The organism is Pseudomonas sp. Soil_N_39 (assembly GCF_057655955.1).
Window position 1 is genome coordinate 1 of sequence record NZ_JBDGLI010000026.1, and the last position, 57671, is coordinate 57671.

Below are 57671 nucleotides of genomic sequence, written 5' to 3' on the forward strand. Positions count from 1 at the left end.
TTGAATCTCAAGGAGTTTTCCGTTTCGACTGCGCCGGAAGTGGGGCGAATTATAGACGTCCAGAATCTGCCGTCAACACCTATTTTCAGCTTTATTCGGTTTTCAACGTAATACGTGCGAAAGCCTTCTTGCCAGCCTGGCATACGTGAGTAGAACCCAGCTCATATATATAGGTGCGATCCACAACCTCACCATCTATACGCACACCACCCGAACCCAGAAGGTCTCGCGCCACTGCCGCATTCTTGACCAGACCTGCTTTATTAAGGACTGCCGCAATCGGCATATTCTCGGCAGCAGTCAATTCGATCTCTGGCAGATCATCCGGCAGCTCGCCATCCTTCATACGATTACCCGCCGCGCGATGAGCATTGGCCGCAGCTTCCTCGCCATGGAAACGCGCAACGATCTCTTCAGCCAGCTTGATCTTGATGTCCCGCGGATTGGCCCCGGCCTCTACATCAGCACGGAACGCATTGATCTCATCCATGGAGCGGAAGCTCAACAGTTCGAAGTAACGCCACATCAACACGTCAGGAATGGAGACCAGCTTGCTGTACATGACCCCCGGCGCTTCCTGGATGCCCACGTAGTTGCCCAAGGACTTGGACATCTTCTTCACACCATCCAGACCTTCCAGCAATGGCATGGTCAGGATGCACTGCGCCTCCTGACCATAACCACGCTGCAACTCACGCCCCATCAACAGGTTGAACTTCTGATCGGTGCCGCCCAGCTCAACGTCCGCGCGCAACGCGACCGAGTCATAACCCTGCACAAGCGGATAGAGGAACTCATGGATGGCGATTGGCTGGTTGGTTGTATAGCGCTTGTCGAAATCATCGCGTTCGAGCATGCGCGCCACGGTGTATTGAGACGTCAGGCGAATGAAATCCGCCGGCCCCATCTGATCCATCCAGGTGGAGTTGAACGCCACCTCGGTCTTGGCCGGATCAAGAATCTTGAAAACCTGAGTCTTGTAGGTCTCGGCGTTATCGAGAACCTGTTCACGGGTCAGCGGCGGGCGCGTAGCACTCTTGCCGCTCGGATCACCGATCATGCCGGTGAAGTCCCCTATAAGGAAGATGATCTGATGCCCCAGATTCTGGAACTGGCGCATCTTATTAATAAGCACGGTATGACCCAGGTGCAGATCGGGCGCCGTCGGATCGAAGCCGGCCTTGATACGCAGCGGCTGCCCGCGCTTGAGCTTTTCGATCAGCTCGGACTCAACCAACAATTCTTCCGCACCACGCTTGATCAGCGCTAGCTGCTCTTCAACCGACTTCATAACAGACCCGTAAGGCTCAGATTCAAAGGGCCCCAACCATACAAGATCGCACACCAAATACAAGGCATGCCCGGCGCACGGACGCCAATCCACAGAACAGAGCGTTCGTGGGCTTGCTTCGCAGGGGTTTTGGTTATATTTTATACAGTTATTTCATCTTCATCATGTCATTCATCTTTTCCAATTCATCTTTTCAAAAGTCAAAATTACTTATGACCCCAGAACCGTCTAAAGCGCCGCCGCTTTACCCAAAGACCCACCTGCTTGCCGCAAGTGGCATCGCAGCCCTCCTAAGCCTGGCGCTGCTGGTGTTTCCCTCCAGCGATGTTGAAGCCAAAAAAACGACTCTGAGCCTTGAACTGGAAAGTCCTGCTGAACAACTGACACAAGAACAAGACGCCGCCGAAGCCGTTCAAGCCACAAACGAACCGGCCGCCTCTCCTTTTGCACAGATTGAAAACAGCCCGCAAGACACTGCAAAGGCTACCGCCCAGGTAGAAGCGCCTGTCGCGGAAGAAAAGAAAGGACCGGACCATCGCGAAGTGATTGTTGCCAAGGGCGATACGCTTTCCACCCTCTTCGAAAAGGTTGGCCTGCCCTCGACATCGGTCCATGAAATCCTGGCCAGCGACAAGCAAGCCAAGCAATTCGCTCAACTGCAACGTGGCCAGAAACTCGAATTCGAACTCAATCCAGATGGACAGCTGACCAATCTGCACACCAAGCTGAGCGACCTGGAAAGCATCACCCTGACCAAAAATGACAAGGGTTATGTATTCAACCGCGTCACCGCCAAGCCTACCGTTCGCTCGGCCTACGTTCATGGCGTCATCAACAGTTCATTGTCCCAGTCGGCCGCTCGTGCCGGCCTTTCCCATAGCCTGACCATGGACATGGCCAGCGTCTTCGGCTACGACATCGACTTCGCCCAGGACATTCGCCAGGGCGACGAGTTCGACATCATCTATGAGCAAAAAGTGGTCAATGGAAAGAGCGTCGGTAACGGCCCGATTCTCTCCGCGCGCTTCACCAACCGCGGCAAGACGTACACCGCGGTGCGCTACACCAACAAGCAGGGCAACAGCAGCTACTACACCGCCGACGGCAACAGCATGCGCAAGGCCTTCATCCGTACACCGGTTGATTTCGCTCGTATCAGTTCGAAGTTCTCCGCCGGCCGAAAGCATCCGATTCTGAACAAGATTCGCGCGCATAAAGGCGTCGACTACGCCGCCCCTCGCGGTACACCAATCAAGGCTGCGGGCGACGGCAAGGTGTTGCTGGCAGGACGCCGCGGTGGCTATGGCAATACCGTGATCATCCAGCACGGCAATACCTACCGCACGCTATACGGCCACATGCAGGGCTTCGCCAAGGGCGTGAAGACTGGTGGCACCGTCAAGCAAGGCCAGGTGATCGGATACATCGGTACCACCGGCCTGTCCACCGGCCCGCACTTGCATTATGAGTTCCAGGTCAACGGCGTCCACGTCGATCCGCTTGGCCAGAAATTGCCGATGGCCGATCCGATCGCCAAGGGCGAGCGCGCGCGCTTCCTGGCTCAAAGCCAGCCCTTGATGGCCCGCATGGATCAAGAGAAAGCCACCATGCTGGCCTCGAGCAAGCGCTAAGCCATGGCGCTCTATATCGGTGTGATGTCCGGGACCAGCCTGGATGGCTTGGATATCGCACTGATTGAACTGGTCCCGGCGATCAAATTGATCGCCACGCACTACATCCCCATGCCCGCCGTTCTGCGCGCCGAATTGCTCGGATTGTGCAGCAGTGGGCCCGATGAGATCGCCCGCTCCGCCATTGCCCAGCAAAGCTGGGTAAAGCTGGCCGCAGAGGGTATCCATACCCTACTCAACGAACAAAGACTCAAGCCTGAAAACATCACGGCGATTGGCAGCCACGGCCAGACCATTCGCCATGAACCGGCCCGTGGGTTTACCGTGCAAATCGGCAATCCGGCCCTGTTGAGCGAATTGACCGGCATCGCCGTCGTCAGCGATTTCCGCAGCCGCGATGTCGCCGCTGGCGGACAAGGCGCTCCACTGGTACCGGCGTTTCACGAAGCACTGTTCGAAGAACGAGCCGGTCATCGTGCCGTGCTGAATGTCGGCGGCTTCAGCAATCTCAGTCTGATAGAACCCGCAAAACCTGTAGCCGGTTTCGACTGTGGCCCAGGCAACGTATTGCTCGATGCCTGGATCCATCAACAACGAGGCGAGCATTTCGATCGCGACGGCCAATGGGCCGCCAGCGGAAAAGTCGAACCAGTTCTGCTAAAGACGCTGCTCAGCGACCCCTTCTTCGTCACCAAAGGTCCGAAAAGTACCGGCCGCGAGGTATTCAACCTGCCTTGGCTGAGCCAGCACTTGTCGCAGTTGCCAGCCTTCGCCCCGGAGGACGTGCAGGCGACGTTGCTCGAACTGACCGCCCTGACCATCGTCGAATCACTGCAGCATGCCCAGTCGAATACCCAGGAGTTGCTGGTCTGCGGCGGCGGTGCACACAACCAGACGCTCATGAAACGCCTGGCTGAGTTGCTGCCGGATACCAAAGTCAGCAGTACGACGGTGTATGGCGTGGACCCGGATTGGGTCGAAGCCATGGCTTTCGCCTGGCTCGCCCATTGCTGCCTTGAAGGCATTCCAGGCAATCGTCCAAGTGTCACGGGCGCCCGTGGCCTGCGCATACTCGGCGCCATCTATCCAGCCTGAGATCAAAGTTGCGGACAAAAAAATGCCGCAGGCCATAAGGCTCTGCGGCATTTTTATTGAAGCACTCAGATCGAGAACGAAGAACCGCACCCACAGGTCGTGGTGGCGTTGGGGTTCTTGATCACAAAACGCGACCCTTCCAGACCTTCCTGATAATCCACCTCGGCACCTGCCAGGTACTGGAAGCTCATCGGATCGACCACCAGGCTGACCCCTTCGCGCTCGACGATGGTGTCATCGTCGGCCACTTCCTCATCGAAAGTGAAGCCGTACTGGAAACCGGAACAACCGCCGCCCGTCACAAATACGCGCAGCTTCAAACGATCATTGCCCTCTTCATCGACCAGGCTCTTCACCTTGTGCGCAGCACCGTGGGTGAATTGCAAAGCCGTGGGGGTGAAGGTTTCGACGCTCATGCTGAATATCTCCCGGCGCTTACGCCGCCATAATGCGTGATGGCGGGCATTATCCGCTTCTCCTAGAAAATCGGTCAACTATTTGCAGAGCAGCGGCAAACTGCTTTAAGGCAACATCCCCGCATGGGACAGCCCCAGGTGCTCATCCAGCCCGAACAGGATGTTCAGGTTCTGCACGGCCTGGCCGGACGCGCCCTTGACCAGGTTATCGATGACCGACAATACCACTACCAGATCACCGTCCTGCGGACGATGCACGGCGATCCGGCAAACGTTCGCACCGCGCACACTACGGGTTTCCGGATGGCTGCCAGCGGGCATTACGTCGACGAACGGTTCGTTGGCGTAACGCTTTTCAAACAATGCCTGCAGGTCCACCGAACGATCGACGACGGTTGCATACAGGGTGGAATGGATCCCGCGAATCATCGGGGTCAGGTGCGGCACGAAGGTCAGGCCAACGTCCTTGCCCGCAGCCCGGCGCAACCCCTGGCGAATTTCCGGCAGGTGGCGATGCCCTTTGACCGCGTACGCCTTCATGCTTTCCGACGTCTCGGAATACAGCGAGCCGACACTGGCGCCACGCCCGGCACCGCTGACGCCGGATTTGCAGTCGGCAATCAGGCGCGAAGCATCTGCAAGACCGGCTTCAAGCAGCGGCAAGAACCCCAACTGCGTCGCCGTCGGATAGCAACCCGGCACGGCGATCAGTCGTGCCTGCTTGATTTTCTCGCGATTGACTTCCGGCAAGCCGTAGACCGCCTCCTCGAGCAGTTCAGGCGCACCGTGGGGCTGGCCATACCATTTGGCCCACTCATCGGCGTCCTGCAGGCGGAAGTCCGCCGACAGGTCGATAACCTTGGTCCCGGCGGCCAGCAGTTCACCGGCCAGAGCGTGGGCGACACCATGGGGCGTGGCGAAGAACACCACATCGCAGGCGCCGAGGGTCTTGACGTCCGGAACGCTGAACGCCAAGCCGTCGTAGTGGCCTCGCAGGTTCGGATACATGTCGGCGACGGCCAGGCCGGCCTCGGATCGGGAGGTGATGACCACCACCTCAGCCTGCGGATGCTGTGCCAGCAGACGCAGCAGTTCGACACCGGTGTAACCCGTGCCGCCGACGATACCGACCTTGACCATAAACCTGCCCTCAACGAACCCACTGGAAAGCCGTCGATGATAGGGGCCGCAGGGCGCGGCGACAACCGTCAAGGTGACGTGTGGCCGCTCTAACCTCTACTATCGGAGCTACCGTGAACCTGGGAATAACTAAAATGCTCTATCTGTGGCTCAAAGCACTTCACATTGTCAGCATGGTCTGCTGGTTCGCCGGCCTGTTTTACCTGCCTCGCCTGTTTGTCTATCACGCCCAAAGCGAAGACAACGTCAGCAAAGAACGTTTCAGCGTCATGGAGCGCAAGCTGTACCGCGGCATCATGGGCCCGGCGATGATTGCCACCCTGGTATTCGGCATCTGGCTGCTCAGCCTCAACGCCGGCGCCTACTTCACCCAGGGAGGCTGGATGCACGCCAAGTTGACCCTGGTCGTGCTGCTGATCGGTTACCACCACATGTGCGGTGCCCAGGTGAAGCGCTTCGCCCGTGGCGAAAACACCCGCAGCCATGTCTTTTATCGCTGGTTCAATGAAGTGCCGGTTCTGATATTGCTGGCTATCGTAATTCTGGTCGTAGTCCGACCGTTCTAATCTCCAATCAGCATCCATTATCCGGGGTACTTCCAATGTCGTTGCCCGCTCTGCTTGAACAGCGCTTGCGCCTGCCCGTCGTGGCGGCGCCCATGTTCCTGATTTCCAATCCACAACTGGTGCTGGCCTGCTGCCGCAATGGCATTGTCGGCAGCTTTCCGGCGTTGAACCAGCGCGAAAGCAGCGGCTTCAAGGCCTGGCTGGAAGAAATCGAAGCAGGCCTGGCGACCCTGGAAAATCCGGCGCCCTACGCGGTAAACCTGATTGTTCATCACAGCAATCCGCGACTTCAGGCCGACCTGGCCATCTGCATCGAACACAAGGTGCCGATTGTCATCACCAGCCTGGGTGCGGTGAAAGAGCTGGTGGACGCGGTGCACGGTTACGGCGGCCTGGTGTTCCATGACGTGACGACCCGACGGCATGCCGAGAAAGCCGCCGAAGCCGGTGTCGATGGCCTGATCGCCGTAGCCGCCGGCGCAGGCGGACACGCCGGGACCTGGAGCCCGTTTTCCCTGATTGCCGAGATCCGGCAGTTTTTCGATAAGGCCGTGCTACTTGCGGGATGCCTGAACCACGGCCATCAGATTCTGGCCGCACAATTGCTCGGCGCGGATCTGGCCTACTTCGGGACGCGTTTTATCGGTACAAGCGAAAGCCACGCACCTGACGCTTATAAAGAGATGTTGCTCACATCCAGAGCCGCAGACATCGTGCATACTCCTGCGGTATCCGGGGTGCCGGCGAGTTTCATGCGCCAGAGCCTGGAGAACGCCGGTTTCGATCTCGCCGCCCTGCAGAACAAAGGCGAGGTGGATTTTGGCTCGAAACTCAAACCGCTGAACGACGAAGCCAAGGCCTGGAAAACCGTATGGTCCGCAGGCCAGGGTGTGGGTGAAATCGATGATTTGCCCAGCGTCGATCAGTTGGTGGCGCGCCTGGATGAAGAATACCGTCAGGCACAAGCCCGGGCGGCGCAGCTTGGCGGGCAATGGCCCCGCTGAACCAGCCCGAACAAACAACTACCTAACTTTCAGAGACAAGGATGCCGGGCATGAGCGAAACCCGTTTCAACATCGTATTCGACGGCGGCCTGATGCCGGGCGTCGATACCACCACCGCCAAACTCAACCTCGCCGAGCTGTTCAAGAGCGACGTCGCCGCCATTGAACGACTGTTCACCGGTCGCAAGGTGTCCCTTAAAAGCAACCTGTCCCAGAACGAGGCGCAGCAGTACCTGGAAGCCCTCAACAAGAGCGGAATCGATGCCAGGATCGAAGCCGAACCCGTCGTCCAACTGAGCCTTGGCGAAGTACAGGACGCGCCACGGCAACCGAGCGGACGCCATCCCGATTCGATCGTCGAGCCAGCCTCGCCCTACGCGCCTCCCCGCGCCGAAGTCGGTGAAGCGCTTGCCGAGTACAGCACGCTCAAACCCTTCAGCTTCGACGGACGTATCGGGCGTCTGCGCTACCTCGCCTGGACCATGGTATTGACCCTGGCCATACTGCCTTTGGTCGGCGTGGGCTTCTGGCTAGCCACGGCCTGGTTGCTGGCCTCCGACTCGATCGCGGGACTCATCGTCGGCGGCCTGCTCGCCGCCGTCGTCGTGCTTGCCTTTGCCTTCGTGAGTATCCAGTTCAACGTCCAGCGCCTGCATGATCTCGGCTGGTCGGGGTGGTTGTGGCTGATTAACCTGGTTCCCTTCGTGGGCAGCATCTTCCCGTTCATCCTCATCATCGCTCCAGGCAATACCGGCGCAAACCAGTATGGCCCGCCACCACCGCGCAATACCACGGCGGTCAAGTTGTTGGCCTCGCTCTGGCTGGTAATGATCGTCTTGATTTTCGTGGCCACGTTTGCAGGCATCTTCGGAGCCCTTCAGGAAGACTACGACAGCAGCAGCCTGAGCAGCTACGAAAGCAGCGAGTCCAGCAACGAAACCGCTGAAGAGCCCGCCGCTGAGGCAGCCGAGCCCGCTCCGCCTTCTGTAGACTATGAAGCAGAAGAGGAACAATAAGCGCGCTTCATGCCGGTGACAGCCCAGTCATTTGGCGGCGGGCTGTTGCGATGGAGAACTGCATGACCCGTTACGCACTGATCACTGGCGCTTCCAGCGGTATCGGCCTGGCCATGGCCGAAGCGCTGGCCCGGCGCGGCCGTAACCTGATACTGGTGGCTCGACAGCGTGATCGGCTGGAAAGTATTGCAATCGAACTGACTCAGCGGTTTGGCGTGGAGGTATTGTTCCGGGCTTGTGACCTGGGCGAACCGCTGAGGCTTTCCGGCTTCCTGCTGGAACTGGAGGAAGGCGAGCGGCAGATCGATCTGCTGGTCAATTGTGCTGGCATCGGCACCAGCGGGCCGTTCCTGGGCCAGGACTGGATGACCGAGCAGGACCTGATCGAAGTCAACATCCTCGCCCTGACACGGCTTTGTCACGCCATCGGTAATAGCATGGCGCTGCTCGGCGGCGGCCAGATCCTCAACGTTGCCTCGATCGCAGCATTCCAGCCTGGTCCCTGGATGAGTACTTACTACGCCAGCAAGGCCTATGTACTGCACTTCTCCGAAGCCTTGCGAGTTGAATTGAAGAAATGCGCGATCAAGGTCTCGGTGCTTTGCCCTGGTCCGACCCGGACCGGCTTTTTCTCCAAGGCACAAATGGACGAACAGAAACTCATCGACAGCAAGTTGCTGATGAGCCCGGAGGAAGTTGCCCTGTACGCCGTGCGCGCACTGGACAAGAACCGCGCCATCATCATTCCCGGACGCCGCAATCGCTGGCTGGCCGCACTGCCGCGATTGGGATCGCGATGGCTGGTCCGGACCATCGCCGGCGTGATCAACAAGGCTTATTGCCCGCGCTGATCCCTTCACGTTGAACAACCAGGCGCCTCAACCGGAGCCTTCATGATATTGGACCTCGACAAACCCAACGGAGAAAGCAGCTGTGGATACTCTGTTTACCAAGATCATCAACCGGGAAATCCCGGCAAAGATCATTTACGAGGATGACCAGGTACTGGCCTTCCACGACATCGCCCCGCAGGCACCCGTGCATTTTCTGGTCATCCCGAAAAAACCGATCCGCACGCTCAATGACCTCGCCGAAGAAGACAAGGGCCTGGCCGGGCACATTCTTTTCACTGCCCAGCGCCTGGCGCTGGAATTGGGCTGTGAAGAAGGTTTTCGCGTGGTGATGAATTGCAATGAACTGGGCGGGCAGACGGTCTATCACATTCATATGCATGTGCTGGGTCAGCGCCAGATGAACTGGCCACCGGGCTGATACCCCTGACCCAACGCAAATCTTCGGCGGCCGATTGGGTTAAACTGGCCGCTGTGATTTTTCCCGGAGGTAAGCATGACTACCCAACGTCACTACTCGCCGATTGACCGTCTGTTGCTGCAAGCCGATACCGCGATGCGCACCCTGCTGCCCTTCAGTGGCCAGCCGTACCGCCCATCACCGGCTATCGTGCAACCGGACGCGCAACTGAGTGACGAGCAAACCCGCCATGTCGCCGGATTGATGCGTATCAACCACACCGGCGAAGTCTGTGCCCAGGCGCTGTATCAGGGCCAGGCGCTGACAGCAAAGCTGCCCCAGGTGCGTGAGGCAATGGAGCACGCCGCCGAGGAAGAAATCGATCACCTGGTCTGGTGTGAACAACGCATTCGCCAGCTGGGCAGCCACACCAGCGTCCTGAACCCGCTGTTCTACGGAATGTCATTCGGGATCGGCGCCGTCGCCGGCCTGATCAGCGATAAAGTCAGCCTCGGCTTCGTTGCCGCGACCGAGCATCAAGTGTGCAAGCACTTGAATGAACACCTGGAGCAACTGCCGGCCGAGGATGAAAAGTCCCGGGCGATCCTCGAGCAGATGCGCGTAGATGAAGAACACCATGCCGAGAGTGCGCTTGATGCCGGCGGCTTCCGTTTTCCGGCCCCGGTGAAGTTCGGCATGAGCCTGCTGGCCAAGGTCATGACCAAGAGCACTTATAGGATTTGACGGTGGTTGGATAGCCATCCTCATTCCACGCAAATAGAAAAGGCGACTTCCAGTGGGAGTCGCCTTTTTTCTTTAGCTCAGGATTTCAATGCGGCGAATTGCGGGTTTCGCCATTGAGATCGACTCAACCCAATTCGATGATTTCATAATCGTGGGTGATTTCGACTCCGGCGGCACCGAGCATGATCGAAGCCGAGCAGTATTTCTCGGCGGACAGTTCGATGGCCCGCTTGACCTGGGCTTCCTTCAAGGCTCGCCCCTTCACCACAAAGTGCATGTGGATCTTGGTAAATACCTTTGGATCTTCGGTGGCACGCTCCGCTTCCAGGAAGACTTCGCAGCTTTCGACGGCCTGGCGGGATTTCTTGAGGATGCTGACCACGTCGAAATTGCTGCAACCGCCTACGCCCAGCAGGAGCATTTCCATCGGCCGAACACCCAGGTTCCGACCACCGGCTTCTGGCGGGCCGTCCATGACGACCACATGACCACTGCCTGACTCACCGAGGAACATGGCTTCGCCAGCCCATTGGATGCGTGCCTTCATCGCCAAGACTCCACTGTTAAAAAAGGGTCGCCAGCTTAGCACAGCACCTCGCCCTGACTGCTCTCCGTCTTAGGAAGCTCGTCCTGTCAGTCTGTAGGTAAATTCTCGAATCTATTAAGGACGCCTCTGTTAAGCTGGCGCCAACTCGCTGGCGTATGGCCAGCTTTTATCGATAGCCATTCGCCTCCATAAAAATCAAACCACTACACCGCGCAGTCTTTCGGGATACAACCATGGTTGCCATTACTCCCACGTTCAAGATCAAGAATCTCGACAAACTCTTGATGCATTGTCAGCGTCGCCGCTATCCAGCCAAACACAACATCATTTGCGCAGGAGAACGTTCCGACACGCTGTTTTTCATCATCAAGGGCTCGGTCACTATCCTGATAGAAGATGATGACGGTCGAGAAATGATCATCGCCTACCTCAACTCCGGAGATTTCTTCGGCGAGTTGGGGTTGTTCGAACAGGCGGGCAAGGAGCAGGAGCGCAGTGCCTGGGTGCGAACCAAGATTGAATGTGAAGTTGCGGAAATCAGCTACACCAAATTCCGAGAACTGTCCCTGCAAGACCCGGACATTCTTTACGTCCTCAGCGGACAAATCGCACAGCGCCTGCGCAATACCACCCGCAAGGTCGGTGATTTGGCATTTTTCGACGTTACCGGACGTGTCGCACGTTGCCTGCTGGAATTGTGCAAGCAGCCCGATGCCATGACCCACCCGGACGGCATGCAGATCAAGGTGACCCGCCAGGAGATTGGCCGGATTGTCGGTTGCTCGCGTGAAATGGTCGGTCGCGTACTCAAGGACCTGGAAGAGCGCAACCTGGTCAGCGTCAAAGGCAAGACCATGGTGGTGTTCGGAACGCGTTAAGCCCCCAGCAGCTGGGTCAGCCGTTCCCGGTACAGAGCCTCGAGTCGCGCCACCGCGTGAGGCGCCGGGAATTTTTCGTACAAGGCAATGTGGCTTTCGGCCCGCACTCGCTGCTCCAGGCCACAGGCTTCATTGAAGCGATTGACCGCCGCGACCATGGACTCGCGCTCGTTCTCCAGCAACAGCGCACCATGGACCAGACCCACCGGACGTTGGCCACCCTTGCTCTGGCGCCAGCGCTGAGCGGTGCCGACCATTTTCCGGCCGTCGAGGTTGACGTTGAAGCGCCCGTCGCAAAAGGCCCCTTCCACTTCTCCCAGCGAAGCTACCCCGCCCAATTCATCCAACAACTGGCAGATGGGGTCGCACAACCGGCGATACCCGGTTTCGATGCGGCCGTGGTCGCCTTCGCTGCGTGGTGGGGCGTAGACCAGGGCGATATTGACGGTGGCGGCCGACTGCGGCACCGGCTCACCGCCGGTTTCGCGCAGCAGGACTGGCCAGCCGTGGGCGGCCGATACTTCACAGGCGTGTTCGAACCCTGACAGGCGACTCAAGCGCCGCGGCATGACCAGCGCGCGATCATTGGGTTGCCAAAACAGCAGGCTGAACTCGGCGTCGCCCGCGCAGATGCTGGCCAACAGGTCCTGTTCGGCTTGCAGGCCAGCTTCGACGGTGAGGGAAATCACTGGCGACATGGATCAGTCCAGCGTCGAGCCGCTCACCGGCAGGCCTCGTTCAGGAAAGAACAGTCGCTGCAATTCCGCACCCGGGTTCTCGGCTCGCATGAATGCCTCGCCCACCAGGAACGAGTACACATCGCTGACTTCCATCAGCTCGACATCGGCCCGGTTGAGGATGCCGCTTTCAGTGATGACCAGGCGATCGCGCGGAATGCGCGGCAACAGGTCCAGGGTGGTTTCCAGGCTGACTTCGAACGTGTGCAGGTTGCGGTTGTTCACGCCGACCAGTTTGGTATCGAGGGTTTTCAAGGCTCGCTCCAACTCGTCGCCATCGTGGACTTCCACCAGGACATCCAGCCCGACACTCTTGGCCACGGCCGCCAACTCGGCCATTTTCACGTCATCCAGGGCGGAAACGATCAACAGCACGCAATCGGCGCCCAGCGCCCGAGCCTCGACGATCTGATACGGGTCGATCATGAAATCCTTGCGGATCACCGGCAACTTGCACGCCGCCCGCGCCTGCTTCAGGTAGTCGTCGGCGCCTTGGAAAAAGTCGACGTCAGTCAGCACCGAGAGGCAGGTCGCACCGCCTTTCTCGTAGCTGCGTGCGATGTCGGCTGGAACGAAGTGCTCACGGATCACGCCCTTACTGGGAGAGGCCTTCTTGATTTCGGCAATCACCGCCGGCTGTTTTTTCTTGGCCTGATCGATCAGAGCCTGGGCAAAACCGCGCGGCGCATCCGCTGAACGCGCCAGGTTTTCCAGCTCGGCCAGACTGACGCGAGCACTGCGCTCTGCCACTTCCTGGGCCTTGCGAGCCAGAATTTTTTCCAGAACCGTTGGCACGCTCATCCTTCGTTCTCCACTTTGAATACGGCGGTAAATGCACCCAACTCTTCGAGTTTTTCCCTGGCCAGGCCAGTGTGCAGTGCATCATGGGCCAGTTCCACGCCTTGCTTGAGGCTGCTGGCGTGGTCGGCGGCGTATAACGCAGCGCCGGCATTGAGCACGATCATCTCAGCGGCTTTCTGGCCGTTCTCGGTCTTGCGGCGACCCAAGGCATCGCGAATCAACTCCAGCGACTGGGCCGGGCCATCGACCGCCAGGCCGTGCAAGCTCTGGCTCTTCATGACGAGGTCTTCAGGTTCGACCCAATACTCGCTGATCTGATCATTTTTTAGTTCGGCCACGAATGTGGGCGCCGCCAGGCTGAATTCATCCAGGCCATCTTTAGAATGGACCACCAGCACGTGCTTGCTGCCCAGGCGTTGCAGAACTTCTGCCAACGGCCGGCACAACGCCAGGCTGAACACCCCAACCACCTGATGCTTCACACCGGCCGGATTCGTAAGCGGGCCGAGCATGTTGAATAGCGTACGCAGGCCCAGGTCACGGCGCGGCGCGGCAGCGTGTTTCATGGCGCTGTGATGGGTCTGGGCAAACATGAAACCAATGCCGACATTGTCGATACAGCGCGCGACTTGAATCGGCGTCAGGTTCAGGTAGATGCCGGCCGCCTCCAGCAGGTCGGCACTGCCGCTCTTGCCCGAGACTGCGCGGTTGCCGTGCTTGGCAACGGTGCAACCGGCCGCCGCGACCACAAACGACGAGGCAGTGGAAACGTTGAAGATATTGGCGCCGTCACCACCGGTGCCGACCACATCGACCACACCGTCCAGCGTCTTGAGTTCGACCTTGTCCGCCAGTTCGCGCATCACCGAAACGGCGCCGACGATTTCATCGATGCTCTCGCTCTTCATGCGCATGGCCATCATGAACGCGCCGATCTGCGCATCCGTGCATTGGCCGGTCATGATTTCGCGCATCACGTCGCGCATCTCGTCGGTGCTCAGGTCGAGATGGCCGACGATACGGCTCAGGGCTGTCTTGATATCCATGAAAAGTCCTTAGCGCGTGCCGCCGGTTTGTTTGAGGAAGTTGGCGAACAGCTCGTGGCCCTGCTCGGTGAGAATAGACTCGGGATGAAATTGCACACCCTCGATATTCAATGTCTTGTGGCGCAGCCCCATGATTTCATCCACCGAGCCGTCTTCAAGCTGGGTCCAGGCCGTCAGCTCCAGGCAGTCAGGCAGCGTTTCGCGCTTGACGATCAAGGAGTGGTAGCGGGTGACGGTAAGCGGACGATTGAGTCCCTCGAACACGCCCTTGTCCTCGTGGAATACCGGGCTAGTCTTACCGTGCATGACTTGTCGGGCGCGTACCACATCACCACCGAACGCCTGGCCGATCGACTGATGTCCCAGGCAGACGCCCAGGATCGGCAGCTTGCCGGCGAAATACTTGATGGCCTCGATGGAAATGCCCGCTTCGGTCGGCGTGCACGGGCCGGGGGAAACCACGATGCGCTCAGGCTTGAGGGCTTCGATTTCGGCGATGGTCAGTTCGTCGTTGCGCACGACCTTGACCTCGGAGCCCAGCTCGCCAAGGTATTGCACAACGTTGTAGGTAAAAGAGTCGTAGTTATCGATCATCAGCAACATGGCGTAAGCAACCTATTGAATTCACTGACTTTAAACACAGCCTTCAGAGAGTGACCCGCACGCTGCTGCGCTTGGCGAGGCGATTGATGCCCCGGCGAAGCGGTTCTACAGCGGGTGAAGAAGGCAAATCGGTACAGGTCCGGCGAGGCCGGCGGAGATTGTTCAGGCGCGCCAACGCCAACGGGCGTGTGCCTTGATCATTTGATCCAGAAGTTTGCTGACAATCGACACAGGGGAAGTCTCGTTCATACGTTCCGGCACAGTAGCTTAGCTGGGCGGAGCACGCAATATGACCGTTCTCGAAGGGCTTTGAAACAATCGCGACGTTCCGGATAGATGGCAAAACGCCGAAAGTTTTTGGTACTGTCGTTTCGTTTTCTAACAACAATAAGATAAAAACGGACTTTGCCATGATAAAGAAGACGCTGTTCGTACCGATTGCCGGTTGCTTACTGGCAATGGCCTGCGCCCAGGCGAGCGCCGCCCCCAACCCGTACTCCAAATTCATCGTGTTCGGCGACAGCCTCAACGACGCTGGCCAACTCGCCGACCCGAACGGCCCGCCCGGCTCGACCGCGCGCTATACCAACCGGACCGGTCCGATCTATGCGGACGGCAGCGGTGAAGCCTATTCGGCCAACTCCACCCAACTGCTCGGTGGGCGCCTGGGCTATTCCGCCGACGAGACCGCTGCCTCCACTTCGGCGGTCCGCGCCAACGAAGGGCTGGCAGACGGCAATAACTGGGCGGTGGGCGGTTATCGTACCGACCAGATCCTCGAATCGATTACCGGTGTGTCCGATACCGGCGAGCGCAGCCGTCCCGGCTACCTGCAATCCAATGGCCTGCGCGCCGATCCGAATGCGCTGTATTACCTTTCCGGTGGCGGTAACGACTTCCTTCAAGGCCGGGTATTGAACACCGCACAGGCGAACGCCGCCGCGGACCGCCTGGCCGACAGCGTCCAGGTACTGCAAACGGCCGGTGCCCGCTATGTGATGGTCTGGCTGTTGCCCGACCTGGGCCTGACCCCGGCCCTCAACGGCGGCCCCTTGCAGGACACCTTTTCGCAATTGGGCAATCAGTTCAACCAACAACTGATCACCCGCCTGCAAGGCATCGATGCCGAAATCATTCCACTGAACATTCCACTTTTGCTGAAGGAAAGCTTCGCCGACCCGGCAAAATTCGGCCTCGCCACCGGCGAGAATCTCACCGCGACCTGCTTCAGCGGCAACGGCTGCACGGAAAACGCCACCTATGGCATCAACAGTGCCACGCCTGATCCCACCAAGCTGATCTACAACGACGCGGTCCATCCAACCGAAACCGGGCAAAAACTGATCGCCGACTACGCCTTTTCCCTGCTCGCGGCGCCCTGGGAGCTGACGCTGCTGCCGGAAATGGCCCACTCGACCCTGCGGGCTCACCAGGATGAGTTGCGCAGCCAGTGGCAATCGGACTGGGAGGACTGGCAGGCGGTCGGCCAATGGCGAGCCATCGTCGCCGGTGGCGGCCAGCATCTGGACATGGACAGCCAGGGCAGCGGCGCCAGCGCCGACGGCAGCGGCTACAGCCTCAACGTCGGCGGCAGCTATCGCCTCAACGAGGCTTGGCGCGTAGGTGTCGCCGCCGGTCTCTACCGCCAGGACATGGAGGCAGGCCATAACGATTCGCAGTACAAGCTCAACAGCTACCTGGCCACCGCCTTCGCCCAGTTCCAGCAAAACCGCTGGTGGGCCGATGCGGCGCTGACCGGCGGCAAGCTGGATTATGACAACCTGGAGCGCAAGTTCGACCTGGGCGTCAACGAAGCGCAGGAGAAAGGCGACACGGACGGCCATCTCTGGGCATTCAGCACGCGGCTGGGCTACGACATCGCCCAGCCGGGCAGCGAATGGCATCTCTCGCCGTTTGTCAGCGCTGATTATGCGAAGGTGGAAGTCGATGGCTACTCGGAAAAGAGCAACCGCTCCACGGCCCTGACCTTCGATGACCAGACCCGCGACTCGAAACGCCTGGGCATTGGCTTGCAGGGCAAATACAACATCACCCGGCAGACCCAGGTGTTTGGCGAATATGCCCACGAACGCGAGTACGAAGACGACACGCAAAAGGTCAACATCGCCCTCAACAGCCTGCCGGCCAATGACTTCACGCTGGAAGGCTATACGCCACAGAGCCACCTGAACCGCCTGAGCCTGGGGGTCAGCCACAAGTTGACCAAGGACCTGGCGCTGCGGGGCGGCTATACGTTGCGCAAGGATGATGACATGACCCAGCAAGGGGTGAGCCTGGGGGTCAGCCTGGACTTCTGATCGAGGAGAGCCTGTGGGAGCGAGCTTGCTCGCGATAGCGGGGTGTCAGTCGACCGATGGATTGAATAGGACGCCCTCATCGCGAGCAAGCTCGCTCCCACATTTTGATCGAGTTGCGTGAAGGAACTGTGGCGAGGGAGCTTGCTCCCTCGCCACAGTTGTTTGTTGCAGGCCTTCAGTCGCTGGAGGTCTGCTCGGCCAGCGCCACGGCGCGGAACATAGCCCGGCGTTTGTTCAGGGTTTCTTCCCATTCCAATGCCGGCACCGAGTCGGCGACGATACCGCCGCCGGCCTGCACGTGCAGTTCACCGTTCTTGATGACCGCGGTGCGAATGGCAATCGCGGTGTCCATGTTGCCGTTCCAGGCGAAATAACCCACGGCCCCGCCGTACACCCCGCGCTTGACCGGCTCCAGTTCATCGATGATCTCCATCGCCCGGATTTTCGGCGCGCCGGACAAGGTGCCCGCTGGCAGGATCGCCCGCAAGGCATCCATCGCGGTCAGCCCGGCCTTCAACTGGCCGGTAACGTTGGAAACGATGTGCATCACGTTGGAATAGCGCTCGATGACCATCTTCTCGGTGAGTTTCACCGAACCGATTTCCGAGACCCGCCCGGTGTCATTGCGCCCCAGGTCGATCAGCATCAGGTGCTCGGCGATTTCCTTGTCGTCCGACAGCAGGTCCTCTTCCAGCGCCCGGTCAGCCTCCTCCGTGGCGCCACGGGGGCGAGTGCCGGCGATCGGTCGCACGGTGATCAGGTTGTCCTCGACCCGCACCAATACTTCCGGCGAACTGCCCACGACATGGAAGTCGCCGAAGTTGAAGAAGTACATGTAGGGGGTCGGGTTGAAGCAGCGCAGCGCCCGATAGAGATCGATGGGCGCGGCCTTGAAGTCGATGGACATCCGTTGCGATGGCACCACCTGCATGCAGTCGCCGGCGAGGATGTATTCCTTGATGGTATCGACGGCCCGTTCGTAATCGTCCTGGGTGAAACTGGAGCGGAACACCGGGTCGGTCGCCGACTGCTTGCTGAAATCCAGGCCGGGACGCGGCGTGATCGGCTGACGGAGTTTTTCCAACAGCGTCTGCAGGCTTTTCTGTCCTTGCTCGTAGGCATCTTCCCGGGAAGGGTCGACCAGAACGATGGCGTGCATCTTGCCAGCGAGATTATCGAAGACCACGACGGCGTCGGAGACCATCAGCAATATGTCCGGCACGCCCAGCGGATCGGGGTTTGGACAAGCGCCCAGACGCTTTTCCACGTAGCGCACGCAGTCGTAGCCGAAATACCCCACCAGGCCACCATTGAAGCGCGGCAGGCCGGGGATGGTCGGCACGTTGTAGCGGGCCTTGAAGGTTTCAACGAACGCCAGCGGGTCTTCGACCTCGTGGCTTTCAATTTCGACACCGTCGTGGGTCACGCTGATGCGATGGTCATGGACCCGTAGCACCGTACGGCACGGCAGGCCGATGATGGAGTAACGGCCCCACTTTTCCCCGCCCTGCACCGATTCGAGCAGGTAGGAGTTGGGCTGGTCGGCCAGCTTGAGGTAGATCGACAGCGGCGTGTCGAAGTCGGCCAGGGTTTCGCAGGCAAGGGGGATGCGGTTGTAGCCGGCAGCGGCTAGACGCAGGAATTCTTCGCGGATCATGGGGTGCCTCGTGGCAAGAGGAGCTGACAGTCAGGTATGCAAACGCGCCGGATAACCGGCCAGGATCACGTCAGGCGCGCCAACGCCAGCGGGCCAGGGCCTTCATGACTTTCATCCAGAGTTTGCGAGTGACCACCACGATGGCGTTTCCAGAAGAGGATTGAACAGCGTCGGGCAACGTTATCTCAGCCGCCGGGTCCAGGCAACCGGGAATTAACAGACGCAAATCGTCGATCACCAGCGTCGGAAACTCTTCGGCTATGGGCCGGCCGTGGTTGTAGCCGTAACTCAGCGCTACGCATTTGACCCCTGCCGCCTTGGCCGCCAGCACATCACTGCGCGAGTCGCCGACGAACAAGGATTGGGAGGCCGGGATGTTGGCCATTTTCATCACGAAGAACAGCGCGGCCGGGTCAGGTTTTTTCTGCGGCAAGGTATCGCCGCCGATGATCCAGCGGAAATAACGGCCGATTTTCATCTGGTCCAGCAGCGGTGCGACGAAGCGTTCCGGTTTGTTGGTGATCAGGGCCATTTCCACGCCCTGCTGTTTCAGCCACTTGAGGGTGGACCGCACGCCGGGGTAGACCACTGTCAGTGGGTGATCGCCTTCGTAGGCTTCATTGAACAACCCCAGCGCCCGCTCGGCCTCGGCATCATCGACCCCTTGGGCGTCGATATCATTGGCCAGGGCCCGGCGCACCAACATCGGCGCACCGTTACCCACCCAGTGGCGCACCGAGTCGATGCCGGCGGGCGGGCGTCCGAGCTGGAGCAGCATACTGTCCACGGCCGCCGCGAGGTCCGGGACCGAATCGACCAATGTGCCATCGAGGTCGAACATCACCAGACGCGGCAAGCTGCCGGGGAACAGCTGCTCGAAGCCGCTCATGGGCGCGCCAGGGCCAGTTCGGCGCGCATTTTTGCAATCACCTCTTCGTAGTTCGGTGCGTTGAAGATCGCCGAACCCGCGACGAACGTATCGGCGCCGGCCGCGGCGATTTCACGGATATTGTTCACGTTCACGCCACCGTCGATTTCCAGGCGGATATCACGGCCCGAGGCATCGATCAGCGCACGGGCTTCGCGCAGCTTGTCGAGCGTACCCGGGATGAACTTCTGCCCGCCGAAGCCAGGGTTGACGCTCATCAGCAGGATCATGTCGACCTTGTCCATCACGTACTTGAGCACGTCCAGGGGCGTGGCCGGGTTGAACACCAGGCCGGCCTTGCAACCGCCCTCGCGGATCAACTGCAGGGAGCGGTCGACGTGCAGCGTGGCTTCAGGGTGAAAGGTGATATAGGTGGCACCGGCCTCGATGAAGTCACCAACGATGCGGTCCACCGGGCTGACCATCAGGTGCGCATCGATCGGCGCGGTGACGCCGTACTTGCGCAGCGCTGCGCAGACCATCGGGCCGATGGTCAGGTTGGGTACGTAGTGGTTGTCCATGACATCGAAGTGCACGATGTCGGCCCCGGCGGCCAGAACGTTGTCCACTTCCTCGCCCAGGCGGGCGAAGTCGGCGGAGAGAATCGACGGAGCAATAGCGAAGGGCTGCATGACGCACCTGTTTTGAGCGAAATCACGATGGCGCGCATTGTATACCTCCAGATTTGGCGCGCCCACCGTGACCGTCGATCAATACGCCGCGCGGTAGATCTTCTCGATATCGGCGGCGCTCAGTTGGCGCGGATTGTTGCGCATCAGACGCTCGATCCCCGCCGCTTCCAGCGCCATCGAGGGAATCACGTCCTCGGTCACGCCCAGGCCGCTCAAGCCCTTGGGAATTTCCACGGCGGCACACAGCGCGACCATGGCCTCCACGGCTTCGTCGGCCGCTTCCAGATCACTCAGGTGAGCGGTCTTGAGGCCCATGGCTTCAGCGATGTCGCGCATGCGCTCGACGCAGGCCATTTTGTTCCACGTCATGACATACGGCAGCAACAAGGCGTTGGCGACGCCATGGGACACGTGAAAGCGCCCGCCCAATGGATAGGCCAGCGCATGCACCGCCCCGACCCCGGCATTGCCGAATGCCATGCCGGCCATCAGGCTGGCCGTGGCCATGTCCTCACGGGCTTGCAGGTGCGCGGGGTTGGCATAGGCCTTGGGCAAGGCGCGGGTGATCAGTTTGATTGCGCCGATGGCCAGGGCATCGGTGATCGGCGAAGCATTCAGCGACAGGTAGGCCTCGATCGCATGCACCAGCGCATCGACGCCGCTGGCAGCCGTGACGCTGCGCGGGCAAGTGAGGGTCATCTGTGGGCTGACCAACGCCACGTCCGGCAACAGAAAATCGCTGACGATGCCTTTTTTCAGTTGCGCGGCCTTGTCGGAGAGGATCGCCACGTTGGTGACTTCCGAACCGGTACCGGCCGTGGTGGGGATGGCAATCATGGGCGGGCCTTTGCGCGGCACCTGGTCGACGCCGAACATATCCTGCAGCTCGCCGTGGTACCCGGCATAGACGCCCACGCACTTGGCGATGTCGATGGCACTGCCGCCGCCCAGGCCGATCAGGCCATCGTGACCGCCGTCGCGGTAGGCTTGCATGCAGTCCTCGACAATGGCGATTTCCGGGTCCGGCATGACCCGGTCGAAAATCTCGTAGTCGCGTCCGCCCAGGTGTTGCAGGGCCAGCTCCACGGTGCCGGACTTGACCAGCGCCGCGTCGGTCACGATCAGCGGATTGTCGACATCCAGTCGCGTCAACTCGGCGGCCAGTTGCTCGATGGCAGCGGCACCCGTGATCAGTTTATGGGCGATCTTGAATGAGGAAAGACTCATGTGCGCGGCCTCTTATTCGAGTATGGGCTGGCACAAGGATAGCTCGGTATTTAAGGTTGTCTTCCATTCAGCCCATGAATACACCGCAAATCCATTGTGGGAGCGGGCTTGCTCGCGAATGCGGCGGAACATTCAATATAAATGTCGACTGACACACCGCTTTCGCGAGCAAGCCCGCTCCCACATTGGTTTTGCGTTGGGCCTCAGACCTGGGCAGTACGCAGCTTCTCGCTACGCCCACGCAACCACTCCAGGGTCAGCAGCAGAATCACCGAGAAAGCAATCAGCAAGGTCGCCGCCGCCGCGATGGTGGGGCTGAGGTTTTCGCGGATACCGCTGAACATCTGCCGTGGCAACGTGGCCTGCTCAGGGCCGGCCAGGAACAGGGTCACCACCACTTCATCGAACGACGTCGCGAAGGCGAACAGGGCGCCGGAGATCACGCCTGGGGCTATCAACGGCAGGGTCACCCGACGAAATGCCGTCAGTGGCGAAGCCCCGAGGCTGGCGGCGGCGCGAACCAGGTTGTGATTGAACCCCTGCAAGGTCGCCGACACCGTGATGATGACGAACGGCACACCCAACACGGCATGGACCACGATCAGCGAGAAGAAACTGTTGCCCATCCCCAGCGGTGCGAAGAACAGGTAGCTGGCAACGCCGATGATCACCACCGGCACCACCATGGGTGAAATCACCAAGGCCATCACCAGCGCCTTGCCTGGGAAGTCACCGCGAGTCAGGCCAATGGCCGCCAGCGTGCCAAAGATCATCGCCAGCAAGGTCGCCGCCGGGGCCACGATAATGCTGTTCTTCAACGCCCGCATCCATTCCGCCGAGGCGAAGAAATCGTGGTACCACTGCAGCGAGAAGCCTTGCAGCGGGTACACCAGGAAGCTGCCGGAGTTGAACGACAGTGGAATGATCACCAGCACCGGCAGGATCAGGAACAACAGGATCAACCCGCAGAGTATGCGCAGACTGTAGAACCACACCCGTTCGATGGGGGACATGTAAGGACTCACCATTTTCGATCTCCCCTTAGCTCAGGCGCAGGCGACTGGCGCCCACCAGCCAGCTGTAAATCAGATAAAGCACGATGGTCGCCAGCAACAGCAGCCCGCCGAGCGCCGTGGCCATGCCCCAGTTGATGCTGGTGTTGGTGTAGAACGCGACGAAGTAGCTGACCATCTGGTCGTTCGGGCTGCCCAGCAGCGCCGGCGTGATGTAGTAGCCGATGGCAAGGATGAACACCAGCAGGCAACCGGCGCCGACACCGGCATAGGTCTGCGGGAAGTACACCCGCCAGAAACTGGCGAACGGATGGCAGCCCAGGGAAATCGCCGCTCGCATGTAGGTGGGCGAGATACCTTTCATCACGCTGTAGATCGGCAGGATCATGAACGGCAGCAGGATATGGACCATGGAGATATAGACACCGGTGCGGTTGAATACCAGTTCCAGGGGCTTATCGATGACGCCCATGGCCATCAGGCCACTGTTGATCAGGCCGCCCGACTGCAGCAGCACGATCCACGCGGCGACTCGCACCAGAATCGAGGTCCAGAACGGTAGCAACACCAGGATCATCAACAGGTTGCTTTGGCGCGACGGCAGGTTCGCCAGCAGGTAGGCCAGCGGATAGGCCAACACCAGGCAGATCGCGGTGATCACCAGGCCCATCCAGAACGTACGGGTGAAAATATCCAGGTAAATCGCCTGGTCGGGGGTGGCCGGGGCCAGTTCGCCGAGGTCATCGATGCGGTGATCGACGGCCGCCAGCAGGTAATACGGGGTGACGTCACTGGTGTTGCGGCGAATCACCTGCCAATACGCCGGGTCGCCCCAACGCTCATCGAGGTTTTCCATGGCTTCTTTATAGGAAGCCGGCTCGGTGGCAAACGGCAACGCCCGAGCAGTCTTGGTCAGCAGGCTGCGATAGCCGGCCAGTTCCATGTTCAAGCGCTTGGACAAGTCGCCCAGGGTCTGATTCTTGCGGGCTTCGGCCAGGTCTTCACTGGCAGCCTTGTACACCGGCTCGCCCGGCAAACCGCGTCCGTCCCAGGCCGCGACGGCAGCGACGGTGCGGGGCATGGCGCCCACCACTTCCGGGTTGCTGACGCTTTTGAACAGCAGCGCCACGATCGGCACCAGAAACACCAGCAACAGAAACAGCACCAGCGGCGCGATCAAGGCCTGGGCCTTCCAGCGGTTGACCCGCTCGGCACGCTTGAGCCGCTGCTTAAGGGTGGGGCTGGTGCCCGCGTTCAGTGGAACGGCGATGGCCATGGCGAACTCCGCAAATCTTTTTATCGTTACAGGGGCGGCGGACCGCCTCTGTTCTTTTGAAACACCCGAGTTGATGCAGGAACCTGTGGGAGCGAGCTGGCTCGCGATGGCTGCGGCACACTCAATACTGAGGTGCCTGACAGACCGCTATCGCGAGCAAGCTCGCTCCCACATGGATCTCATCCGGTTTCAGACCGTCGAGTTACTTGGCCGCCCAGGAGTTGAAACGCTGCTCCAGTTGCTCACCGTTGTCAGCCCAGAAGCTGACGTCGATCTGCACCTGGTTGGCGATGTTTTCCGGGGTGGTCGGCATGTCTTTCAGGACATCCTTGGCCAGCAACGGCACAGCCTGGGTATTGGCCGGGCCGTAGGCGATGTTTTCCGAGTAGGTTTTCTGCTGCTGCGGTGCCACCGAGAAGGCGATGAATTTCTTCGCCGCTTCGGCACGGGTCTTGTCCAGGCCGCGCGGGATGGCCCAGGCGTCGAAGTCGTAGATGCCGCCGTTCCACACCACTTTCAGGTTGCTTTCTTTCTGTACCGCAGCGATCCGGCCGTTGTAGGCCGAGCTCATGACCACGTCACCGGAAGCCAGGTATTGCGGCGGCTGGGCGCCGGCTTCCCACCACTGGATGTTTGGCTTGAGCTCGTCGAGCTTCTTGAACGCACGATCCTGGCCATCTTTGCCAGCCAGCACCTTGTAGACGTCTTTCGGCGCTACGCCGTCGGCCATCAAGGCGAATTCCAGGGTGTACTTGGCACCTTTACGCAGGCCGCGCTTGCCCGGGAATTGCTTGGTGTCCCAGAAGTCCGCCCAACTGGTCGGCGCGGTCTTGAGTTTGTCGGCGTTGTAGGCCAGCACGGTCGACCATACGAAGAAACCTACGCCGCAAGGCTGAATGGCACCCTTGACGTAATCCTCGGCCTTGCCGAACAGGGCCGGATCGAGTTGCTCAAACATGTCCTCGTCACAACCACGGGACAATTCCGGGGACTCGACTTCCACCAGGTCCCAGGAAACGCTCTTGGTATCGACCATGGCCTTGACCTTGGCCATTTCGCCGTTGTACTCGCCAGCCACGATCTTGCCGTTGCCGGCCGCTTCCCACGGTGCGTAGAAGGCTTTGACCTGAGCCGCCTTGTTCGCCCCGCCGAAAGACACCACGGTCAGGTCCGGGCCCGCCGCCATCGCGCTTGCCGTACCCATCATGCCCAGTGTCAGGGCTGTGAACTTCAGGGATCTCAACATTTATTGTTCTCTCCACGTGCAGGGTTGGTGTTGGTACAGCAGGGGGCGATCAATTCGCCTCTAAAAGGGGATCGAGCGCACGCACATGCTCGACTTGCCAGCCAAGCGGAACCACGTCCCCGACGGCGAGCGCGGGATCGAGCTCGGCAATCGGCTGTTTCACGAAGAAGTCGTTCTTGCCGCAGACTTCCAAGCGAACCCGGACGTGGTCGCCCAGATAGATGAATTCCGCCACCCTCCCTGAGAAGCGGTTGACACAGTGTTCGCTGACGCCGTTGAGGCTCACCCGTTCCGGACGGATCGACAGGGTCACCGGCTCGCCGGGCTGGCCGACGTTCACCGCCAGGGCCTCGACTTTCTCGCCGCGCGCCAGCTCCACCAGGCAACGATCGCCAGTGTGGCTGTGCAGGCGACCGTTGAGACGGTTGTTTTCGCCGATGAAGTTGGCGACGAAGGTATTTTTCGGCTCTTCATACAGGGTGCGCGGTGGGGCGATCTGCTGGATTTCGCCCTGGTGGAATACCGCCACGCGGTCGGACATGGTCAAGGCTTCGCCCTGGTCGTGGGTCACGTAGACCACGGTCACGCCAAGGCGCTGATGCAGGTGCTTGATTTCCATCTGCATGTGTTCGCGCAATTGCTTGTCCAGCGCACCAAGAGGTTCATCCATCAGCACCAGCTGCGGCTCGAACACCAGCGCCCGGGCCAGGGCCACCCGTTGTTGCTGGCCGCCGGACAATTGCGCCGGGTAGCGTTGGGCGAAGCTGTCCAGCTGGACCATGCTCAGGACGCGCTTGACCCGATCGCTGACGTCGCTCTTGTTCAGGCCTCGCACGGTCAACGGGAAAGCGAGGTTCTCGGCGACAGTCATATGGGGGAACAAGGCGTAGTTCTGGAACACCATGCCGATGTCGCGCTTGTGTGGTGGCACATTGTTGATCGAGCGCCCGGCCAGCAGGATCTCGCCGGCGGTTGGGGTTTCAAACCCGGCGAGCATCATCAGGCTGGTGGTCTTGCCGGAGCCTGAAGGCCCAAGCAGGGTCAGGAATTCGCCTTTGCGAATGTCCAGGTTAAGGTCTTTGACGATCAGGTTCTCGCCGTCGTAGCTCTTCTGCACACCACGAAAGCTGACCAGCACATCGCTGGCCCCCGCGCTTGAATCGACCTGGCTCATACCCGCACCTTTTGTTTTGATGACTGCTTGTGAATCAAGCCTAGTGGAGCCTGGGGTCCGCGCAAATCGGGACGCAGGAGAGAATCGCCTCAGCCGGATGGAAGAGTCGGGGTAGGGATTTCCCTACAAGGATGGCGGGATTGGGTAAATGCAGCGGCGAGTTTTAAGCGGCAAGCTGCAAGCAGGGGCAAAAAGCGCTGTTGGGGTGTGTCGCAAATGGATATGCCAACACAAAACCCAGGGGGAATGGTGAAGTTCAGAGCAACTTGTGCTCCATCGCATATTTCACCAACTCCGCCAATGAGGTGATGTTGAGCTTTTGCATCAGCCGCGCCTTGTGGGTGCTGATGGTCTTGCTGCTCAGGGCCAGTTGCTGGGCGATGTCGTTGACGTTGGCGCCCTGGGCCAGGCGTTCGAAGACTGAGAACTCGCGCTCGGACAGCAGCGAGTGCAGCGGACGCGCGTCGGTCAGGCCGACTTCGAAGACCATACGGTCGGCCAGGTCCGGGTCGATGTAGCGCCCGCCGGCCGCGACCTTGCGAATCGCCATGAGCAGAAGGGCCGGGTCGCTGTCCTTGGTCGCGTAGCCAGCGGCCCCTACTTTCAATGCACGGGCGGCCATTTGCGCCTCGTCATGCATCGACAGCACCAGGATGGCCGGTGGATTGTTCAGCGCCCGGATCCGTGGGATCGCCTCCAGCCCGTTGACACCGGGCATGGAAATGTCCAGCAGCACCACTTCGCAGGGCACGTGACGCAGGGTTTCGAGCAATTGTTCGCCATTGCTCGCCTCTCCCACCACCACCAGATCCTTGGCCAGGCCGATCAACTGTTTGATGCCTTCCCGGACGATGGTGTGGTCTTCGGCTACCAGTACACGGATCACATTGCTCTCCAGATTCAGGGGCTCATCGCAAACGTGTTCGCAATGGCTACTTTACGCTCTACATCCTTGCCAACAGATCCATCGCTATCGCGAGCAAGCTCGCTCCCACATTGGATGGGTGATTGAACACAGGTGTTGAATCCACCCCGCAACCATGTGGGAGCGAGCTTGCTCGCGATAGGGCCAGCCCAGGCGACCCAAGACCATCAGACCTCATGCAACGGCACCCGCACCGACAAGGTCGTCCCCTCCCCCGGTTCACTGTCCAGGGTCAATTGACCGCCCATGATCAGCACCCGCTCACGCATGCCGACCAGACCAAAGGACGTCGGCCGGCTGGTATCGGCAATAAATCCTACACCGTCGTCGCTGACCGTCAGACATAAATCAGCGCCTTGTTGAGCCAGCGTCAACTCCACGGTATGCGCCTGGGCATGGCGCATCACGTTGGTCAGCGCCTCCTGGAGAATCCGAAACAGGCCGATGGCCTTGGCATCGCTCAAGGGCGGCAGATTGTCCGGCACCTGCACCAGGCAAGGAATCTGCGTACGCGCCTCGAAGCGCCGGGCCTGCCATTCGATGGCTGAGGCGATACCGGCATCCAGGATCGGCGGGCGCAACGCCGTCGCCACGTCCCGCACCAGTTGGAACAACTGGGCAATCAAGCGCTTCATGCTGTTAAGCCGCTCATGCAGGCCCGGGTCGAGTTGCGCGTAGGCCAATTCACACATGGAAGTTTCAAGCTTCAACACCGTCAGCATCTGGCCCAGCTCGTCGTGGACTTCCCGGGCAATACGGGCTTTTTCCTCTTCCCGCACGCTTTCCAGGTGCGCCGACAATTCGCGCAGCTGCTCCCGGGAACGGGCCAGTTCCAGCTCGATGCGCTTGCTGTCGGTGATGTCCCAGACGATACCGTCCCAGACATAGGCGCCATCCTCGAGACGACGGGTGATCGCTTTGATCTCGGCCCATCGTTCCTGGCCTTCGCGGGTCAGGATGCGGCCCTGCCATGACCAATCGCTGTCGGTGTCCAGCGCCTGGTCCTGGGTGCGGTGATAATCGGCCTTGTCCTCCGGGTGCACCAGGCTGCGTAGCCCGGTGTCGCTGCGGGCCAGGGTTGCAGGGGAATAACCCACCAGGCTTTCGCTGCCTTCGCTGATGTAGGCAAAGTCGATCTGGCCGGTCACCGGCGCCCGCTCCAGGCGAAAGACCAGGCCCGGCACATTGGCGGCGATGCCTTGCAGCCGCGCCTCGCTTTCGCGCAACGCCGCCAGCGCACGTCGGCGCTCGGTCACATCATTGAGGTAGACCACCAGGTATTCGGCGTCACGAAAACGCAGGAAGCTCAGGGACACGTCGGCCGGCAGGATGCTGCCGTCGGCTCGCACGCACTCGGTTTCGAAGCTCTGCGGCCCCTCTTCACTGGCCCGGGCGCGTTTCCACAGGTTCAACCAGCGGTCCATGTGCAAGCCCGGCTCGAAGTCGATCAAGGGCCGGTCGATGATGGCGCCCGAAGCGTAGCCAAGCATGGTTTCGGCCGCTCGGTTGGCGTAGCGCACGTGGCTGTCCCAATTGACCCACAGAATGCCGACGGTGCTTTGGTCGATGGAAAACTGCGTCAGGCGCAAGGCTTCTTCGCTGGCAGCACGCTGGGCGATGTCTTCCCTCGCGGCACGCAGACGGCGCTCCAGGCCACGTTGCTGGCGGCGCTGCCAGAACACGATGGCGACACTGCTGAGCAGCAGGGCCAGGATCAACAGGGTCAGGTTCTGCCAGAAACCCGGGGTTTCGGTCAGGCGTGGGTATTTGGGCTTGAGCCAACGGCTGTGCAACTGCTCCAGCTCCTTGGCCGGGATCGCCTGCAAACCGCTGTCGATGATTTCTGCCAGCTCCGGCCAGTCCCGGCGTGTGGCCACCCGTAGCAACTGCGGCAGACCAATGTCGCCCACCACCGCCAGCTCGGCGAATTCGGGCTCGACCATCAACCGCCCCAACTGCGCTTCGTCGACCACCGCGTATCGGGCCTGCTGGGTCAGCAGCAATTGCAGGGCCTCACGCTCCATCGGCACGCCTTGCAGGTTCAGCGTCGGGTAGTTGCTGCGCAGGTAATCAGCCGTGGCGCTGGGCATGCGCACCGCGACACGGGCCTGGGCGTCGAGTTTTTCCAACTCCACCCCCTCAGCCCCTTTCTGCGCACCGACGATCAATTGCGGCACGCGCATGTAGGGATCGGAAAACTGCCAGAGCTTGAGCCCGCCCGGGGATTGGGTCAGGCCCGGAGCGACGTCCACCTCGCCAGCACGCACCGCGGCTTCCAGTTGCGCCACGTCCTGGAAATTGCGCCAGGTCAGCTCGACGTTCAAGGCCTTGCCCAGCCACTGCATCAACTCGACGTTGGTACCGGACAACCGCTGTAAACGCCGGTCGTATTGCGCATAGGGCGCCTGCAAGACCAGGCCGACCCGCCATTGCGGATGTTGCACCAGCCATTGGCGCTGCCCTGCATTCAATTGCACCCCTGGCGCCGACGGCGCGGGCGCGGCCCACGCCATCAAGGGAAGCCATAAACAGCCGATAACCCACAGGCAGCAAAAACGCATCATCGAAGTCTCATGCACTGACAAATACTGACCAACCCATTAGGCTGCCGGAAATACTTCTGGTCATGGAATATCCGATGCCCTCTGTTTATCGCCTGGCGTTGCCAACATTGTGCCTGTCGCTGATCCTGCCAAGTGCCTTTTCTGTCCAGGCCAGCGAAACGGCCCCCCCCGCCGAGCAATCTGCCCAAGAAAAAACCGTCGAGCGCCAGCCTTTGCTCGAGCGTAGCCAGGAAGAAGCGGCTGCACTTGGACGAAAAATCCCGCCCCAGGAACAGCAACAGTTGCAGACCGGCAGCGACACCTTCCTGGCGCTGTGGAAACCGGCCAATACCAGTGAACCCAGGGGCGCGGTCATCATAATCCCCGGGGCCGGTGAAACAGCTGACTGGCCTCAAGTCGTCGGCCCATTGCGCAAAAAGTTGCCCGATGTCGAATGGAGCAGCCTGAGTATCACCCTGCCGGACCTGCAAAGCGACGTCATTGCACCACGCGTAGTGGAAGCACCGCCCGAGACCAAACCGGCCGACACCGCTGCCGCGGCACCGGACGCCACCACTTCGGCGCCGATCGAACAGGTCGCAGGCGGCGAAGCCGATGCGGTGGATCCGGTCGTTGCGCCAAACGATGAAGAGCACGCCAAGGCCGACGCCGAGCGCATCTTCGCCCGTATCGATGCGGCGCTGGCCTACGCCGAACAGCAAAGCGCACGCCGCATCGTGCTGCTGGGCCATGGCACCGGCGCCTATTGGGCCGCGCGTTACTTGAGTGAAAAGCAGCCCTCGCAAGTCGAACGCTTCGTGATGGTGGCTGCGCAGACGCCGGTCACTGCCAACCCCGGCCTGGCCGAACTGACCCCAACCTTGAAGCTGGCGACCGCCGATATCTTCTACATGGACAAACCGCTGGATCGCAACGCGGCGCTGGAGCGCTTGCAGGGGAGCAAGCGCTTGAAAGGTTCGACCTTCAGCCAAGTGTCCCTCAAGGCCCTGCCGAACCCGTCGGCGGAGCAGGAACAGCTGTTTCGGCGGGTTCGGGGTTGGTTGAATCCGCAGAAGCCGGGGGAGTAAGGGCCGGCTCTGCCCCCTTCACCGTGGCGAGGGAGCTTGCTCCCGCTGGACCGCGAAGCGGTCCTCAAACCAAGCGCCGCGGCTCTTCAAAGAGCGATCGCATTAACCGGATTGCGACTGCTGCGCAGCCGAGCGGGAGCAAGCTCCCTCGCCACGGGGTGACGCTACCGAAAATCCCGCCGTTCCCGAATCAGTCGATAGGCGTTATGCAGCTCTCGGGTTTTATCGGTGGCCTCACGCACCTGCAACGGTGTCGCGCCGCTGCCGGCAATCTTGTCCGGGTGATGCCGACTGAGTAGCCGCCGGTAAGCGCGCTTGATCTGCGACGGTTCGCTGGTGGCCGAAACCCCCAGCAAGCGCAGGGCTTCCTGATAGGTCACGCCGGCGTTGGGCCGCGACAGTTTCTGCGGTTCGTAATCGGCCGCCAGCGCCTGGACCTGTTGCGGCGTCCAGCCTAACCAGCGGCCCCATTGGGCCACCAGCTCCCGCTCACTGACACCGGCACGCCCATCGGCCCAGACCATCCGCCAACAGGCGCGCAGCACCCCTTCAGCCGCATGGGGCTGGACGGCCAGGCGGCGCATGTAACCGCGTAAGCGATCGTTTCCGGACTTGCCACGGTTGAACGCCGCGATAGCCCGGCGCTGCGCAGATTCGCTCAGGTCCAGCGCCCGCATCTCCTGGCGAGCCTGCTGGATGTGGCCGTCGACCACACGCCCATCGCATTTGGCCAGGCGTCCGAGCAATACAAACAACAACTCATCGTTGCGCAACGCCGGGCGGCCGCCCAGCCGCTCACGTATTTGTGCCCAGCCCTGCAAGTTCAGGCGCCGGTCTAACGCCTGTCCCAACAACGCACCAAGCATGGCCCCCGGAATGCTGGCTATGGCAAAACCCGCCCCGGCTCCAATCAGAGTCCCTGGCCACCACATATCAACCGCTCGCTTCTATCAAGGTTTCGACCTGCGCCAACCGTTCATGGGTACCGACATCGACCCAATGCCCTTTCAGGTGCTCGCCACTGACGCGCCCCTCAGCCATGGCCGTGCGCAACAGCGGTGCGAGCTTGAAGGCACCGCCTGTGCAACCGTCGAACAACCGCGGGTGCAGGACGGCGATGCCGCTATAGGTCAGGTTGTCGGCAGGCGCTTGCCCATCGTGAACCTTTCCGTCGGCCAGGATGAAATCGCCGTCCGGGTGATGCTCTGGATTATCGACGAGCACCAGGTGTGCCAGCCCTTCTAGCGGCCTGCGCAAGGCGCTGAAATCGTAGTCGGTCCAGATATCGCCGTTCACCACCACAAACGCGTTATCGCCCAGCAGCGGCAAAGCCCGGAAAATCCCACCGCCGGTCTCCAGCGGCTCGCCTTCGGGCGAAAACCGAATGCTCACGCCAAAACCTGAACCGTCCCCCAGGTGATCTTCGATCTGCTGGCCGAGCCAGGCGTGATTGATCACGATCTCCGAGAACCCGGCCTTGGCGAGCGCCCGCAAGTGGTACTCGATCAAGGGGACGCCACCCACGCGAATCAACGGCTTTGGCGTGGTCAGGGTCAAGGGGCGCATGCGCTCGCCCTTGCCCGCCGCCAGGATCATCGCCTTCATGCCGTTGCTCCGGCCGATTGGCGCAAGCTGCCAAGCAGCTCTTCGAGCGGCGCCAGTTCAGGACGCCGGGCAATGACCGCTTCTATATAAGCAAAGAAGCGCGGCACATCGCCTAGGTAACGTGGCTTGCCATCACGGTGGCAGATGCGCGCGAAGATCCCGATGACCTTGAGGTGACGCTGCACGCCCATCAAATCGCTGGCCCGCAGGAAATCCTCGAGATCCGGCTGGACGGGAATGCCGAGGACGCCGGCCTGTTGCCAGTAAGTCTCCAGCCAGCCACGCACACGCGCTTCGGGCCAACTGAGGAAAGCATCCTTGAACAGGCAGGTCACGTCATAGGTGACCGGGCCATAGACCGCATCCTGGAAGTCCAGCACACCGGGGTTCGGGACGCTGAGCATCAGGTTGCGCGGCATGTAGTCGCGGTGCACCAGCACTTTGGGCTGGGCCAGGGCACTGTCGATCAACAGCTCGCTGGCCTGTTGCCAGAGTTGCTGCTGGGCCGAATCGAACTCGATGCCCAGCTCGCGCTTGACGTACCACTCGGGAAACAATTCCAGCTCCCTACGCAGCAACGCGACGTCGTAGCTCGGCAACGGCGCGACCATCGGCAGTTGCTGGAAAGCCAACAAGGCTTGCAGGGCATCAGCGAATAAATCGTCGGCATTTTCGCCGTCGATCACATCCAGATAGGTCTGATTGCCCAGGTCATTGAGCAAAAGAAAGCCGCGATCGAGGTCTTCGGCATAAATTTTCGGCACGTTGATGCCGGATTTCGCCAGCAAAAAAGCAATATCCACGAAGGGTTTGCAGTTTTCCTGGGGCGGTGGCGCATCCATCACGATCAAACTGCGGCCCTCGCCTTCCCAGCGGAAGTACCGCCGGAAACTCGCGTCACTGCTGGCGGCGGTCAACGTGGCCGGGGGTACGGCGCCCCAGCCCTGTTGAGTGAAAAGGATCGGCAGTTGTTCATCGAGCCAAAGTTTCAGGTGTTGCAAGCGTACATCTTGGTCGGGCATTGCAAGGGTCTCCGACGGCGCTAGCCGTCAAGCGGGTCATGCTTTATTATCCAGCATCTTTTTCAGACCATCGAGAGGCGTGCGGCCCACACCGCGGGCAGATGGCACGCAGGAAGCCCGGACTAATAAGATGGCATTGAAATCCCCCGCGTTTCGTAAAAAATTTCCGTTGCTGGTCACCGGCAGTCTGCTGGCCCTGCAACCCCTGGCCTCTTCATTCGTCGTCGCGGCGCAGCAGTATGACTGCTCCGTCTCCGCTTCGGGTGCCTGGGACTGTGCGCCCAAGACACCGGCCGCCGCGTTACCGCCGCGTCCCGTGCATGACGGCAGCGCGGTTTCCGATAGCGGCGCGGCTGCGGCCGACAGCAGCTCGGGCGAGGTCGCCGGCGAAAAGCCGATGCTCGTTACCGAAGCCAAGGGCCGAGGTCTGAAGTCGCGCAGTGCAGACTACAGCCACCTGGATTGGGTTCCACGAGAGAACCTCACCCCGGCGCAACTGGCTGAAACCGGTCCGTACTGCGCCGGTGCCTATATCGAGCCGACGCGTCCTGGCATGAATGACAAGACCGCCAAGAGCGACGCCCCCACCTTCCTCGGCGCCAAGGCGTCACGCTATCAGCAGGAAGAACAGGTGGCGACCCTGGCCGGTGACGTGGTCATGCGCCAGGGCAGCATGCAGGTCGAGGCCGACGAGGCCAGCCTGTACCAGGCCGAGAACCGTGGCGAGCTGAGCGGCAACGTGCGGGTTCGCGACAACGGTACGCTGATCGTCGGCGACCACGCCGATGTACAACTGGACACCGGCGAAGCCAAGGTCGACAACGCCGAATACGTGATGCACAAGTCGCGCATCCGCGGTAACGCGCTGTACGCCAAGCGCGCCGAGAACGCGATCATCCGTCTCAAGGACGGTACGTACACCACGTGCGAGCCGGGCAGCAACGCCTGGACGCTCAAGGGCAACAACATCACCCTGAACCCGGCTACCGGCTTCGGCACCGCGACCAACGTGACGCTGCGGGTCAAGGACATTCCAGTCCTGTACACGCCTTATATCTATTTCCCGATCGACGACCGTCGCCAGTCCGGCTTCCTGCCGCCGACCATCGGCAGCGGCACCGATACCGGCTTCCTGCTGGTCACCCCGTACTACTTCAACCTGGCACCGAACTACGACGCCACGTTGTACCCGCGCTACATGAGCAAGCGTGGCCTGTTGATGGAAGGCGAGTTCCGCTACCTGACCAAGTCCAGCGAAGGTCAGTTCGGTGCGGCTTACCTTAATGATGAAGAAGACGAGCGCGCCAAGCAGTCCGACTACAGCAAGACCCGCTATATGTACAACTGGCAGCACAAGGGCGGGCTCGATTCGCGCGTGCTGACGGAAGTCGATTACACCAAGATCAGCGATCCTTACTACTTCCAGGATCTGGAGACCGATCAGATCGGCGTCGAGTCCAGGGATTATGTAAACCAGCAAGGGGCCATCAGCTATCGGGGTGATAATTATGTTGCCCGCTTGAATGCCCAGGCTTATCAGATGGCGACGATTTCGAAGATCACGCCTTATAACCGTCTGCCTCAAATAACCTTTGATGGCGCACTACCTCAGCATCCCTACGGCCTGGATTTCGCTTACAAGACGGAATTGGTTCGGTTTGATCGGGACTTGAGGAATGGCCTTTACAGCAACGAAGAAGGTGATACAACACCGTGGCTGGATAACAACATCCGCGGCCTTGCGCGGGCTAATGGCAATCGCCTGAATTTGGCACCGGTCATGAGCCTGCCGATGGAAGCGACCTATGGCTACATCAAGCCGTCTCTGAAATACCAGTACACCCAATATGATTTGGATCTGGACAGCAGAGGTAAATCGCAGGTTGCTTCGCAGAGCGCCGAGGCCGATCGTCTGCGCGGCACCTACAGCAGCAGCCAAAGCCGTGGCGTTCCGATCGCCAGCATTGACAGTGGCCTGTATTTCGACCGCGACACCCAGTGGTTCGGCACCAACTATCGCCAGACCCTGGAACCACGCCTGTTCTACCTCTATGTACCAGAGAAGGATCAGAGCGACATTCCGGTCTTCGATACCAGCGAATCGACTTTCAGCTATTCCTCGCTGTTCCGGGACAACCGCTTTACCGGTTCCGACCGTGTCGGCGACGAAAACAAACTGTCCTTGGGCGTAACCAGCCGCTGGATCGAAGAAAACGGCTTCGAACGCCAACGCGTCAGCGTCGGCCAAGCCCTGTACTTCAAGGATCGCGAAGTGCAGTTGCCAGGCATCGATTTCAAGACACGCGAGGACGCCAAGTCGGACGTTTCCCCGTATGCCTTGGAATACGAATACCGCTGGAATCGCGACTGGCGCACCACCGCCACCTACAACTGGGACCCAGACACCCGCAGTCCTCGCTCGGGTAGCGCGATGTTCCATTATCAGCCGGAAGACAACCCGAACAAGGTCATCAACGCTGGCTACCGCTATCGCAACGACCAAGTCCGCTACGACGAGGCTACCGGTCAGTGGCAAGTGGGCGGCGGCGACTACGGCACACCAGGCACACCTGGCTACGTGAAAGACTACTACAAGATCAAGCAGCACGACTTCTCGGTCATCTGGCCGATCGTGCCGCAGTGGAACGTCATCAGCCGTTGGCAGTATGACTACAACCGCAACCGTACCCTGGAAGCCTTCGGTGGTTTCGAATACGACAACTGCTGCTGGAAACTGCGCCTGATCAACCGTTACTGGGTCGACTATGAAGAGTTCAGTCAGGCCGCCCCGGAAAACGAAAAAGGCGACCACGGCGTCTTCCTCCAAATTGTTCTGAAGGGACTCGGCGGCCTGACCGGCGCCAAGGTAGAGAGCTTCCTCGACAAAGGCATCCAAGGTTATCGTGAACGTGAAGATCAAGCTTTCTGATTGTCTGCGCCCGCTGATGCTGGGCGCGCTGTTCCTGGGTACCGCGGCCAACGCCGCGGTACAGTCCATCGATAAAGTGGTGGCCATCGTCGACAACGACGTGGTCATGCAGAGCCAGCTGGACCAACGCGTCCATGAAGTGCAGCAAACCATCGCCAAGCGCGGCGGTGGCCTGCCGCCTCCGGGCGTGCTGGACCAACAAGTGCTCGAGCGCCTGATCGTCGAAAACCTGCAATTGCAGATTGGCGAACGTTCCGGCATTCGCATCACCGATGAAGAACTGAACCAGGCCGTGGGCACCATTGCCCAGCGCAACAACATGAGCATCGACCAGTTCCGCGCCGCCCTGGCTCGCGACGGCCTCTCCTACGAGGACGCCCGCGATCAGATCCGCCGCGAAATGGTCATCAGCCGTGTGCGCCAGCGCCGTGTCGCCGAACGCATCCAGGTGTCGGAGCAGGAAGTGAAGAACTTCCTTGCGTCCGACCTGGGCAAGATGCAGCTTTCCGAAGAGCTGCACCTGGCGAACATCCTGATTCCTACCCCGGAAAGCGCCAACTCCGAAGCCATCCAGAGCGCTTATCGCCAGGCAATGGATGTCTACCAGCAGCTCAAGCAAGGCGCTGATTTCGGCCAGATGGCTATAGCCAAGTCGGGCAGCGACAACGCCCTGGAAGGCGGCGACATGGGCTGGCGCAAGCCCGCTCAACTGCCACCTCCGTTCGACCGTGAACTGAGCGCCATGGCCGTGGGCGACATCACCCAGCCAGCACGCACGCCAGGCGGCTTCATCATCCTGAAAGTGCTGGAAAAACGCGGTGGCGGAACCCAGGTCCGTGACGAAGTACATGTTCGCCACATCCTGATCAAGCCAAGCGAGATTCGCAGCGAAGCCGAGACCAAGCGCCTGGCCGAGAAACTCTACGACCGCATCGAAGCGGGCGAAGACTTCGCCGAACTGGCGAAGAGCTTCTCGGAAGACCCGGGGTCGGCCCTCAACGGTGGCGACCTGAACTGGGTTGACCCGAATGCGCTGGTTCCCGAGTTCCGCCAGGTCATGGCCGACACGCCGCAAGGCCAGCTGTCCAAGCCGTTCAAGAGCCCTTATGGCTGGCACGTGCTGGAAGTCCTTGGCCGCCGCGCCACCGACAGCACCACCCAGGCGCGCGAACAGCAGGCGATGACCGTATTGCGTAACCGCAAATACGACGAAGAGCTGCAAACCTGGCTGCGTCAGATTCGCGACGAAGCCTACGTTGAAATCAAACTTCCTGGTGCAGACCAGGCAGCGCAGTGAAACCCAAGCGTTTCGCGCTGACACCCGGCGAACCAGCCGGCATCGGTCCCGACCTGTGCCTGCTGCTCGCCTCGCAACCCCAGCCACATCCCCTGATAGCTATCACCAGTCGCGAGCTGCTCCTTGAGCGGGCCGCGCAACTGGGGGTGGTTGTTGACCTGCTGCCGGTGTCACCCCAGGCCTGGCCGGATGCTCCGGCGCCCGCCAACAGCCTGTATGTCTGGGATACGCCGTTGGGCGCCCCGGTCGTCACCGGGCAGTTGGATCAGGCCAACGCCGCGTTCGTCCTGCAAACCCTGACCCGCGCTGGCCAAGGCTGCCTGGACGGAGCGTTCGCCGCCATGATCACCGCTCCGGTGCACAAGGGCGTGATCAACGAGTCCGGGATTGCCTTTTCCGGGCACACCGAATTCCTGGCTGAGCTGACCAACACCGCGCAAGTGGTGATGATGCTCGCCACCCGTGGCCTGCGTGTGGCCCTGGTGACCACCCACCTGCCCTTGCGGGACATCGCCGACGCCATTACCCCGGAACGCCTGGAACGGGTCACGCGCATCCTGCACGCCGACCTCCAGGAAAAATTCGGCATCGCCCGGCCACGCATCCTGGTCTGCGGGCTCAACCCCCATGCCGGCGAAGGCGGACACCTGGGCCGTGAAGAAATCGACATCATCGAACCCACCTTGGAGCGCTTGCGCAGCGAGGGCATGGACCTGCGTGGCCCGCTGCCTGCCGACACTCTGTTTACCCCCAAATATCTGGAGCACTGCGATGCGGTGCTGGCGATGTACCACGACCAGGGCCTGCCCGTGCTGAAGTACAAAGGCTTCGGTGCGGCCGTCAACGTGACGTTAGGCCTGCCGATCATCCGTACCTCCGTGGACCATGGCACCGCCCTGGACCTGGCCGGCAGCGGCAAGATCGATACGGGCAGCCTGCAAGTCGCGCTGGAAACCGCCTACCAGATGGCCGAGACCCATTTATGACCGAGCAATACCAACACCGCGCGCGCAAGCGCTTCGGCCAGAACTTCCTGCATGACGCCGGCGTGATCGATCGCATCCTGCGCTCCATCCGGGCCAAGCCCGACGACCGCCTGCTGGAAATCGGGCCGGGCCAGGGCGCCCTGACCGAGGGCCTGCTCGACAGCGGCGCGCAACTGGACGTCGTGGAACTGGACAAAGACCTGGTCCCGATTCTTAACCAACAGTTCGCCGGCAAGAGCAACTTCAGCCTGCACCAGGGCGACGCGCTGAAGTTCGACTTCAATAGCCTGAACGCCGAGCCGAACAGCCTGCGGGTGGTGGGCAACCTGCCGTACAACATTTCCACGCCGTTGATCTTCCATCTGTTGAGCAATGCCGGTCTGATCCGCGACATGCACTTCATGCTGCAGAAAGAAGTGGTCGAGCGCCTCGCCGCCGGCCCTGGCGGTGGCGACTGGGGTCGCCTGTCGATCATGGTCCAGTACCATTGCCGGGTCGAACACCTGTTCAACGTCGGTCCGGGTGCATTCAACCCGCCGCCAAAAGTCGATTCGGCCATCGTCCGCCTGGTGCCCCATGCTGTCCTGCCACACCCGGCCAAAGATCATCGCCTGCTGGAGCGGGTGGTGCGCGAAGCGTTCAACCAGCGCCGTAAAACCTTGCGCAACACCTTGAAACTGTTGCTCAGCAGCGCCGAAATCGAAGCCGCCGGCGTCGACGGCAGCCTGCGCCCCGAGCAGTTGGACCTGGCGGCGTTCGTACGCCTGGCCGACAAGCTCAGCGAACAGGCCGCTCCGCAAGCCGACGCCAACTGAACGGGTGACGAGCGCTATCGGGCAGTACGCCAGTCTGGTCTACTACCCGATACTTGGCCTAGACTGATCTCCTGAGTCGCGCCCGCGTCCCGCTTCGTTTTTAAGGCCTTATTTGCATGTCTGATCCTCGTTACCAGGTCGACGTCAGCGTCACCACCCGTTTTCTGGCAGAACAGTCGCAACCCGAGCATGACCGCTTCGCCTTCGCCTACAGTATTACCGTGCGCAACAACGGCTCGTTGCCGGCCAGGCTGCTGTCGCGGCACTGGGTCATCACCGACGGCGACGGTCATGTCGAAGAAGTGCGCGGTGAAGGCGTGGTTGGCCAGCAGCCGTTGATCGACGCCGGCGCAAGCCACAGCTACAGCAGCGGGACGGTGATGACCACCAAGGTCGGCACCATGCAGGGTACCTACCAGATGCTGGCCGAGGATGGCACACGCTTCGATGCCGTCATCAAGCCCTTTCGCCTGGCCGTGCCCGGAGCCCTGCACTAATGGCCACCTATGCGGTCGGCGACCTGCAAGGCTGCCTCGACCCGCTCAAATGCCTGCTGGAACGCGTCGCCTTCGATCCGCAAAAAGATACGTTGTGGCTGGTGGGTGACTTGGTCAACCGGGGTCCGCAGTCCCTTGAGACGCTGCGCTTTCTCTACAGCATCCGCCAGTCGCTGGTGTGTGTGCTCGGCAACCACGACCTGCACCTGTTGGCCGCCTGGCAGAACATCGAGCGCCTGAAAAAATCCGATACCTTGAGCGAAATACTCGCCGCCCCCGATTGCATTGAACTGCTGGAGTGGCTGCGCCAGCAAAAGCTCATGCATTACGACGAGCAACGCAACCTCGCGCTGGTCCATGCTGGCATCCCGCCCCAGTGGTCCCTGCGCAAGGCGCTCAAGTGCGCCGCCGAGGTGGAACAGGCATTGCGCGACGACAATCTGTTCGCCCCTTACCTGGATGGCATGTACGGCAACGAGCCGGTCAAGTGGGACAACGACCTCACCGGCAGCGCCCGCCTTCGCGTCATCACCAATTATTTCACGCGCATGCGCTTCTGCACCCGCGACGGCAAGCTCGATCTCAAGGGCAAGGAAGGCATCGAGACCGCACCACCTGGCTATGCCCCCTGGTTCAAGCACAGCGAGCGCAAGACCCGTCACCTGAAGATCATTTTCGGGCACTGGGCGGCATTGGGAGGTCAATCCGACGAACCCGGCGTATTTGCCCTCGATACCGGCTGCGTGTGGGGCAGCGCCATGACGCTGATGAACGTCGACACGGGCGAGCAGCTGCGTTGCGATTGCGACGAACAGGGCCACGCCACAATCCATCACCCGACCACTGCACCATTGCCGACCGGCACCGCCGTTTGACCGGTGTTGCGCTCAAGCTACAGGAGTCCCTCATGACCGAATTCAAACGCATCCCCCCGGAACAGGCCCAGGCCCTGCGCGAGCAAGGCGCGGTCGTCGTCGACGTTCGCGACCCAGCCACGTTCGCGGCTTCGCATATCAGTGGCGCCCAGCATCTGGATAACCATTCCATCGCCGACTTCATCCGTGCCGCCGACCTCGATGCGCCAACCGTCGTGGTCTGCTATCACGGCAACTCCAGCCAGAGCGCAGCCGCCTATCTGATCAGCCAAGGCTTCAGCGACGTCTACAGCCTGGACGGCGGTTTTGAGCTATGGCGCACGACTTATCCTGCAGAAATAGCTCAAGGCAATCAGGAATAATTTTTTATGTCGCCCAAGCCCGCGTGAACCGTGGGTTTGGACGCTGGCAGACGAACGGTCTGCCACAACTAATTACGTATTCCACCTTTACCTCCGTGATTCCGAACTATCCTTAGCCTCAGGCCATCCAAAACAGGGGAGAGCCGGTACACCGGCGCGCGGGTCATCGGGAGTCAGCTTTCAGGAGCCTGCATTCTTGAAAGCATTCTGGGGGGTAAACGGCAACTGGATTCCCAGCGGCTGTCCAGCATCGACTGATTGATCCGACACCGGCTCCACGTATCGAGCGAGGTGACGTCATGAGCATTTTTAGCCACTTCCAGCAACGTTTCGAGTCCACGCGGCAAGAGGAATACTCGCTGCAGGAATACCTCGAACTCTGCAAGCAGGACCGCAGTGCCTATGTGTCGGCTGCGGAACGTCTGTTGCTGGCCATCGGAGAACCGGAGCTGCTGGATACCTCGGCCAACTCGAGGCTTTCGCGGATCTTCTCCAATAAGGTGATTCGCCGCTATCCGGCCTTTGAGGACTTCCACGGGATGGAAGAATGCATCGACCAGATCGTGTCCTATTTCCGCCACGCCGCCCAAGGCCTGGAAGAGAAGAAACAAATCCTCTATCTGCTCGGCCCCGTGGGTGGCGGTAAATCGTCCCTGGCCGAAAAACTCAAACAACTGATCGAAAAAGTGCCCTTCTATGCCATCAAGGGCTCGCCGGTGTTCGAATCGCCCCTGGGGCTGTTCAACGCCACCGAAGACGGCGCGATCCTCGAGGAAGACTTCGGCATTCCACGCCGCTACCTCAGTACCATCATGTCGCCATGGGCGACCAAGCGCCTGGCCGAGTTTGGCGGTGACATCAGCCAGTTCCGGGTGGTCAAGCTCTACCCGTCGATCCTCAACCAGATCGCGGTGGCCAAGACCGAACCGGGGGACGAAAACAACCAGGATATTTCGGCCCTGGTGGGCAAGGTCGATATTCGCAAATTGGAAGAATTCCCACAGAACGACGCCGACGCCTACAGCTATTCGGGTGCACTGTGCCGGGCCAACCAGGGCCTGATGGAATTCGTCGAAATGTTCAAGGCGCCCATCAAGGTGCTCCACCCGCTGCTGACCGCCACCCAGGAAGGCAACTACAACAGCACCGAGGGCCTGGGGGCCATTCCGTTCACCGGCATCCTGCTGGCTCACTCCAACGAGTCGGAATGGCATACCTTCCGCAACAACAAGAACAACGAAGCCTTCATCGACCGGATCTATATCGTCAAGGTGCCGTACTGCCTGCGCGTGACCGACGAGGTGAAGATCTACGACAAGCTGCTGTTCAACAGTTCGCTGTCCAAGGCTCATTGCGCCCCCGACACCCTGAAGATGCTGGCCCAGTTCACGGTGCTGTCGCGTCTCAAGGAGCCGGAAAACTCCAACATCTATTCGAAGATGCGTGTGTACGACGGTGAAAACCTAAAGGACACCGATCCAAAGGCCAAGTCGATCCAGGAATACCGCGACAACGCGGGGGTCGACGAAGGGATGAATGGGCTGTCCACACGCTTCGCGTTCAAGATCCTGTCCAAGGTCTTCAACTTCGACCCCCACGAGATCGCGGCCAACCCCGTACACCTGCTGTATGTGTTGGAACAGCAGATCGAACAGGAACAATTCCAGGCCGAAACCCGCGAACGCTACCTGCGTTTCCTCAAGGAATACCTGGCGCCGCGCTACATCGAGTTCATCGGCAAGGAAATCCAGACGGCGTACCTGGAGTCCTACAGCGAATACGGCCAGAACATCTTCGATCGCTACGTGCTGTACGCAGACTTCTGGATCCAGGACCAGGAATACCGTGACCCGGAAACCGGCGAGATACTCAATCGCGTGGCCCTCAACGAGGAGCTGGAAAAAATCGAAAAACCGGCGGGCATCAGCAATCCGAAAGATTTCCGCAACGAAATCGTCAACTTCGTGCTGCGCGCCCGGGCCAACAACAACGGCAAGAACCCAACCTGGCTCAGCTATGAAAAGCTGCGGGTGGTCATCGAGAAGAAAATGTTCTCCAACACCGAAGACCTGCTACCCGTCATCAGCTTCAACGCCAAGGCCAGCAAGGAGGACCAGCAAAAACACAACGACTTCGTCACACGCATGGTCGAACGTGGCTACACCGACAAACAGGTACGACTGCTTTCCGAGTGGTACCTGCGGGTCCGGAAATCGCAATAAGCAGCGGCAAGCTTCTAGCTACAAACTGCAAGGGAACGGCGTCGGGCCCAAGGTTCGACGCCACGCCCCTTACGGCTTGAGGCTTACGACTTGAAGCTCCCCCGGAGGGGCCTATGAGCTATGTGATCGACCGACGCCTTAACGGCAAGAACAAGAGCACGGTGAACCGCCAGCGGTTCCTGCGGCGTTACCGTGACCACATCAAGAAGGCCGTCGAAGAGGCGGTCAGCCGGCGCTCCATTACCGATATGGAACACGGCGAACAGATCAGCATCCCCGGCCGCGACATCGACGAGCCGGTGCTTCACCATGGTCGCGGCGGCAAACAGACCGTCGTGCACCCTGGCAACAAGGAGTTCACCAGTGGCGAGCACATCCCCCGGCCTCAGGGTGGAGGTGGCGGCAAGGGCCCTGGCAAGGCAGGCAATTCCGGCGAAGGTATGGATGAGTTCGTCTTCCAGATCACCCAGGAAGAATTTCTGGAGTTCATGTTCGAAGATCTGGAACTGCCGAACCTGGTCAAGCGCAACCTGACTGGTACCGATACCTTCAAGACCGTGCGTGCCGGTATCAGCAATGAAGGCAATCCTTCACGCATCAACATTATCCGTACCCTTCGTTCGGCCCACGCCCGGCGCATCGCGCTGTCGGGCAGCAGCCGGGCCAAACTGCGCGAAGCCAAGGAAGAGCTGGCTCGCCTGAAATGCGAAGAACCCGACAATTTTGGCGACATTCAAGACCTTGAAGCGGAAATAGAGAAACTCAGCGCACGCATCCACCGCGTCCCGTTCCTCGACACGTTCGACCTCAAGTACAACCTGCTGGTGAAACAGCCAAACCCCAGTTCCAAGGCGGTGATGTTCTGCCTGATGGACGTGTCCGGCTCCATGACCCAGGCCACCAAGGACATCGCCAAGCGTTTTTTCATCCTGTTGTACCTGTTCCTGAAACGAAACTACGACAAGATCGATGTGGTCTTCATTCGCCACCACACCAGCGCCCGAGAAGTGGACGAAGAGGAGTTCTTCTACTCCAGGGAAACCGGTGGCACCATCGTTTCCAGCGCGTTGAAGCTGATGCAGGAAATCATGGCCGAACGCTACCCCGCCAACGAATGGAACATCTATGCGGCCCAGGCGTCGGACGGAGATAACTGGAACGACGACTCACCGATCTGCCGTGACATCCTGATCAACCAGATCATGCCGTTCGTCCAGTACTACACCTATGTGGAAATTACCCCACGGGAACACCAAGCCCTGTGGTACGAATACGAACGGATTGCCGAAGCTTTTTCCGACACGTTTGCCCAACAGCAACTGGTCTCGGCCGGGGATATCTACCCGGTCTTCCGTGAACTCTTCCAGCGCAGGTTAGTGACATGACCGCCAAAAAAGAGCAGAAACGCCAGCCCATTTCCACCGGCTCCGAATGGACGTTCGAGCTGATCAAGGCCTACGACCGCGAAATCAGCCGTATCGCGGACCGTTATGCCCTCGACACCTACCCCAACCAGATCGAGGTCATCACCGCCGAGCAAATGATGGACGCGTACGCGTCGGTCGGCATGCCGCTGGGCTATCACCACTGGTCCTACGGCAAGCACTTCCTCAGCACCGAGAAATCCTACAGCCGCGGCCAGATGGGGCTGGCCTATGAGATCGTGATCAACTCCGACCCCTGCATCGCCTACTTGATGGAAGAAAACACCATCTGCATGCAGGCCCTGGTGGTGGCGCATGCCTGCTACGGGCACAACAGCTTCTTCAAAGGCAACTACTTGTTCCGCACGTGGACCGATGCCAGTTCGATCATCGATTACCTGGTGTTCGCCAAGCAGTACATCATGCAATGCGAGGAGCGCCACGGTATCGACGCGGTGGAAGACCTGCTGGACTCCTGCCACGCCCTGATGAACTACGGCGTGGACCGCTACAAACGACCGTATCCGATTTCCGCCGAAGAAGAACGTCGGCGCCAGAAGGACCGCGAAGAGCACCTGCAAAAACAGATCAACGATCTGTGGCGCACCATTCCCAAAGGTGCGGACAAATACAACGAAAAAGACAATGCCCGCTTCCCTGCCGAGCCCCAGGAGAACATTCTCTATTTCATTGAAAAACATGCACCATTGCTGGAGCCCTGGCAGCGGGAAATCGTGCGCATCGTGCGCAAGATCGCCCAGTATTTCTATCCACAGCGCCAAACCCAGGTGATGAACGAAGGCTGGGCCACGTTCTGGCACTACACGCTAATGAACGACCTGTACGACGAAGGCCTGGTCACCGACGGCTTCATGATGGAGTTCCTGACGTCCCACACCAGCGTGGTATTCCAACCTGGCTTCGACAGCCCGTATTACAGCGGTATCAACCCCTACGCACTGGGTTTCGCCATGTATCGCGACATCCGACGCATGTGCGAAAACCCTACCGAGGAAGATCGTCACTGGTTCCCGGAAATTGCCGGTTCGGACTGGCTGTCCGCCATTAAATTCGCCATGAGCAGTTTCAAGGATGAAAGCTTCATCCTGCAGTACCTTTCGCCCAAGGTGATTCGCGATCTGAAACTGTTCAGCATCCTCGATGACGACCAGAAAGATGACCTGGTGGTACCCGCCATTCACGATGAGAGCGGCTACCGCATCATCCGCGAAACCCTGGCGGCGCAGTACAACCTGGGTAATCGCGAGCCTAATGTGCAGATCTACAGCATCGATCGCCGCGGAGACCGCTCGCTGACCCTGCGGCACCAGGCGCACAACCGCAAACCATTGGGTGACTCCACCGATGAAGTGCTCAAGCACCTGCATCGGCTCTGGGGTTTCGACATCCACCTGGAAACCCTGCAAGGCGACCAAGTGATGAAAACCCATCACGTGCCCCCCAGAAGCGAACAAGCCGAAGGCGACTATGGCCGCCTGGACCTGGCCGTCATTCATCTTTGATCCCGTTTTCGCCTCCGGACGTCTGACGCAAAGGTTATCCTGTCGGACCAACGGAGGTTTTTTATGCAGATCTATAAAGTTGGCGGCGCCGTTCGCGATCGCCTGCTGGGCATTCCCGTCACTGACGTCGATCGGGTCGTGGTGGGGGCCACCGCCGAGGAAATGCTCGCCAAGGGTTTTCGCCCCGTGGGGGCCGATTTTCCGGTATTCCTCGAGCCGAGGACTGGCGAGGAGTACGCCCTCGCCCGCACTGAGCGCAAAAGTGGCCGCGGCTATGGCGGCTTCGTGTTCCATGCCAGTCCTGAAGTGACCTTGGAGGAGGACCTGGTTCGCCGGGACTTGACCATCAACGCCATGGCAGAAGATGACCATGGCAACCTGACCGATCCGTACCACGGCCAGCGCGATCTGGAAGCCCGGATACTGCGTCACGTTTCTCCCGCTTTCGCCGAAGATCCGCTCAGAGTTTTGCGGGTTGCCCGCTTTGCCGCGCGTTATGCGCCGCTGGGTTTCAAGGTGGCGGACGAAACCCTCGAACTGATGCGCCAGCTCAGCGAGTCCGGCGAACTGGAGGCGTTGACGGCTGAGCGCAGTTGGAAAGAAATTTCCCGCGCCCTCATGGAAAAACAACCACAGGTATTTATCCAGGTCTTGCGCGACTGCACGGCCCTCAAGGTCTTGATGCCCGAGGTCGATGCGCTGTTCGGCGTGCCGCAGCCTGAAGCCCATCACCCGGAAATCGATACCGGCATCCATACCCTGAGCGTGCTGGCGCAAGCAGCACTGCACCAACAACCGTTAACGGTCCGCTGGGCCTGCCTGCTCCATGACCTGGGTAAAGGTCTGACGCCTCAACACGAATGGCCGCGACACATCGCCCATGAGCACACGGGATTGAAGCTGATCAAAGCTGTCAACGAACGCTTCAAAGCACCGCGCGACTGTCAGGAACTGGCGTTATTGGTTGGCCAGTACCACACCCATGGCCATCGCGCCCTTGAACTGAAGGCGTCTACGCTGCTTGAGCTGCTACAAAGTTTTGATGTGTACCGTCGCCCCCAGCGCTTCGAGGAATTCATTGCGGCATGCGAGATGGATGCGCGGGGGCGCAAGGGGCTGGAGCAGCGAAGTTATCCACAGGCTGATTATTTGCGGGGGGCGGCAGAGGCAGCTCGGGGGGTGGCGGTGCAGCCTTTGCTGGAAAAGGGCTTCAAGGGGCCGGAGCTGGGCGAGGCGATCAAGCGCGAGCGCCTAAGGGTGTTGAAGGCCTACAAGGAGGCGGCTAGCTGACGGGGGTTTTGGGTCAACTTGCATTTGTGCCGGATGTACCGCCGTCATCGCGAGCAAGCTCGCTCCCACAGTGGACCTCGGCTGAACACAAGATATGCGCCCGCTGAAATTCTAATGTGGGAGCGAGCTTGCTCGCGATGACGGCAGCCGCCTCACAACAGATTCGACGGCGTCAACGGCTGACCTCGCCATTCGAAAGCCACCGGCGCCAGTACCTGGTCGATCTGCGCTTCTTCCCACAACGTGGCAAAGCTTTTGCCCACACCCGGATGAATCCGATCCGGTGCGATCAACGACAAAGGCCACAGGACGAAGGCGTTCTTGAGGATTTCCGCGCGCGGCAGGATCAGCCCATCGAAGTTGCCGACCTGTTCGCCATACAACAACACGTCGATATCCAGCGGCAACCCCTTGCGGTCCGGCGCGTAACGACCGTTGTCCGCCTCGATGAACTTGAGGCGACGGTCCAGCTCCATCAGCGGCAAGTCGGTGAAGGCCGATACGACGAAATTGAAGAATGGTCCGCTCTTGATCCCCACCGGCTGGCTCTCGAACACCGCCGAACAGCGTATGTCCACGAGGAAACCGGCCAAGGCCTCAAGACCGGCGCACAAATGGGTTTCGCGCTCGATATTGCTGCCGAGCCCGAGAAAAACCTGAGTCAGCGACATCCGCGCTCGATCTCCACGCCAACACCGCTGGCTGCCGACACGGCGCCAGGCTTGGTCACTTTCAGACGCAGCCAGGTGATCTTGAACTCGTCCATGAGCGCCTGGGCCAGCCGCTCGGCGAAGGTTTCGACCAACTGGAACTGCGCCTGCTCGGCAAACACCTGGATGCGCGACGAAACGCTGGCGTAGTCGAGTGCCAGGGTCAGGTCGTCGCCCGCAGCGGCCGGGCGGTTATCCCAGGCGAAGCTCAGGTCAAGCCGCAGGCACTGTCGGATGCCTCGCTCCCAGTCGTAGGCACCGATTACCGTGTCGACTTCCAGGCCCTCGATAAACACTCTGTCCAAGCACTCTTCTCCGCAGCACGACAAGGGCGCGATGCCCCGTTAGAATCAGGGCGTCCTCGCCCGGAATAGTTAGCATGTTTTGGTTACTGGCGATTCTCGCCTACCTGCTCGGCTCGCTGTCCTTCGCCATTTTGCTCAGCCGCCTGACCGGTCGCCCGGATCCGCGAATGAGTGGCTCAGGCAATGCCGGCGCCACCAACATGCTGCGCCTGGCCGGACGCAAACTTGCCATCCTGACCCTGCTGGGCGACCTCTGCAAAGGCCTTGTCCCGGTATTGATCGCCAGCCTTGCAGGGCTTTCGTTGCAGCAACAGGCCTGGATCGGCGTCTGTGCCGTCATCGGCCATCTATTCCCGCTGTACTTTCGCTTTCGTGGCGGCAAAGGTGTCGCCACCGCCGCCGGCATGCTGCTGGGCCTATACCCGCCCGCCGCCCTGCTGGCTGTCTGCGCCTGGCTGCTGACGTTCTACCTGACCCGCACCAGCTCCCTGGCCGCGCTGATCGCCACGCCGCTGACCCTGCCGTTGCTGGCCTGGCAGGAGCCGGCGGCCTTGCTGCCCATGACCGCGCTGGTTGCACTGATCGTCTGGCGCCACCGGGGCAATCTACGCGACCTGTTCGCCGGGCGCGAACGGCATTTTTAAATGCCGTTTCACAGGGGGGGCAACTGCTCCATGGGCCAACGCGCCTGCACGCTGATTGCCAGGCTTTCCTGCTGGCCAGCCTGCAAACGCTGGCAGCCGGCAAAGGCAATCATCGCGCCGTTATCTGTGCAGAACTCCGGCCGCGCGTAGTAAACGTCGCCCTTCATGTCACCGAGCATTTTCTCCAGCGATGTCCGCAAGGCCTGGTTCGCACTCACGCCTCCGGCGATCACCAGGCGCTTGAGCCCGGCCTGCTTCAGGGCACGCTTGCACTTGATGGTCAAAGTCTCCACCACGGCCTGCTGGAACGCCAGCGAGATGTCGCAACGGGCTTGCTCACTGTCGTCCCCGGCGCTGACACGCTGTTGCCAGGTGTTCAAGGCGAACGTCTTCAGCCCGCTGAAACTGAAATCCAGGCCAGGACGGTCGCACATCGGCCGCGGGAACACGAAGCGCCCATCGACCCCTTGTGTGGCCAGCCGGGAGATTTCCGGCCCACCGGGATAATTGAGGCCCATCATTTTGGCAGTTTTGTCGAACGCTTCGCCGGCGGCATCGTCGAGGGTTTCGCCCAGCAGTTCGTATTGGCCGATTCCATCAACCCGGATGAGCTGCGTATGGCCGCCCGAGACCAACAAAGCGACGAACGGGAATTCTGGCGGTTGCGACTCCAGCATCGGCGCCAGCAAGTGGCCTTCCATGTGGTGCACGCCCAGGGCCGGAATCCCCCAGGCAAAGGCCAGCGCCTGGGCGCAGGAAGCGCCCACCAGCAACGCCCCCACCAGGCCCGGGCCGGCGGTGTAGGCGATGCCATCGATCTCGGTCGGCACGCAGCCGGCTTCGGCCAGGACCTGGCGGATCAAGGGCAGCATGCGCTTGACGTGATCGCGGGAGGCAAGCTCGGGCACCACCCCGCCGTAGGCGCGGTGCAGGTCGATCTGGCTGAACAGCGCATCGGCCAGCAGCCCGCGTTCGCTGTCGTAAAGTGCGACACCGGTTTCGTCGCAGGAGGTTTCTAATCCCAGTACTAGCATGGGTTTGCGCCTTGTAGAGGCTGAATTCGAAGGCGCGCATAATAGTCGCCGCGTTGTGCCCCGACCAGCGGTTTTCGATCAGAGGCTTTGCATTCCGAGCGTTGAGGGGTTAACATCCGCAACCCTTAAAAACCGACGTCTTCAAGTGCTCTTTTGCCGCGAGGATGTTGACCCCGGTAATGAATGAAGGTAGCTCTGGATGCCAGCCGTCAAAGTAAAAGAGAACGAACCCTTCGACGTAGCTCTGCGTCGTTTCAAGCGCTCCTGCGAAAAAGCCGGTGTTCTGGCTGAAGTTCGTAGCCGCGAATTCTACGAGAAGCCGACTTCTGAGCGTAAGCGCAAGGCAGCAGCCGCTGTTAAGCGTCACGCCAAGAAAGTTCAGCGCGAACAGCGCCGCGCCGTACGTCTGTACTAATACACAGACGTCCGTAGCAAGCTTCTGCCAAGCCCGGCCCTCAAGCCGGGCTTATGGCATTTGCGGAATAACGCTTGATGCTTCACCGTCGAAGCCGCAGACGCGACCAAGACAACCCGCTTCACCGCGTCAGACCTGGCTCTTTTGCCAGCGGTGCACGTCTTTCCTGACGAGCCTTCCAAGGCTACCGACGAGCACACCCTGATTCCTCTAACGACGATCAGCCCAAGGCACCTGCTTGCGTGCCCGCTTCATGAGCTATCCGAGGCCTGACCGGCCGTTACCGGACTCAGCGCAACACATTCAAACAGTCGAATACTGATAGTGATTAACGTCAGTGGATAATCGGCAGATACACTTCCCGACAGCGATGATGCAGACGACCCGGTCGAGCCACCGATTCAGCGTGCCTCAAACCCAGACCCGGTTACGCCTACCGACTTCGGGTCCATATTTCGCGCAGTGATGATGAGAACGCCATGGCCGGGCTGATTCCCCAGAGCTTTATTGACGACCTCCTGAACCGCACCGACATCGTCGACGTGGTCAGCTCTCGCCTGCAAATGAAAAAAGCAGGCAAGAACTACACGGCCTGCTGCCCGTTTCACAAAGAGAAAACGCCCTCTTTCAGCGTCAGCCCCGACAAGCAGTTCTACTATTGCTTCGGTTGCGGCGCAGGCGGCAATGCCCTCGGCTTCATCATGGACCACGACAACCTGGACTTTCCCCAGGCTGTCGAAGAATTGGCCAAAGCCGCGGGCATGGAAATACCCCGCGAAGAAAGCGGTCGACCGCACAAACCACGCCAACCGACCGATTCGCCGCTTTACCCACTATTGACGGCGGCGGCCGACTTTTATCGCCAGGCTCTCAAAAGCCACCCAGCACGCAAGGCCGCGGTGGATTATCTCAAGGGCCGCGGCCTGACGGGCGAAATCGCCCGGGACTTCGGGCTCGGATTCGCTCCGCCCGGCTGGGACAACCTGTACAAGCATCTAAGCAGCGACACACTGCAACAGCGCGCCATGATCGACGCCGGCCTGCTGATCGAAAATGCCGAAACCGGCAAGCGCTACGACCGCTTCCGCGACCGGGTCATGTTTCCGATCCGCGACACACGCGGACGGATCATCGCCTTTGGTGGCCGGGTGCTGGGCGATGACAAGCCGAAATACCTGAACTCCCCGGAAACCCCGGTGTTCCATAAGGGCCAGGAACTCTACGGCCTGTACGAAGCGCGCAAGAACAACCGCAATCTCGACGAAATCATCGTCGTCGAGGGCTACATGGACGTGATCGCCCTGGCCCAGCAAGGCCTGCGTAATGCCGTCGCGACCCTGGGCACGGCCACCAGCGAAGAGCACATGAAGCGCCTGTTTCGCGTCGTGCCCAACGTGCTGTTCTGCTTCGACGGCGACCAGGCCGGCCGCAATGCCGCCTGGCGCGCACTGGAGGCTACCTTGCCGTGCCTGCAGGACGGACGCCGGGCGCGCTTCCTGTTCCTGCCCGAGGGCGAGGACCCGGACACCCTGGTACGCTCCGAAGGCACCGACGCATTCCGTGCGCGGATCAACCAGCACGCACAACCGCTGGCCGACTATTTTTTCCAGCAGTTGACCGAAGAAGCCGATCCGCGCTCCCTCGAAGGCAAGGCCCACATGGCCACCCTCGCGGCGCCGCTGATCGACAAGGTGCCCGGCGCCAATCTGCGCACACTCATGCGCCAGCGCCTGACCGAGATCACCGGTCTCAACAGCGAAGCGGTCAACCAACTGGTGCACAGCGCCCCCCAGGAGGCGCCGCCGGCATATGACCCAGGCATCGATTACGACGCGATGCCGGATTTCGCCGACTATCATCAACCCCAGCAGGATTACGCCCCGCAGCAGGAATGGACGCCAAAAAAACCTGGCAGCGGCGGCAAGAAATGGGACAAGAAACCCTGGGACAAGAACGGCAAGCGCGGCGATCGCGACCAGCCACGTGCCCCGCGCGTGCCGGCCGCCGTCGAACCACCAACACTGGCCGCCTTGCGCACCTTGCTGCACCACCCGCAACTGGCGGAGAAAGTCGAGGACGCAGGGCACTTCGCCGCCGAGGACCACAGCAATACGCAATTGCTGGTGGCACTCCTTGAAGCCGTGCAGAAGAACCCCAAGCTAAACTCTTTCCAGTTGATCGCACGGTGGCACGGGACCGAGCAGGGACGCCTTTTGAAGGCCCTGGCCGAGAAGGAATGGCTGATTGAGGGAGACAACCTTGAACAACAGTTTTTCGACACCATTACTAGCTTGTCCGCCCGCCAACGCGAGCGAAACCTGGAACAACTTCTGCGAAAAGCTCGCCAGAGCGAGTTGACCAGCGAAGAGAAAAACCAATTGCGCGACTTACTCAGCCGCAATGTTTGCGCATCAAACCCGACCTCAACTGGCGCGTGAGGTCACAGCTCAGGTATAATCCTCGGCTTGTTTTTTGCCCGCCAAGACCTTCAGTGGATAGGGTGTTATGTCCGGAAAAGCGCAACAGCAGTCTCGTATCAAAGAGTTGATCCTATTGGGTCGTGAGCAGGGCTACCTGACTTACGCGGAGGTCAACGACCACCTGCCGGAGGATATTTCAGATCCGGAACAGGTGGAAGACATCATCCGCATGATCAACGACATGGGGATCAACGTATTCGAGGTTGCTCCAGATAAGGATGCCCTTATGCTGGCCGACGCCGATACCGACGAGGCGGCCGCTGAAGAAGCGGCCGCAGCGTTGGCAGCGGTCGAGACCGACATTGGTCGCACCACGGACCCCGTGCGCATGTACATGCGTGAAATGGGTACGGTAGAGCTCCTCACACGTGAAGGCGAAATCGAAATCGCCAAGCGTATTGAAGAAGGCATCCGTGAAGTGATGGGCGCAATCGCGCACTTCCCTGGCACGGTTGACCATATTCTCTCCGAGTACACCCGCGTCACCACCGAAGGTGGCCGCCTGTCCGACGTCCTGAGCGGCTATATCGACCCGGACGACGGCATTGCGCCGCCTGCCGCCGAAGTGCCGCCGCCGATCGACGCGAAAGCCGTCAAGGCCGACGACGACACCGATGACGACGACGCCGAAGCGAGCGACGACGAGGAAGAAGCCGAAAGTGGTCCGGATCCGGTCATCGCCGCACAGCGTTTCGGCGCTGTGTCCGACCAGATGGAAATCACCCGCAAGGCGCTGAAAAAGCACGGCCGCAACAACAAGCAGGCGATTGCTGAGCTGTTGGCACTGGCCGAGCTGTTCATGCCGATCAAACTGGTGCCGAAGCAATTCGAAGGCCTGGTCGAGCGTGTTCGCAGTGCCCTGGATCGCTTGCGTCAGCAAGAGCGCGCGATCATGCAGCTTTGCGTGCGTGACGCCCGCATGCCACGTGCTGATTTCCTGCGCCAGTTCCCAGGCAACGAAGTCGACGAAAGCTGGACCGATGCATTGGCCAAGGGCAAGAGCAAATACGCCGAAGCCATTGCCCGCTTGCAGCCGGACATCATTCGTTGCCAGCAGAAACTCAGTGCGCTGGAGGCCGAGACTGGCCTGAGCATCGCCGAGATCAAGGACATCAACCGTCGCATGTCGATCGGCGAGGCCAAGGCCCGTCGCGCGAAGAAAGAGATGGTCGAAGCGAACTTGCGTCTGGTGATCTCCATCGCCAAGAAGTACACCAACCGCGGCCTGCAATTCCTCGACCTGATCCAGGAAGGCAACATCGGCCTGATGAAGGCGGTGGACAAGTTCGAATACCGTCGCGGCTACAAGTTCTCGACTTATGCCACCTGGTGGATCCGTCAGGCGATCACTCGCTCGATCGCCGACCAGGCCCGCACCATCCGTATTCCGGTGCACATGATCGAGACGATCAACAAGCTCAACCGCATTTCCCGGCAGATGCTGCAGGAAATGGGTCGCGAACCGACGCCGGAAGAGCTGGGCGAACGCATGGAAATGCCTGAGGACAAGATCCGCAAGGTATTGAAGATCGCCAAAGAGCCGATCTCCATGGAAACCCCGATCGGCGATGACGAAGACTCCCATCTGGGTGACTTCATCGAAGACTCCACCATGCAGTCTCCGATCGATGTCGCCACGGTCGAGAGTCTCAAGGAAGCGACTCGCGAAGTACTCTCCGGCCTCACTGCCCGTGAAGCCAAGGTACTGCGCATGCGCTTCGGCATCGACATGAATACCGACCATACCCTCGAGGAAGTCGGTAAGCAGTTCGATGTGACCCGTGAACGGATTCGCCAGATCGAAGCCAAGGCGTTGCGCAAACTGCGCCACCCGACGCGAAGCGAGCATCTGCGCTCCTTCCTCGACGAGTGACCTTCAAAACCCCCGGCCCTGCCGGGGGTTTTGTTATGCACAGATAAAATCCCCTTCGTTACGCTCCTCACCCCCCTGTTGCCCGTCTACACTCGAATCATCCTCCCAAGCCATGACGAGACAGTGATGCCCAGACTGACGGCCGCGCTTTTGCTGTCATTGATCACCTGGACCGCAACAGCTGGCGCGTTGACGCTCACCGATGAGGAGCTCCGCTGGCTCAAGGACCACCCCGACCTGCGCCTGGGTATCGACGCCTCATGGCCGCCGTTTGAGTTTCGCGACGATCAAGGCCGCTATCAGGGCCTGGCCGCCGATTACATCGAGATCATCCGTGAACGCTTGGCTGTCAGGCTCACGCCCATCGAGCCGGCCAGCTGGACTGCCGTGCTCGAGCAGGTCGTACAGGGCAAGATCGACCTATTGCCGGGCATCATGTCCACCCCGGAACGCCAGAATTACCTGGCATTTACCCGCCCCTACCTGGATTTCCCCATTGTCATCCTGGCCCATCGCGGTGGCGCCCAGCCCCACAGCCTCAAGGAGCTATACGGGCTGAAAATCGCCGTAGTGGAGAACTATGCCCCCCATGAATTGCTGCGCAACCATCATCCCGACCTGAACCTCGTGGCGCTGCCCAACGTCAGTTCAGCCCTGCAAGCGCTGGCAACCGATGAAGTGGACGCGGTAGTGGGCGATCTGGCTTCCAGTGTCTGGAGCCTGCGCCAGCTCAAGCTCGAAGGTCTCTATGTCAGCGGGGAAACGCCCTATCGCTATCAATTGGCAATGGCCGTTCCTCGCGACAACAAGGTATTGGTGGGCATCCTGGACAAAGTCCTGGCAGACATGAGCCCGGCCGAGGTCGCCGAGATCCAGCAGAAGTGGATCGGCAATGTGCACGACTATCGCCAGCTCTGGTCAGACTTACTGTTTTACGGCCTGCCTGCGCTGCTGCTCCTGGTCGGCATATTGGCGGTGGTGATTCGCATCAATCGCCGACTCAGCTCGGAAATCGCCCGGCGGGTCGAGCTTGAGCAGGAGCTTCGTAGCAGCGAATACCATTACCGCGGGTTGGTGGAGAGCCTGTCGGCCATTGCCTGGGAAGCAAGGGTCAGCGATTTCACCTACAGCTACGTGTCGCCTCACGCCGAAGACCTCTTGGGCTATCCCCTCTCCCATTGGCTGGTCCCCGGCTTCTGGCGCAACATCATTCATCCGGCCGACCTGATCCGCGCCCAGACCTACTGCGATCATGAAGTGCTGGCGGGTCGCGACCACTGCATTGATTACCGGGTAATCACGGCCGATGGTCGCTGCCTGTGGGTGCGCGACATCGTCAGCCTGATCGAGCACGGACACGAACCGCTGATGCGCGGATTGATGATCGATATCAGTGAAGCCAAGCGCACCGAGGAAGCACTGCGTCTTTCGGAGCAGAAATTTGCCTCGGTGTTCCGCCAGTGTCCGGACATCCTGGTGATTGCACGGCTGTTGGACGGTTGCCTGCTGGAGGTCAACAAGGCCTTCGAAGAGCAGATCGGCCTGAGTGCCGCAGAAGTGGTGGGGCGCAACGCAACCGAACTGAATATCTGGGGCATCCAAGGCGTGGGGCCGAGCCTGTTGCAGCGTTTGCAGGCCGGCAGTATTCGCAACCTGGAAATGCCCTTTCGCCGAAACAACGGCCAGGTGTTCACCGGGCTGATCTCCGCTGAGCCCTTTGACCTCGACACAACGCCAGCCCTGGTCGTGGTGGTACGAGACATCAGCCAGCTCAAGGAAACCCAGCAGCAATTGCAGACGTCCGAAGAGAAGTTCGCCAAGGCGTTCCACGCCTCGCCCGATGGCCTGCTGCTGTCCCGGCAAAGCGACGGTTTGCTGATTGAAGTCAACGAAGGGTTCAGCCGCATTACCGGCTTCAACAGCGCCCTGTCGGTGGACCGCTCCACCCTGGACCTGGGCATTTGGGTCAATCTCAACGAGCGCAAGCAGATGCTCGACCTGCTGAAACGGGACGGCTTCGTCAGGGATTTCAGCTGCCATATCCGTCGCAACGACGGGCAGATACGGCTCTGCGAAGTGTCCAGCCGCCCACTGCCCATCGGCAACGAAGACTACATGCTGACCATCGCCCGGGACATTACCGAACGCCACATGATGCAGGAAAAACTGCAACAGGCCGCCACCGTGTTTGAGAGCACTGCCGAGGGCGTGCTGATCACCGATACCCAACAACATATCAGTGCCGTGAACCGAGCCTTCACTGAAATCACCGGCTACAGCGAAACCGAAGCCTTGGGCCACACACCCCGGCTGTTGGCTTCCGGCCTGCATGACAGCGCGTTTTACGCGGCAATGTGGCACCAGTTGACCGCGGAGGGGCACTGGCAGGGAGAGATCTCCAACCGGCGCAAGAACGGCGAGCTGTACCCCAGTTGGCTGACCATCAGCGCGGTACGCAATCGGGACCGACAAATCACCCATTTCGTCGCGGTCTTCGCCGACATCTCCAGTCTCAAGCACGCCCAGGCCCGGCTCGATTACCAGGCTCACCACGACCCGCTGACGGGCCT

51 protein-coding genes (1 of these 51 running past the window's edge) are annotated in these 57671 nt (G+C 60.4%); 27 read left to right on the top strand and 24 right to left on the bottom strand.

Annotated elements, in window-relative coordinates; genetic code table 11:
• Positions 1–91: 91 nt before the first annotated feature.
• A complete protein-coding gene (tyrS, locus tag AC3A5O_RS26645) occupies positions 92–1291 on the bottom strand; it encodes a tyrosine--tRNA ligase (protein WP_487753937.1) in 1200 nt (399 codons plus the stop codon).
• 212 nt (positions 1292–1503) lie between these two features.
• Here tyrS and AC3A5O_RS26650 point away from each other — a divergent pair, with 212 nt between their 5' ends.
• Together AC3A5O_RS26650 and AC3A5O_RS26655 are read left to right on the top strand one after the other, a co-directional pair.
• A complete protein-coding gene (locus tag AC3A5O_RS26650) occupies positions 1504–2922 on the top strand; it encodes a peptidoglycan DD-metalloendopeptidase family protein (protein ID WP_122566712.1) in 1419 nt (472 codons plus the stop codon).
• 3 nt (positions 2923–2925) lie between these two features.
• Complete coding sequence (locus tag AC3A5O_RS26655; protein WP_122566711.1) at positions 2926–4017, top strand: anhydro-N-acetylmuramic acid kinase; 1092 nt, start codon at positions 2926–2928, stop codon at positions 4015–4017.
• Between the two features lie 65 nt (positions 4018–4082).
• Here AC3A5O_RS26655 and erpA read toward each other — a convergent pair whose 3' ends face one another.
• Together erpA and argC are read right to left on the bottom strand one after the other, a co-directional pair.
• A complete protein-coding gene (gene erpA, locus AC3A5O_RS26660; RefSeq protein WP_003206114.1) occupies positions 4083–4433 on the bottom strand; it encodes an iron-sulfur cluster insertion protein ErpA in 351 nt (116 codons plus the stop codon).
• Positions 4434–4538: 105 nt separating this feature from the next.
• A complete protein-coding gene (gene argC, locus AC3A5O_RS26665; protein WP_305468663.1) occupies positions 4539–5573 on the bottom strand; it encodes an N-acetyl-gamma-glutamyl-phosphate reductase in 1035 nt (344 codons plus the stop codon).
• Positions 5574–5707: 134 nt separating this feature from the next.
• Between argC and hemJ the strand changes: the two genes are divergently transcribed.
• The 6 genes from hemJ (at position 5708) to coq7 (ending at position 10154) form a co-directional block, all read left to right on the top strand.
• On the top strand, positions 5708–6139 hold the full coding sequence (hemJ, locus tag AC3A5O_RS26670; RefSeq protein ID WP_122566709.1) for a protoporphyrinogen oxidase HemJ: 432 nt from the start codon (positions 5708–5710) through the stop codon (positions 6137–6139).
• 35 nt (positions 6140–6174) lie between these two features.
• Complete coding sequence (locus AC3A5O_RS26675; RefSeq protein ID WP_487753938.1) at positions 6175–7143, top strand: NAD(P)H-dependent flavin oxidoreductase; 969 nt, start codon at positions 6175–6177, stop codon at positions 7141–7143.
• A 50-nt stretch (positions 7144–7193) separates the two neighbouring features.
• Positions 7194–8159 carry a DUF805 domain-containing protein gene (locus tag AC3A5O_RS26680; protein WP_122566707.1) on the top strand — a complete coding sequence of 322 codons (966 nt, stop codon included), beginning with the start codon at positions 7194–7196 and terminating at the stop codon, positions 8157–8159.
• 62 nt (positions 8160–8221) lie between these two features.
• Complete coding sequence (locus tag AC3A5O_RS26685) at positions 8222–9010, top strand: SDR family NAD(P)-dependent oxidoreductase (protein ID WP_122566706.1); 789 nt, start codon at positions 8222–8224, stop codon at positions 9008–9010.
• 82 nt (positions 9011–9092) lie between these two features.
• A complete protein-coding gene (locus tag AC3A5O_RS26690; RefSeq protein ID WP_003206124.1) occupies positions 9093–9431 on the top strand; it encodes a histidine triad nucleotide-binding protein in 339 nt (112 codons plus the stop codon).
• A gap of 75 nt (positions 9432–9506) precedes the next feature.
• On the top strand, positions 9507–10154 hold the full coding sequence (gene coq7, locus AC3A5O_RS26695; RefSeq protein ID WP_060740380.1) for a 2-polyprenyl-3-methyl-6-methoxy-1,4-benzoquinone monooxygenase: 648 nt from the start codon (positions 9507–9509) through the stop codon (positions 10152–10154).
• Positions 10155–10278: 124 nt separating this feature from the next.
• Here the strand turns inward: coq7 and AC3A5O_RS26700 are convergent, their stop codons facing one another.
• A complete protein-coding gene (locus AC3A5O_RS26700) occupies positions 10279–10701 on the bottom strand; it encodes an OsmC family protein (RefSeq protein ID WP_305468665.1) in 423 nt (140 codons plus the stop codon).
• A 233-nt stretch (positions 10702–10934) separates the two neighbouring features.
• Between AC3A5O_RS26700 and crp the strand changes: the two genes are divergently transcribed.
• Positions 10935–11579: a cAMP-activated global transcriptional regulator CRP gene (crp, locus tag AC3A5O_RS26705; RefSeq protein ID WP_122566705.1), complete on the top strand. Its 645-nt coding sequence runs from the start codon at positions 10935–10937 to the stop codon at positions 11577–11579.
• Here the strand turns inward: crp and AC3A5O_RS26710 are convergent.
• The 4 genes from AC3A5O_RS26710 to AC3A5O_RS26725 are packed head-to-tail and all read right to left on the bottom strand — an operon-like array spanning position 11576 to position 14766.
• Positions 11576–12277 (bottom strand): lipoate--protein ligase family protein, encoded by a 702-nt coding sequence (locus tag AC3A5O_RS26710; RefSeq protein WP_305491202.1) that lies wholly within the window; start codon positions 12275–12277, stop codon positions 11576–11578. The two genes, crp and AC3A5O_RS26710, sit on opposite strands and share 4 nt — an antisense overlap.
• A 3-nt stretch (positions 12278–12280) precedes the next feature.
• Positions 12281–13117 carry an indole-3-glycerol phosphate synthase TrpC gene (trpC, locus tag AC3A5O_RS26715; protein ID WP_122566703.1) on the bottom strand — a complete coding sequence of 279 codons (837 nt, stop codon included), beginning with the start codon at positions 13115–13117 and terminating at the stop codon, positions 12281–12283.
• Positions 13114–14163, bottom strand: a complete 1050-nt coding sequence (trpD, locus tag AC3A5O_RS26720; protein WP_487753939.1) for an anthranilate phosphoribosyltransferase — start codon at positions 14161–14163, stop codon at positions 13114–13116. Before trpD ends, trpC begins: the two co-directional genes overlap by 4 nt.
• Before the next feature lie 9 nt (positions 14164–14172).
• Positions 14173–14766 carry an aminodeoxychorismate/anthranilate synthase component II gene (locus AC3A5O_RS26725; protein WP_018928869.1) on the bottom strand — a complete coding sequence of 198 codons (594 nt, stop codon included), beginning with the start codon at positions 14764–14766 and terminating at the stop codon, positions 14173–14175.
• 410 nt (positions 14767–15176) lie between these two features.
• Here AC3A5O_RS26725 and estP point away from each other — a divergent pair, with 410 nt between their 5' ends.
• The gene (estP, locus tag AC3A5O_RS26730; protein ID WP_487753940.1) at positions 15177–17084 is read left to right on the top strand and encodes an esterase EstP; all 1908 of its coding nucleotides are present in this window, start codon (positions 15177–15179) and stop codon (positions 17082–17084) included.
• Positions 17085–17259: 175 nt separating this feature from the next.
• On the opposite strand, the gene trpE is transcribed toward estP, so the two are convergent.
• From trpE to AC3A5O_RS26780, 10 genes are all read right to left on the bottom strand, one after another.
• Entirely contained in the window at positions 17260–18741 is a 1482-nt protein-coding gene (trpE, locus tag AC3A5O_RS26735) for an anthranilate synthase component I (RefSeq protein WP_460081474.1), read from the bottom strand.
• A gap of 70 nt (positions 18742–18811) precedes the next feature.
• Positions 18812–19630: a phosphoglycolate phosphatase gene (locus tag AC3A5O_RS26740; protein WP_122566699.1), complete on the bottom strand. Its 819-nt coding sequence runs from the start codon at positions 19628–19630 to the stop codon at positions 18812–18814.
• The gene (gene rpe, locus AC3A5O_RS26745) at positions 19627–20301 is read right to left on the bottom strand and encodes a ribulose-phosphate 3-epimerase (RefSeq protein WP_122566698.1); all 675 of its coding nucleotides are present in this window, start codon (positions 20299–20301) and stop codon (positions 19627–19629) included. The genes AC3A5O_RS26740 and rpe overlap by 4 nt, the downstream gene beginning before the upstream one ends.
• A gap of 78 nt (positions 20302–20379) precedes the next feature.
• Positions 20380–21528 carry an iron-containing alcohol dehydrogenase gene (locus tag AC3A5O_RS26750; protein WP_122566697.1) on the bottom strand — a complete coding sequence of 383 codons (1149 nt, stop codon included), beginning with the start codon at positions 21526–21528 and terminating at the stop codon, positions 20380–20382.
• A 203-nt stretch (positions 21529–21731) separates the two neighbouring features.
• Positions 21732–22556 carry an ABC transporter permease gene (locus AC3A5O_RS26755; protein WP_122566696.1) on the bottom strand — a complete coding sequence of 275 codons (825 nt, stop codon included), beginning with the start codon at positions 22554–22556 and terminating at the stop codon, positions 21732–21734.
• A 13-nt stretch (positions 22557–22569) separates the two neighbouring features.
• On the bottom strand, positions 22570–23817 hold the full coding sequence (locus tag AC3A5O_RS26760) for an ABC transporter permease (RefSeq protein ID WP_122566695.1): 1248 nt from the start codon (positions 23815–23817) through the stop codon (positions 22570–22572).
• A 202-nt stretch (positions 23818–24019) separates the two neighbouring features.
• Positions 24020–25063: an ABC transporter substrate-binding protein gene (locus AC3A5O_RS26765; RefSeq protein WP_122566694.1), complete on the bottom strand. Its 1044-nt coding sequence runs from the start codon at positions 25061–25063 to the stop codon at positions 24020–24022.
• Between the two features lie 49 nt (positions 25064–25112).
• Positions 25113–26237 carry an ABC transporter ATP-binding protein gene (locus AC3A5O_RS26770; protein WP_122566693.1) on the bottom strand — a complete coding sequence of 375 codons (1125 nt, stop codon included), beginning with the start codon at positions 26235–26237 and terminating at the stop codon, positions 25113–25115.
• 256 nt (positions 26238–26493) lie between these two features.
• Positions 26494–27123, bottom strand: coding sequence for a response regulator (locus AC3A5O_RS26775; protein ID WP_122566692.1), 630 nt, complete (start codon positions 27121–27123; stop codon positions 26494–26496).
• A gap of 206 nt (positions 27124–27329) precedes the next feature.
• Positions 27330–29726 carry a PAS domain-containing sensor histidine kinase gene (locus tag AC3A5O_RS26780; RefSeq protein ID WP_122566691.1) on the bottom strand — a complete coding sequence of 799 codons (2397 nt, stop codon included), beginning with the start codon at positions 29724–29726 and terminating at the stop codon, positions 27330–27332.
• Positions 29727–29800: 74 nt separating this feature from the next.
• On the opposite strand from AC3A5O_RS26780, the gene AC3A5O_RS26785 reads away from it, so the two are divergent.
• Positions 29801–30793: an alpha/beta hydrolase family protein gene (locus AC3A5O_RS26785; protein ID WP_487753941.1), complete on the top strand. Its 993-nt coding sequence runs from the start codon at positions 29801–29803 to the stop codon at positions 30791–30793.
• Positions 30794–30957: 164 nt separating this feature from the next.
• Here the strand turns inward: AC3A5O_RS26785 and AC3A5O_RS26790 are convergent, their stop codons facing one another.
• Genes AC3A5O_RS26790 through AC3A5O_RS26800 form a run of 3 tightly spaced genes read right to left on the bottom strand, consistent with a single transcriptional unit; the run spans position 30958 to position 33420 of the window.
• Complete coding sequence (locus AC3A5O_RS26790; RefSeq protein WP_122566689.1) at positions 30958–31725, bottom strand: TerB family tellurite resistance protein; 768 nt, start codon at positions 31723–31725, stop codon at positions 30958–30960.
• A gap of 1 nt (position 31726) precedes the next feature.
• Positions 31727–32398 carry an N-acetylmuramate alpha-1-phosphate uridylyltransferase MurU gene (gene murU, locus AC3A5O_RS26795; protein WP_487753942.1) on the bottom strand — a complete coding sequence of 224 codons (672 nt, stop codon included), beginning with the start codon at positions 32396–32398 and terminating at the stop codon, positions 31727–31729.
• Positions 32395–33420, bottom strand: coding sequence for an aminoglycoside phosphotransferase family protein (locus AC3A5O_RS26800; RefSeq protein WP_305468669.1), 1026 nt, complete (start codon positions 33418–33420; stop codon positions 32395–32397). Before AC3A5O_RS26800 ends, murU begins: the two co-directional genes overlap by 4 nt.
• A gap of 130 nt (positions 33421–33550) precedes the next feature.
• Here AC3A5O_RS26800 and AC3A5O_RS26805 point away from each other — a divergent pair, with 130 nt between their 5' ends.
• The 11 genes from AC3A5O_RS26805 to AC3A5O_RS26855 all read left to right on the top strand — a co-directional run bounded on the left by AC3A5O_RS26805 (position 33551) and on the right by AC3A5O_RS26855 (position 47640).
• Positions 33551–36349: an LPS-assembly protein LptD gene (locus AC3A5O_RS26805; protein WP_305468670.1), complete on the top strand. Its 2799-nt coding sequence runs from the start codon at positions 33551–33553 to the stop codon at positions 36347–36349.
• A complete protein-coding gene (gene surA, locus AC3A5O_RS26810) occupies positions 36330–37646 on the top strand; it encodes a peptidylprolyl isomerase SurA (RefSeq protein WP_156334343.1) in 1317 nt (438 codons plus the stop codon). The genes AC3A5O_RS26805 and surA overlap by 20 nt, the downstream gene beginning before the upstream one ends.
• Positions 37643–38632 (top strand): 4-hydroxythreonine-4-phosphate dehydrogenase PdxA, encoded by a 990-nt coding sequence (gene pdxA / locus AC3A5O_RS26815; protein WP_122566685.1) that lies wholly within the window; start codon positions 37643–37645, stop codon positions 38630–38632. Before surA ends, pdxA begins: the two co-directional genes overlap by 4 nt.
• On the top strand, positions 38629–39447 hold the full coding sequence (gene rsmA, locus AC3A5O_RS26820) for a 16S rRNA (adenine(1518)-N(6)/adenine(1519)-N(6))-dimethyltransferase RsmA (protein ID WP_122566684.1): 819 nt from the start codon (positions 38629–38631) through the stop codon (positions 39445–39447). The genes pdxA and rsmA overlap by 4 nt, the downstream gene beginning before the upstream one ends.
• Before the next feature lie 116 nt (positions 39448–39563).
• On the top strand, positions 39564–39944 hold the full coding sequence (gene apaG, locus AC3A5O_RS26825) for a Co2+/Mg2+ efflux protein ApaG (protein WP_122566683.1): 381 nt from the start codon (positions 39564–39566) through the stop codon (positions 39942–39944).
• Positions 39944–40819 carry a symmetrical bis(5'-nucleosyl)-tetraphosphatase gene (locus AC3A5O_RS26830; RefSeq protein ID WP_305468671.1) on the top strand — a complete coding sequence of 292 codons (876 nt, stop codon included), beginning with the start codon at positions 39944–39946 and terminating at the stop codon, positions 40817–40819. Before apaG ends, AC3A5O_RS26830 begins: the two co-directional genes overlap by 1 nt.
• Before the next feature lie 32 nt (positions 40820–40851).
• Positions 40852–41181 carry a thiosulfate sulfurtransferase GlpE gene (gene glpE, locus AC3A5O_RS26835; protein ID WP_122566681.1) on the top strand — a complete coding sequence of 110 codons (330 nt, stop codon included), beginning with the start codon at positions 40852–40854 and terminating at the stop codon, positions 41179–41181.
• 299 nt (positions 41182–41480) lie between these two features.
• Positions 41481–43403, top strand: coding sequence for a PrkA family serine protein kinase (locus AC3A5O_RS26840; RefSeq protein WP_018607229.1), 1923 nt, complete (start codon positions 41481–41483; stop codon positions 43401–43403).
• 113 nt (positions 43404–43516) lie between these two features.
• Positions 43517–44788 carry a YeaH/YhbH family protein gene (locus AC3A5O_RS26845; protein WP_122566680.1) on the top strand — a complete coding sequence of 424 codons (1272 nt, stop codon included), beginning with the start codon at positions 43517–43519 and terminating at the stop codon, positions 44786–44788.
• On the top strand, positions 44785–46350 hold the full coding sequence (locus AC3A5O_RS26850; protein ID WP_122566679.1) for a SpoVR family protein: 1566 nt from the start codon (positions 44785–44787) through the stop codon (positions 46348–46350). The genes AC3A5O_RS26845 and AC3A5O_RS26850 overlap by 4 nt, the downstream gene beginning before the upstream one ends.
• A gap of 63 nt (positions 46351–46413) precedes the next feature.
• Positions 46414–47640 carry a multifunctional CCA addition/repair protein gene (locus AC3A5O_RS26855; RefSeq protein ID WP_305468672.1) on the top strand — a complete coding sequence of 409 codons (1227 nt, stop codon included), beginning with the start codon at positions 46414–46416 and terminating at the stop codon, positions 47638–47640.
• Positions 47641–47792: 152 nt separating this feature from the next.
• Here the strand turns inward: AC3A5O_RS26855 and folK are convergent, their stop codons facing one another.
• Positions 47793–48311: a 2-amino-4-hydroxy-6-hydroxymethyldihydropteridine diphosphokinase gene (gene folK, locus AC3A5O_RS26860; protein WP_122566677.1), complete on the bottom strand. Its 519-nt coding sequence runs from the start codon at positions 48309–48311 to the stop codon at positions 47793–47795.
• Positions 48302–48655: a dihydroneopterin aldolase gene (gene folB, locus AC3A5O_RS26865; protein ID WP_305468673.1), complete on the bottom strand. Its 354-nt coding sequence runs from the start codon at positions 48653–48655 to the stop codon at positions 48302–48304. Before folB ends, folK begins: the two co-directional genes overlap by 10 nt.
• A gap of 74 nt (positions 48656–48729) precedes the next feature.
• On the opposite strand from folB, the gene plsY reads away from it, so the two are divergent.
• Positions 48730–49299, top strand: a complete 570-nt coding sequence (gene plsY / locus AC3A5O_RS26870) for a glycerol-3-phosphate 1-O-acyltransferase PlsY (RefSeq protein WP_003206189.1) — start codon at positions 48730–48732, stop codon at positions 49297–49299.
• Between the two features lie 8 nt (positions 49300–49307).
• Here plsY and tsaD read toward each other — a convergent pair whose 3' ends face one another.
• Entirely contained in the window at positions 49308–50333 is a 1026-nt protein-coding gene (gene tsaD / locus AC3A5O_RS26875; RefSeq protein ID WP_122566675.1) for a tRNA (adenosine(37)-N6)-threonylcarbamoyltransferase complex transferase subunit TsaD, read from the bottom strand.
• A gap of 199 nt (positions 50334–50532) precedes the next feature.
• On the opposite strand from tsaD, the gene rpsU reads away from it, so the two are divergent.
• The 4 genes from rpsU to AC3A5O_RS26895 all read left to right on the top strand — a co-directional run.
• A complete protein-coding gene (gene rpsU / locus AC3A5O_RS26880) occupies positions 50533–50748 on the top strand; it encodes a 30S ribosomal protein S21 (RefSeq protein WP_002551877.1) in 216 nt (71 codons plus the stop codon).
• Between the two features lie 479 nt (positions 50749–51227).
• Positions 51228–53186: a DNA primase gene (gene dnaG, locus AC3A5O_RS26885; RefSeq protein WP_018607333.1), complete on the top strand. Its 1959-nt coding sequence runs from the start codon at positions 51228–51230 to the stop codon at positions 53184–53186.
• A gap of 67 nt (positions 53187–53253) precedes the next feature.
• Positions 53254–55101 carry an RNA polymerase sigma factor RpoD gene (rpoD, locus tag AC3A5O_RS26890; protein WP_122566674.1) on the top strand — a complete coding sequence of 616 codons (1848 nt, stop codon included), beginning with the start codon at positions 53254–53256 and terminating at the stop codon, positions 55099–55101.
• A 126-nt stretch (positions 55102–55227) separates the two neighbouring features.
• Positions 55228–57671 carry the 5' portion of an EAL domain-containing protein gene (locus tag AC3A5O_RS26895; RefSeq protein ID WP_305468675.1) on the top strand. Its footprint extends 1300 nt past the window's final position, so 2444 of the gene's 3744 nt are visible here — the first part of the coding sequence; it begins with the start codon at positions 55228–55230; its stop codon lies off the right edge, out of view.

Bases quoted from the DNA above. Each gene is read 5' to 3' on its own strand.
- hemJ (WP_122566709.1), top strand. From the start codon at position 5,708: ATGCTCTATCTGTGGCTCAAAGCACTTCACATTGTCAGCATGGTCTGC.
- AC3A5O_RS26805 (WP_305468670.1), top strand. From the start codon at position 33,551: ATGGCATTGAAATCCCCCGCGTTTCGTAAAAAATTTCCGTTGCTGGTC.
- AC3A5O_RS26840 (WP_018607229.1), top strand. From the start codon at position 41,481: ATGAGCATTTTTAGCCACTTCCAGCAACGTTTCGAGTCCACGCGGCAA.
- dnaG (WP_018607333.1), top strand. From the start codon at position 51,228: ATGGCCGGGCTGATTCCCCAGAGCTTTATTGACGACCTCCTGAACCGC.
- AC3A5O_RS26765 (WP_122566694.1), bottom strand. From the start codon at position 25,063: ATGTTGAGATCCCTGAAGTTCACAGCCCTGACACTGGGCATGATGGGT.
- AC3A5O_RS26655 (WP_122566711.1), top strand. From the start codon at position 2,926: ATGGCGCTCTATATCGGTGTGATGTCCGGGACCAGCCTGGATGGCTTG.
- rpoD (WP_122566674.1), top strand. From the start codon at position 53,254: ATGTCCGGAAAAGCGCAACAGCAGTCTCGTATCAAAGAGTTGATCCTA.
- AC3A5O_RS26830 (WP_305468671.1), top strand. From the start codon at position 39,944: ATGGCCACCTATGCGGTCGGCGACCTGCAAGGCTGCCTCGACCCGCTC.
- murU (WP_487753942.1), bottom strand. From the start codon at position 32,398: ATGAAGGCGATGATCCTGGCGGCGGGCAAGGGCGAGCGCATGCGCCCC.
- tyrS (WP_487753937.1), bottom strand. From the start codon at position 1,291: ATGAAGTCGGTTGAAGAGCAGCTAGCGCTGATCAAGCGTGGTGCGGAA.
- estP (WP_487753940.1), top strand. From the start codon at position 15,177: ATGATAAAGAAGACGCTGTTCGTACCGATTGCCGGTTGCTTACTGGCA.
- AC3A5O_RS26685 (WP_122566706.1), top strand. From the start codon at position 8,222: ATGACCCGTTACGCACTGATCACTGGCGCTTCCAGCGGTATCGGCCTG.
- AC3A5O_RS26755 (WP_122566696.1), bottom strand. From the start codon at position 22,556: ATGGTGAGTCCTTACATGTCCCCCATCGAACGGGTGTGGTTCTACAGT.
- AC3A5O_RS26750 (WP_122566697.1), bottom strand. From the start codon at position 21,528: ATGAGTCTTTCCTCATTCAAGATCGCCCATAAACTGATCACGGGTGCC.
- rpe (WP_122566698.1), bottom strand. From the start codon at position 20,301: ATGCAGCCCTTCGCTATTGCTCCGTCGATTCTCTCCGCCGACTTCGCC.
- AC3A5O_RS26725 (WP_018928869.1), bottom strand. From the start codon at position 14,766: ATGTTGCTGATGATCGATAACTACGACTCTTTTACCTACAACGTTGTG.
- AC3A5O_RS26700 (WP_305468665.1), bottom strand. From the start codon at position 10,701: ATGAAGGCACGCATCCAATGGGCTGGCGAAGCCATGTTCCTCGGTGAG.
- rsmA (WP_122566684.1), top strand. From the start codon at position 38,629: ATGACCGAGCAATACCAACACCGCGCGCGCAAGCGCTTCGGCCAGAAC.
- AC3A5O_RS26675 (WP_487753938.1), top strand. From the start codon at position 6,175: ATGTCGTTGCCCGCTCTGCTTGAACAGCGCTTGCGCCTGCCCGTCGTG.
- plsY (WP_003206189.1), top strand. From the start codon at position 48,730: ATGTTTTGGTTACTGGCGATTCTCGCCTACCTGCTCGGCTCGCTGTCC.
- AC3A5O_RS26680 (WP_122566707.1), top strand. From the start codon at position 7,194: ATGAGCGAAACCCGTTTCAACATCGTATTCGACGGCGGCCTGATGCCG.
- folK (WP_122566677.1), bottom strand. From the start codon at position 48,311: ATGTCGCTGACTCAGGTTTTTCTCGGGCTCGGCAGCAATATCGAGCGC.
- coq7 (WP_060740380.1), top strand. From the start codon at position 9,507: ATGACTACCCAACGTCACTACTCGCCGATTGACCGTCTGTTGCTGCAA.
- erpA (WP_003206114.1), bottom strand. From the start codon at position 4,433: ATGAGCGTCGAAACCTTCACCCCCACGGCTTTGCAATTCACCCACGGT.
- AC3A5O_RS26760 (WP_122566695.1), bottom strand. From the start codon at position 23,817: ATGGCCATCGCCGTTCCACTGAACGCGGGCACCAGCCCCACCCTTAAG.
- tsaD (WP_122566675.1), bottom strand. From the start codon at position 50,333: ATGCTAGTACTGGGATTAGAAACCTCCTGCGACGAAACCGGTGTCGCA.
- AC3A5O_RS26710 (WP_305491202.1), bottom strand. From the start codon at position 12,277: ATGTCGCCAGTGATTTCCCTCACCGTCGAAGCTGGCCTGCAAGCCGAA.
- AC3A5O_RS26770 (WP_122566693.1), bottom strand. From the start codon at position 26,237: ATGAGCCAGGTCGATTCAAGCGCGGGGGCCAGCGATGTGCTGGTCAGC.
- AC3A5O_RS26785 (WP_487753941.1), top strand. From the start codon at position 29,801: ATGCCCTCTGTTTATCGCCTGGCGTTGCCAACATTGTGCCTGTCGCTG.
- trpE (WP_460081474.1), bottom strand. From the start codon at position 18,741: ATGATCCGCGAAGAATTCCTGCGTCTAGCCGCTGCCGGCTACAACCGC.
- AC3A5O_RS26650 (WP_122566712.1), top strand. From the start codon at position 1,504: ATGACCCCAGAACCGTCTAAAGCGCCGCCGCTTTACCCAAAGACCCAC.
- trpD (WP_487753939.1), bottom strand. From the start codon at position 14,163: ATGGATATCAAGACAGCCCTGAGCCGTATCGTCGGCCATCTCGACCTG.
- AC3A5O_RS26855 (WP_305468672.1), top strand. From the start codon at position 46,414: ATGCAGATCTATAAAGTTGGCGGCGCCGTTCGCGATCGCCTGCTGGGC.
- apaG (WP_122566683.1), top strand. From the start codon at position 39,564: ATGTCTGATCCTCGTTACCAGGTCGACGTCAGCGTCACCACCCGTTTT.
- trpC (WP_122566703.1), bottom strand. From the start codon at position 13,117: ATGAGCGTGCCAACGGTTCTGGAAAAAATTCTGGCTCGCAAGGCCCAG.
- AC3A5O_RS26790 (WP_122566689.1), bottom strand. From the start codon at position 31,725: ATGTGGTGGCCAGGGACTCTGATTGGAGCCGGGGCGGGTTTTGCCATA.
- crp (WP_122566705.1), top strand. From the start codon at position 10,935: ATGGTTGCCATTACTCCCACGTTCAAGATCAAGAATCTCGACAAACTC.
- AC3A5O_RS26850 (WP_122566679.1), top strand. From the start codon at position 44,785: ATGACCGCCAAAAAAGAGCAGAAACGCCAGCCCATTTCCACCGGCTCC.
- argC (WP_305468663.1), bottom strand. From the start codon at position 5,573: ATGGTCAAGGTCGGTATCGTCGGCGGCACGGGTTACACCGGTGTCGAA.
- glpE (WP_122566681.1), top strand. From the start codon at position 40,852: ATGACCGAATTCAAACGCATCCCCCCGGAACAGGCCCAGGCCCTGCGC.
- AC3A5O_RS26800 (WP_305468669.1), bottom strand. From the start codon at position 33,420: ATGCCCGACCAAGATGTACGCTTGCAACACCTGAAACTTTGGCTCGAT.
- AC3A5O_RS26780 (WP_122566691.1), bottom strand. From the start codon at position 29,726: ATGATGCGTTTTTGCTGCCTGTGGGTTATCGGCTGTTTATGGCTTCCC.
- rpsU (WP_002551877.1), top strand. From the start codon at position 50,533: ATGCCAGCCGTCAAAGTAAAAGAGAACGAACCCTTCGACGTAGCTCTG.
- AC3A5O_RS26740 (WP_122566699.1), bottom strand. From the start codon at position 19,630: ATGAGCGGCTTCGAGCAGCTGTTCCCCGGCAGCTTGCCGCGTCTGGTG.
- AC3A5O_RS26845 (WP_122566680.1), top strand. From the start codon at position 43,517: ATGAGCTATGTGATCGACCGACGCCTTAACGGCAAGAACAAGAGCACG.